We start from the raw sequence: 56,192 nt of genomic DNA, 5'->3' as shown, positions 1-56,192 counted from the left end.
CGGCCGCGGCTCGATCCTGGCTTCATCCATATAGAGCGCGCGGTCGATCTCGATCTGGATGGCGTGCTGGCGGCGCGAGGGGCGACCGTAATGCTGCGCGATATAGGCGCCGGCAAATGGCGAATTCCGCACGACCCTCAGACCGGCCCGTGTCAGGGCATCCTCGACCCGCGTCACAATCTCGGGCGTTGCGGCGGCACCGAAACGGTCGCCCAGCACCACATCGGGGCGCCGCACCCCGGCGCGGGATATGCAATCCACCGCCTCATGCGGCATGGAGTGGCAGTCGATCAGAATCGCCTCTCCGAACAGACGATGGGACTGGTCGATCTGGTTCTGCAGCGCCTCGTGATAGGGATACCAGGTGCGCAGCAGCCGCTGCCGGGCCTCTGTATAGGGCAGTTTACCGCGATAGATCGCCCGACCGTTGGACACGACGCGGGGGATCACGCCCAGCCCGGAGGCGACACGGGGGTTATGCGCGCCGCGCCGGATGCCCTCAACCACCGCCGGATCAAGCTCGTCCACACTGCGGTTGAGATCGACATAGGCGCGCGGCGCACGTGCCGCAAGAAGCGGCGCGCCGAATTCCGGCGCCGCCTCAAAAAGCCGGTCGACAAAGGCGTCTTCGGAACTGCGGATGGCATGCGCATCCAACAGGGATGACTTTAGAAAATGAGGCTCGTAGTCCTGCCCGGAATGGGGCGAGGAGAAGATCACCGAAGTCGTCCGGCGCGCGGGAAGCCTGAGGTCGAAAGTGGGCAATGGATCATTCCGTTCGGTCGGGCAAATATAGACTGAAAAATTCCCCGGCCAAAAGGCTTGATCCCCCTTTCGACTCTCATTATAGACACGCGGACCGGCGCGGGCACCCCGCGCCCCTTTTGATTAAGGGGCGAGGAACCGCAAGGGTACATGGGCGGTTAGCTCAGCGGTAGAGCACTTCGTTGACATCGAAGGGGTCACAAGTTCGATCCTTGTACCGCCCACCATGTTTCACCGGCCCCCGGCCATGACGGCCCCGGGTCAAATTGCGAATCAGGCGCTCGCCGCGCCGCGAAGAAGGAGATGGCCATGAAGGTCCGTAACTCGCTCCGCTCGCTGAAGCAGCGCCACCGCGATTGCCGCGTCGTGCGCCGCAAAGGCCGCGTCTATGTGATCAACAAGACGCAGCGCAAGTTCAAAGCCCGCCAGGGCTGAACCTGTTCAGCACAGCATGACGGAAGCCGCCCCCCTGGGCGGCTTTTGTTTTTTTCAGGTCGGTGCGTCCGGTGCGGAGCCCGGCGCAGGCATGCATCGGGCGGCGGAGTGGGGCTCCGCCCCCCGTCCTGCGGACTCCCCCCGGGATATTTTCAGCAAGAAAAAGCCGCGGTCATGTTTCGGGGTCTTTGGTGATCCGCAGCGGCTGGGTGGAGCCGTCCTTGGCTTCCCCCAGCACCAGCGTGCGATAGGGGAAGGGGATCTCGATCCCGCGTTCGTCGAAGACATCCTTGACCACAGCGTTATAGGCCCGGCCCACGCCCCATTGCTTGCCCGGCACGCATTTGATGCGGGCGCGGAAGTTGACGGAGCTGTCGCCGAAGCTGTTAAGCCCGAACCATTCGAAGGGGCCGACGATGGTGGCATCGACCTCCGGATCCGCGCGCAGGCGCTCGAAGGCGTCTTCCATGGCCTGCCGTACCTCTTCGGAGTTTTCCCGGTAGGCCACGCCCATGTCACAGACGAAATACCCGAAGTCGCGCACATAGTTCGATACCATGTCGACGGAGGAGAAGGGGATGAGGTGGAAGACCCCCGACACGTCGCGCAGCGAGACGGAGCGGATCGTCAGCTTCTCGATCGTGCCGGTGGTGCCGCCGACCGTAACCACATCGCCCACATTCATCGCATTCTCGAACTGGATGAAGATGCCGGTGATGATGTCCTGCACCAGTTTCTGGGCGCCAAAACCGATGGCCAGGCCCAGCACCCCGGCAGAGGCCAGAAGCGGCGCGATATCCAGCCCGATCTCCGACAGGACGAACATCAGTGTGACGATCAGCAGGGCGATGGTCGCGGCATTGCGCAGCAGCGTCAGCAGGGTCTGTTCCCGCGCCGTGGCGACATTGCCGAATTCCGGGTTGAGCCGGTAATCGACCCAGGAATTCAGCCCCAGCCAGACGAGGAAGGAGACCAGCAGAATCGCCGCGACCGACAGGGCGGAGCCGGTGATGCGCAGGCCCAGCTGGCTGGCCATCCAGGCCCGCAGATCGATAATGCTGAGCGAATTCAGAACAAACAGGATGACGAGGGCGAGGATCACCAGCCGCAGCACAAACAGCGCCTTGGGCACGAAACGGTTGATCCGGGATTCCAGCAGCGGCAGCCGCTGGTTCACATTATCGGGCAGGGCGATGCCGCGCACCATGATGCCGCCGATCAGCCCGGAAATGGCAAAGCCCAGCAGGCCGATCACCAGCACCTGACCGGAGGCGAGGAAGGTGTTCAGCACCGCATTGCCGGGGCTCACCAGCACCAGCACAAACATGGCAAAGAGATAGGCCAGTGCCGGCCAGTGCCAGTGCAGGGCCAGAAAGCTGGCGGCACCGCGCGGTTTGGGCGGTTCTTCCACGACGGGCTGAATGCTCTGGGTGTCTTCCCAACCGGCAAGCGCGGCGGCCTCCTCGGGCGCCAGCATGGCGACGTCGCGATTGGCGGCGGCGGTTTCCAGCGGCGGGGTTGGAGCGGGCGTGGGTTGCGGATCGCCCAGCATCCAGTCGGCCACCGCTCGACGGTTGCGCAGCACGAGGTAGACGGCGAAGGCCAGAACGAGGAAGGCAATCAGGGTGGAAATCGCGCGGCCTGCGGCGAAAGAGACCTGGGCATTGATGATCGGCACGATCAGCAGCTGGCCATAACCCACCATGGCAATGATCAGCCCCAGCCAACGCGACATGTAGCGCGCCGCCGCGTTGCCCACAGGGATCGGTCGCAGGCTGCGGGAGGAGGGCGACAGCACGAGGCGCAGCGCGACACGAGCCATTTCCACGATCAGGAAGGCATTGAGGTACAGCGTCTGGCGGATGCCGATCTGGCCGAAATTACCCAGAAGCAGCGTGGCGATGGCATAGCCCGCCGCCCAGGCCAGCAGGACGTTCAGCGTGTCAATCAGGGCGGAGGCGAGATAGAGCGCGATGGTCCGCATGACGCCGCCGTCGCGGGCGGAGGCCCCCATGCGCGCGTAGATCGTCTTGCCGATCCGGCGCAGAGCCATGAAGACGATGACCGTCGCGGCGATGACGAGCGCCAGCTCCTTGGCGGCGTCCAGCAGCACGGAGAGTTCTGATCCGCTGAGGCCATCGAAGACACCGGAAGACTGGGACAGCTGAGACCACAGGCGTTCGACCTTCGCCGCCGCCTCCTCGGCAATGCCTTGCGTAATAAGGGCAATCCGGCGGCCAAAGGAGATATCTTCGGCGGGCGCCACGGTACCTGCGGCCTCTGCCACGGTTTCGACCACCTGATCGTCCGTCGGTGCCGCCTCCGCGCCCGCAGCGCGCAGCTCGTCGATCAGCTGGGCACGGGCGGTGTCATCCTCGATCACATCGAGCAGCAGTTCGAGGCTCGATTTGCCTTCGGCGGTTTCGGCGGGCGCCTCGGCCGTGGTGCCTTCGCTCTGTGCGTCCTGAGCCTGGGCAAAGCCCCCGGCGATCAGCAGTGGCAGGATCAGCAGGAGGGCGAGGTGTCTCAGGCGTGTCGTCATGTGGCGCGGTTCGTCCCAGTTTATTCAGGTCTACGAGGCCAGGCACCTGTCGGATCACGCGAAGCTGCGAGCGGAGGAGATTGGCCAATTCTTCGGCCAGTTAACTAGCGCAACCAAAACGGGAAGCAAACCGCAGGCGGGCCGCGCCTGTGCAAGGCCCGCTGTGCGCGTACGGCACCGGATCAGTCGTAGCTGCGCTGATCCTCGATGACCTTGCCGTCATTGGGCAGGGTGCCGGGGGACAGGACCTCGATCCGGCCCTTCAGTTTCAGCACATCGGCGACGGTTTCGGCATAGGCTCGTTCGGAACCGCCCGTCCCCTCAACCTGCACAACCATCACATCCATCTCGCCCTCGCGCTGCGCGAGGATGCGGGCGCGCTTGACCTCCGGATGATGGGCGACGAACTGCGCCACCTGTTCGGGGCGCACGAACATGCCCTTGATCTTGGTGGTCTGGTCGGCGCGGCCCATCCAGCCCTTGATCCGCAGGTTTGTGCGGCCACAGGGGCTTTCGCCGGGCAGGACGGCGCTCAGATCGCCGGTCGCGAAGCGGATCAGCGGGTAGTCGGGGTTGAGCGTGGTCACCACGACCTCCCCCACCTGCCCCGGCGCGACCGGATCGCCGGTGCCGGGGGTGACAATCTCGGCGATGACGCCCTCGTCGACGATCATCCCCTCCATCGCCGGGCTCTCATAGGCGATATTGCCGAGGTCCGCCGTCGCATAGCTCTGCAGGCAGGCGATGCCCCGGTCGGCATATTCCTGACGGAGGGAGGGGAAGAGCGCCCCGCCCCCGACCGCCGCCTTGGTGAAGCTGAGCGTGACCCCCATCTCCGCCGCCTTGTCGAGGATCACCTTCAGATAGTCGGGCGTGCCCGCATAGGCGGTGCAGCCGATGTCGCGGGCGGCGGTCACCTGCAGCTCCGTCTGGCCGGTGCCTGCGGGCAGCACGGCAGCGCCGACCGCGCGCGCGCCGTTTTCAAAGATCATCCCGGCGGGGGTCAGGTGGTAGCCAAAGCAGTTCTGCACGATATCGCCCTTGCCAATGCCTGCGGCATGCAGAAAACGGCCCATGCGCCACCAGTCATGGCCCACCCCGCCCGGTTCGTAGATCGGGCCGGGCGACTGGAAGACATGGGCAAAGCCGGAGGTCGGCAGCGTGGTCAGCCCGCCAAATGGCGGCGCGGATTTCTGCGCCTCCCCCAGCGCGGATTTGCGCAGCACCGGCAGGGCGGCCAGATCGGCAATGGTGGTCACCTGCGACGGCTCCACATCGGCCAGCACTGTCGCATAGCCCGGCAGCGCCTTCGCCGCCGCAATCTGGCGCGGCAGGTCGCGGGCCAGCGCCTCCGCCCGCTGATCGGCAGAGCGGGTTTCCAGCGTGTCGAAATGTGTCATCCGGTGTCTCCCATGATCGCGGTGGTGCAGCATCGTCTCAGCTCAGCCAGCGCTTGCGGCGGCGGTAGGAGCGGACGTCGCGGAAGGATTTGCGGCCCTCGTCGGACATGCCGAGGTAGAATTCCTTCACATCCGGATTCTCCCGCAGCTCCTTGGCGGGGCCGTCCATCACGATGCGGCCGGATTCGAGGATATAGCCGTAATGCGCGAACCGCAGGGCCACGTTGGTGTTCTGTTCCGCCAGCAGGAAGGTCAGCCCTTCCTTTTCGTTCAGGTCCTTCACGATGCCGAAGATCTGTTCGACCAGCTGCGGGGCCAGACCCATCGACGGCTCGTCCAGCAGCACGCTTTCGGGGCGGGACATGATGGCGCGGCCGATGGCGACCATCTGCTGTTCGCCGCCGGAGGTATATCCGGCCTGCGACTTACGACGTTCCTTGAGGCGGGGGAAATACTGGTAGACCATATCCAGATCGGCCTCGATATCCGCGCGCGATGCGCCGCGGGTGTAGGAGCCGGTCAGCAGGTTCTCCTCCACCGTCAGGTGTTCGAAACAGTGGCGGCCCTCCATCACCTGGATGACGCCCTTTTTGACAAGCTGGGCGGGGTCCAGATCGGCGACACGTTCGCCGCGATAGAGGATCTGGCCCTTCGTCACCTCGCCGCGTTCGGATTTCAGCAGGTTGGACACGGCCTTGAGCGTCGTGGTCTTGCCTGCACCATTGCCGCCCAGCAGCGCCGTAATGCCACCCTTGGGCACCTTCAGGGACACGCCCTTCAGCACGAGGATGACGGAGTTATAGATCACCTCGATATTGCTCACCTGCAGCAGCGCCTCTTCGGCGGCGGGGGCGGGCGCGGTGGCGGTCGTGTCGTTCAGCGCGGGCTGGGTCATCGCGATGTCCTCGGTTCTGTCTCTGCGGGTCTCTGCCCGGCTTGGGGGGGGATCCGGGGCCACGCGGGCCCCGGATCCTTCGTTTCGTGAGTGGGCTTAGTTACACTCGCGCGGGGTAATGCCCGCCTCGGCCGCATAGGCCATCGAGTCCTCTTCGATCAGCGGATCGATCACCTCCAGATCGGGCTCCATGAAGTCCGACACGGGGGTCCAGGTCTTGTCGCCTGCCGACCACTGCTGGATGAAGGCCGTGCGCGGGGCGGAGTGCTGTTCGCAGCTCAGCTTGAAGCCACCGGTGAATTCCGGCAGGCCCAGCTCTGTCCAGCGGGCATCGGTGATCTCAAGGCTTTCCATCGCGTCGCGCAGTTCGGCGGCGGTGATGGCGGCATGGCCGGTCGCATCCTGCGCCTGCTTGATCGCCTCGGCTACCACGGCAGCGGCATAGACGCCCCGGTTGTAGCCGACCTCGCCGAATTTCGACCCGTCACCGGCATTCTTGCCGGCGTCGATCACGGTCGACTTGATCGCCTGCATCGCCGGGTAATCGGTGCCAGCGCCGTGCCAGGTGATCGCCTTGTAGCCATCGGCGCCGTCGCCTACAGGCACAACGTCCCCTTCAGAGCCGGACCACCAGACGCCGATGAAGTGATCCATCGGGAAGCGGATGTTGGAGGCCTCCTGAATTGCCACCTGGTTCATCACGCCCCAGCCCCACATGAAGACATAATCGGGACGGTCGCGACGGATTTGCAGCCACTGCGACTTCTGCTCCTGGCCCGGGTGATCGACGGGGATCAGGCTCAGGTCAAAGCCGTGCTTTTCAGAGAGCGCCTCAAGCGTGCGGATCGGTTCCTTGCCATAGGCGGAGTTGTGGTAGACCAGCGCGATCTTCTTGCCCTCAAGGCTGCCGCCCTCCTGCTCCATGGCGTATTTCGTCATGATGGAGGCGGCGTCCCAGTAGGTGCCGGGCAGGTTGAAGACCCATTCGAAGACCTTGCCGTTCACGGCGGAGGTCCGGCCATAGGCCACGGACCACAGCGGGATCTTGTCGGCTGAGACCTTGGGGATCAGCTGATAGGTGATGCCGGTGGACTGCGGGATATAGATCAGCGCCCCATTGCCCTTGGTCTGCTCGTAGCATTCCACACCTTTTTCGGTGTTATAGCCGGTCTCGCATTCCTGAACGGCGATCTTCTCTCCTCCGATGCCGCCGTCACGCTCGTTGAGGAGCGTCATGTAATCCGAGAAACCGTCGGCATAGGGAATGCCCGAGGGGGCATAGGGGCCGGTCCGGTAATTCAGTGCCGGGATCACGAGGTCGGCCAGTGCCGGCGCCGCGCCCAGGATCGTCGCGGTCAGTGCCGCAAGCAGTTTCGTTTTCATCGGGTCATTCCTCCCTGGTTTTCCGATGGGTTTCGTCTGGCGGTTTTCCCCCGCCTTCTGGTTGCTGGCCCGCCTCAGTGCGGGAAGGGCCAGAGCCTGAGTTTCTCCTTCGAGACGCGCCAGAGCTGGGCAAGGCCATGCGGCTCTGCGATCAGGAAGACGATGATGAGCAGCCCGAGGATCATAATCTCCAGATGCGCGGCGAGGTCGGAGGGCCAGCCCAGCTGACCGACCAGCACGTTTTTCAGCAGCACCGGCAGCAGCACGATGAAGGCCGCACCCGCGAAGGAGCCGAAGATGGACCCCAGCCCGCCGATGATGATCATGAAGAGGACGAGGAAGGACTTGTTGATCCCGTAGACCTCGCCCACCTCGACCGCGCCGAGGTAGACCGCGAAGAAGAGCGCGCCAGCGATGCCTACGAAGAAGGACGAGACGCCGAAGGCGGTGAGTTTCGACACCAGCGGGTTCACCCCGATGATCTCTGCCGCGATATCCATGTCGCGGATCGCCATCCATTTCCGCCCCTGCGTGCCCCGCGTCAGGTTGCGGGCGAGGATCGCCGTCAGCACCGTGAAGACGAGGCAGAAGAGGTAGGTCGCCCAGGCCTCTGTATGGGGGCCCGTGACGGGGATGCCGATGACGGTGCGTTCGGGGGCGGAGATCTGGCCGGAGGCGGAGTTATTGTAGAACCACGGCACCCGGTTGAAGAGCCAGACAAGGAAGAACTGCGCCGCCAGCGTCGCCACGGCGAGGTAGAAGCCCTTGATCCGCAGCGACGGCAGGCCGAAGAGCATGCCGACCAGCGCGGTGATCCCGCCCGCGAGGATGATGTGGAAGAAGATGTTCACCTCCGGGAAGGCGGTCATCAGCTTGTAGGTGGCATAGGCGCCCACCGCCATGAAACCGCCCGTGCCCAGCGACACCTGCCCGCAATAGCCCACGAGGATGTTCAGCCCGATGGCCGCGATCGAATAGATCAGGAAGGGCAGGAAGATGGCGCTGACCCAGTAGTCATTGATGACGAAGGGAATGATGGCAAAGGCCACCACCAACACCGCGTAATAGCGGTAGCGGTCGAACTTGATCGGAAAGGTCTGGTTGTCGTCGACATAGCTTGTCTTGAAGTCGCCGGCCTCGCGGTAAAACATGTCAGACCTCGCTGGAGTTGCGGGCCGGCAGGGCAAGGATATCGCCCCGGCGGCAGAGGTTGAGGTAGGAGCGGATGCCGGTGGCCAGACCGACAAAGGCGATCAGCGCATAGGCCGACATCTGGCCCGCATTTCCGGGATGTTCGGTGGCCGCGAGGAAGGTGAAGACCCAGAAGGCGGACCAGGCGATGACATTGAGCGTGGCAAGGGATTTCATGTTTCAGACCCTTTCGATGATGCGTTCGCCAAACAGGCCCTGCGGCCGGAAGACGAGGAAGAGGAGCGCCAGCACATAGGCGAACCAGTTTTCGGTGGCGCCGCCGACCAGCGGGCCGATGGCGAATTCAAAGAGCTTTTCGCCCACCCCGATGATCAGCCCGCCGACGATGGCGCCGGGGATGGAGGTGAAGCCGCCCAGCATGAGCACCGGCAGAGCCTTGAGCGCGATCAGCGAGAGCGAGAACTGAACGCCGGATTTCGACCCCCACATGATGCCCGCGACAAGGGCGACAAAGCCCGCGATGGACCAGACCAGCACCCAGATGAAGTTGAGCGAGATGCCAACCGAGAGCGCCGCCTGATGGTCATCGGCCACGGCGCGCAGGGCCCGGCCCTGCTTGGTATATTGCGAGAAGATCATCAGCGCGATCACGAGAACCGTGGCGATGGCCGTGGCCCAGAGGTCGAGGTTGTCGATGAAGAAGCCATAGCCGAAGGCGTTGAAGGTCAGCTCGTCGATGGCACCGTTGATGCCCTGCGGCAGGCCGACGTTCATGTTCTTGATATCGGCGCCCCACATCAGATCGCCGAAGCCCTCCATGAAATAGGCGAGGCCGATGGTGGCCATGAAGAGGATGATCGGCTCCTGATTCACGAGGTGGCGCATGATGAAATGGTTCACCGCCCAGGCCAGCAGGACCATGATCCCGATGGTCAGCGCGATGGAGACCACCGCGTTCAGATGCCAGCCGAAGTGATGCACATTGGTGCCGAAGACGGCGTTGATCAGATGACCGAAGGGCACCTGCCCCTCCATGATCCCCACCAGCGTAAGCGCCGCGAAGAGCGCCATGACGCCCTGCGCATAGTTGAAGATGCCGGAGGCCTTGTAGATCAGAACGAAGCCCAGGGCGACGAGGGCATAGAGAACCCCGGCCATGAGACCGTTCAGAAAGACCTCCATTCCGAACAAGAGCTGATCAGGCATTGCGGCGATCTCCGGTAATTGGCGGTTGAGGCGACTCGGCACAGCCCCTATGTTGACGCTGCGTAAACACAGGGATGAGGACTGCGCTCAGATGGCACAGACTGTCAGAATGGGGGCGCGCGGCGGTGATGTTTCCCTGGTGCAAATCAAGGTGAACATCCGACAGAAGCCCACGCCGCGGCTGTCTGTGGACGGGATCTTCGGTCCCAAGACCGATGCCGGCGTCAAGGCATTTCAACGCGCGCGCGGGCTTGTCGCGGATGGTATCGTCGGGCCCAAGACCCATGCCGCGCTGGACGCATCCCCGGCGCTGACCCAGGTCGAGCATCGCATCACCCATATTCCGCAACCCACCCGGACAACCTGCTGGGCGGCCTCCACGGCGATGATGACCCGGTCCAACGTGCCGGCGGTTATCGCCAAGACGCCGAGCGACATGATCGCCTGGGATGGCGGCCTGCTGAACAGCAGTGAATCGCATCAGGCGATCGTGACCGGAACGCGCTATGGCAATATCCATGGACTGCGCTGTTATGCGCCGATGTCCTGGGCGACCGGGGCCTTCGTCGGATTGATCCAACGCGGCCCGATCATGCTGGATATGCTCTGGCGTGCCGCTGATTACACTGCGGGCAACGGGTCTCCGGGGCATATGGTGGTGATCGGCGGCGTGATCTCGGATGGTGGACCTTCCGGCGCCACGACCTGGGTCAAGCTTCTTGACCCCTGGCCGCCGGGTCGCGGACGGATTTCCTGGCATCAGTACGACGTCTGGATGCGCGAAGTTCCCACCCGCACCTACAGGGTGTTCGAGCGCAAGTAGCGCGCGGTCGGTCACAGGGTCAGTCATGCGCCACCCCCAGGTAGGCGTCGATGACGTCCTGATTGGCACGCACCTCGTCCGGCGTGCCATCGCCGATCTTCTTGCCGTAATCCATCACGACGACGCGGTCGCTGAGGTCCATGACGACGCCCATGTCGTGCTCGATCAACGCGATAGTCGTGCCGAATTCGTCATTCACATCGAGGATGAAGCGGGACATGTCCTCCTTCTCCTCGACGTTCATGCCCGCCATGGGTTCGTCCAGCAGCAGGAGCGAGGGTTCGGCGGCCAGCGCACGGGCCAGCTCCACCCGTTTCTTCAGCCCATAGGGCAGGCGCGCGACGGGTGTCTTGCGGATGTTCTGGATTTCGAGGAAGTCGATGACCTTTTCGACCACTTCCCGGTTCTCGACCTCTTCCCGTTCGGCCCGCCCCTTCCAGAGCGCCTGCTGAAAGATATTGGTCTTCATATTGTTGAGCCGCCCGGTCATGACGTTGTCGAGCACCGTCATCCCTTCGAAGAGCGCGATGTTCTGGAAGGTGCGGGCAATCCCCTGCCGCGCCACCTGATAGGGTTTCATCTGCGGCCGGGGCTGGCCCTGATAGAGCACCTGCCCCTCCTGCGGGACATAAAAGCCCGAGATCACATTCAGCATCGAGGATTTGCCGGCGCCGTTCGGGCCGATGATGGCGCGGATCTCGCCCTCGCGGATGTCAAAGGAGATGTCCTTGATCGCCACCACGCCACCGAAACGCAGGGTGATGTTCTTCATCTCCATCACCACGCCGCCGATCTTGCGGCCGTCGGCGGTGGTGTAGCCTTCGCTCTGGTCCAGCATCAGATTTCCTTCCCAAATTGCGCGGCACATCCGCGGGATGGCGGGCGGGGCGTCGCCGCAGGCGCGCGTTGCCCGGTCATTCCGCCGCCACCTTGTGACGGGCGACCGGCGCGACCTTCGCGTCGCGGATTTCCAGATCGGCGGAGATATAGCCCTTGCGGCCGTCCTCGTAGGTGACCTCTGTCCGGGTCTGGATGCGTGGCGATCCATCGTAGAGCGCCGCGATCAGGTCGGCGTATTTCTCGCCAATGACCGCGCGGCGGACCTTGCGGGTGCGGGTCATCTCGCCATCATCGGCATCCAGTTCCTTGTGCAGCACGAGGAAGCGGTGGATCTGGCAGCCCGAGAGCATCTCGTCCTCGGCGACGGAGGCGTTGACCTCCTCCACATGCTGCTGGATCGCAGCCAGCACCTTGGGATGGCCCGCGAGCTCCTGATAGGAGGAATAGGCGATGTTGTGACGCTCCGCCCAGTTGCCCACGGCCGAAAGGTCGATGTTTATGAAAGCGGTGCAGCGGTCACGCCCGGCGCCAAAGACCACGGCCTCCAGGATGTTGGGATAGAACTTCAGCTTGTTCTCGACATATTTGGGCGCGAACATGGAGCCGTCCGCCATTTTGCCCACGTCCTTGGCGCGGTCGATGATGCGCAGGTGGCCCGAGCCTTCCTCGATGAACCCGGCATCGCCGGTGGCGACCCAGCCTTCTGGGTCCTTGGTCTTGGCCGTGCTTTCGTCGTTCTTGTAGTAATATTCAAAGACGCCGGGGCTGCGATAGAAGACCTCGCCATTCTCGTCGATCTTCAGTTCTACCCCCGGAGAGGCGACGCCCACGGTATCCGCGCGCACCTCGCCATCGGGCTGCTGGGTGATGAAGACCGAGGCCTCCGTCTGGCCGTAGAGCTGTTTCAGGTTGATACCGAGCGAACGGTAGAAGGAGAAGATCTCCGGCCCGATCGCCTCCCCTGCCGTATAGCCGACGCGGACGCGGCTGAGGCCCAGCGTGTTCTTGAGCGGGCCGTAGATAAAGAGGTTGCCGAGCGCGTATTTGAACCGGTCGCCCGCGCTGACGGGCTTGCCGTCGAGGATCGCGGGGCCGACCTTGCGGGCATGGTCCATAAAGGTCTTGAAGAGCCACTTCTTAAGCCGCGTGCTGTCCTCCATCCGGATCATCACGGTGGTCAGCTGGGTTTCAAAGACGCGCGGCGGGGCGAAGTAATAGGTCGGCCCGATTTCCCGCAGGTCGGTCAGCAGGGTTTCTTCGCTTTCGGGGCAGTTGACGCAGAAGCCGGACCAGTAGGCCTGCCCGATGGAGAAGATGAAATCGCCGACCCAGGCCATGGGCAGGTAGGCCAGCACTTCTTCGCCCGCCGAGAGGTGGTCGAAATCCGACGACGCCTTTGACGTCTCGATGATATTGCGGTTCGACAGGACCACGCCCTTGGGCTTGCCCGTCGTGCCGGAGGTGTAGAGCATGACGCAGGTGTCGTCATAGGTGATGGCGGCGTTGCGGCGGTCCAGCTCTCCGCCCAGGTCAGCCTCCGCGGCGCGGCCATCGGCCTGCACCTGGGTATAGGCATGCATCGTGGCGTGGTCGTATTTCCTGAGCCCCCGCGGATCGAGGTAGATCATGTGTTCGAACTGGTGCAGCACCTCCTGCACCTCGATCACCTTGTCGACCTGTTCCTGATCCTCGGCGATGACAAAGCGCGCGCCGCAATGGTCAAGGACATAGGCCATCTCCTCTGCCGCGCTGTCCTGATAGACGGGCACGGGCACGGCGCCGACCATCTGGGCGGCGACCATGGACCAGTAGAGATGCGGGCGGTTCGATCCGATGATGGCGATGAAATCGCCCTTGTTCACGCCCAGTTTCAGCAGGCCCAGTGCAAGCGCGCGGATCTCCTCCCGCGTTTCGGCCCAGCTCCAGCTTTGCCAGATGCCGAATTCCTTCTCGCGGTAGGCCGCCTTCTTGCCGTGGATATTCGCGTTGCGGTCGAGCAGTGCCGGAATCGACACCACACCACCCGCGCCATGCGACGCAGAAACCATACGATCTTTCCTCCCCTTTCCCGGTCTCCTCAAACCGGGGTGCGCCCCCTTGGCGGACGTCTCCCCCTTTTCGGGGTGGAGAGAGAGTTGCGGGGAATCGTTGCGGCAGTTTTACCGAAATCTATCGAATTGTAACAAACCCGCCGCGCTTCCCCGGTCGCGCGGTGAGTGTTAGAACCGTGCAGGGGATAGTGGAGGGATATCATGGATTTCGCGGCGCGGGACGCGATGCTGCGGGCGGGGCTGAACCTGATCCCGCAGGCCATGTCGATCTATGACGACGAGCTGCGGCTGGTCGTCTGCAACCGATCCTTCCGGGAAATGTTCCGCCTGCCGCTGAGCCTGACCCAGCCCGGCGCCAGTTTCGAGGCGACGATCCGGCATCTGGCGGAAGTGGGCGATTATGCCGATGTCGAGGATTACGAGGCGATGATCGCCGAACGGGTTGCGCAGGCCCATGCGCCGCAGCCGCATTACATGGAACGCCTGCGCCCGAATGGCCGGCTGATCTCGGTTGAGGGGACGCCATTGCCGCAGGGCGGCTGGGTTACGGTTTATACCGATATCACCGATGTCAAACGGCAGGAGGAGCTGCTGCGGAGCCGCTCGGAAGAGCTTTCGGGTCAGTTGCTGAACCATGCGGAGGATCTGGCCGCCGCCAACCGCAAGCTGCAGGCGACCAATGCCGCGCTGGAAGAGGCCCGGCAGGAGCTGACCCAGATGGAGGCGCGGATCCGGCTGGTGAACGAGATGATGCCGGCCCATATCGCCCATATCGCGGCGGATGGCACCTATACCTATTCGAACCTGCGGTTGAATTCGATCATGCCGGGGCGGCCGTCCAATATCGTCGGGCTGCATATGGCAGAGGTTCTGGGAACGCAGGCCTATGCCGCCGTCCGGCCCTATGTGGAGGCCGCCTATCAGGGGCGCAGTTCGGTGTTCGAGTTTACCGATGCGGCCAGTTCGCGGCGGATCCGGACGGCGCTGACGCCCGATGGCCATGACGGCGCCTATATCCTGTCCACCGATGTGACGGAGGAGGCGCAGACCCGCGCGGCGCTGCAACAGTCGCGGCGGCGGCAGCTGGCGGCGCAGCTGACCAGCGGTCTGGCGCATGATTTCTCCAACCTGCTGACGATTATTCTGGGCGCGCAATCGCGGCTGTCGCGGACGGGCCTGCCGGAGGAGTCGCAGGCGCTGGTCAATGCCACGCTGTCGGCGGCGCGGCGGGGCGGGGAGATGCTGAATTCGCTGGGGGAGATGGTGTCGGAACGGCGGCCTGCGCCCGCGCCGGTGGAAGTTGGGCAGTTTCTGACGGATCTGGAGACTCTGGCGGCCCCGGTCGTCGGTGAAGGCGTGCGGCTGGACCTGCGCGACCGGACCGGCGGGGCGCGGGTGATGATGGATACGGCCATTGTACAGGATTGCCTGCTGAACCTGATCCTGAACGCCAAGGATGCGGTGGCGGGGCGCGGGCGGATCACGCTGTCGGCGCGGAACCGCAGCGATACCTGGCTGGAATTCACCGCGCAGGACAATGGCCCCGGCTTTTCCGAGGCGGCGCTGGAACATGCGATGGACCCGTTTTTTACCACCAAGGGGGATGCGGGCACGGGGCTGGGCCTGCCGTCGGTCTATGACATGAGCCAGACTTTGGGCGGGCAGGTGAAGATCGCCAATGCGCCCACGGGCGGGGCCATCGTGACCTTGCAGCTGCCCTGGCGACCCGCGCCGCTGGCCGCGACGCCTGGCCTGGCGCTGCTGGTGGAGGACAGCCTGGACCTGCGGCAGAATATCCGGGGCATGCTGCGGGAGCAGGGCTATTCGGTGATCGAGGCGACCTCTGTCGAGGAGGCGCGGGACCTGATCCGGCAGGTGCCGGGGCTGACGCTAGTGCTGTCCGATATCTCTCTGGAGGGGTCGTTGACGGGGATCGATCTGTTCGACAGCCTGCCGGAGGGGGCACCGCCCTGCTATATGATGACCTCCCTGCGCAATGATCATCCGCTATACGCGGCGGCGGCGCAGCGCGCGCCGGTGTTGCGCAAACCCTTCGGCAAGGTCGCGCTTGCCCATCTTCTGAGAACGGGAACGCTGCTGGCATGACCACCGATACACCTCTTGTGACGATCCTTGATGACGAGCCGGAGATCCGGGCGATGCTGTCCTCGGCCCTGGAGGAGGCGGGGTATCGGACAATGGGCTTTTCCCGCGCGACGGAATTCGAGGCGGCGCTGCAGACGATCACGCCGGACCTTTGCCTGCTGGATCTGTCGCTGCCCGATCGGGACGGGCTGACGCTGATCCATCGTCTGGCGCTGGAGAAGGGCGCGACGGTTATCATCATCTCGGGCCGGGCGCAGGTACAGGATCGCGTGACCGGGCTTGAACTGGGGGCGGATGACTACATCATCAAACCCTTCGATCCGGCCGAGGTGGTGGCCCGGGTCCGGGCGCGTCTGCGCCGGGACAGGCCCGCCACGACGGCCACTCAGACCGCGCAGTTCGCCGGATGGACCGCGCATTTCGACAGTTTCGTGCTGGAAGACGAGAGCGGGGCAGAGGTGCCCTTTTCCCATGCGGAGGGTGAGGTGTTGCGGCTGTTTCTGGAAAGACCGAAGCGCCTGATCTCCCGCGCGGTGATGCAGGAGGCGCTTGGCGGCGCGGCGGGAGAGAGTTTCGACCGCGCCATGGATGTGCGGATCTCGCGGCTGAGGACCAAGCTGCGGGAGGATCCGAAGAACCCGCGTCTGATCAAGACGATCTATGGCGCGGGTTATATTTTCCTGGGGGATGTACGATGGACGTGACCCATTATGCGCTGGTCACCGGGCCGTTTGTCGGGCGGACCTCCCTGTCGGCGGTGGCGCTGGCCCTGCGGGAGGCGGGCGCCAAGGTGACGGAGCCCGACCCGCATGCGGCCTTTCCCGATGCCCTGCCGTCGCTTGAGACATGGGCGGAGGCGCTGATGGAGATGATCCCGTCCAGCCCGGCGCCGATCCTTGTGGGCTATAGCGTGGCGACTGTCCTGGCGGCCTGGCTGGCGCCGAAGGTGGGGGCGAAGGCGGTGATCTTCCTTGATGGGGAGATCCCGGCGGAGAATGGTCCGAACCCGATCTTCTCGGACCGTGTGACGCGCCATCTGAGCGGCAAGGTCGAGGACGCGACCCTGCCCCACTGGTCCGACTGGTGGACCGGGCTGGGGCTGGAGGAAGGGTTGGGCACCGGGCCACTGGGCCGCGACCGCGCCGATCTGGTGCCGATCCTCAGGGCAGAGGAACGGCGGTTTCCGGCGGACTGGCTGGGGCAATCGCTTGATATGCCGCAGTGGCGGGACATGCCGGTGGGCTATGTCCGGCTCTCGCCCTTTTACGATCAGGCGCTGCAGGATGCTGAAATGCTGGGCTGGCCTGTCGCCCATGTCGACGGCAGCCACCTGCACACGGTGCTCAACGGGGTTGAGACGGCCGGGGCGCTGATGGCCGTGGCCGGGGAGCTGCTGGGCTAGCCCTCAGGCCGCGATTTCGGCAACCGCATGGGCGAGGATCTGCAGGCCCGCGACGAGGTCCTCTTCCCGCGTGTCCTCCTCAAAGGCATGGGAAATGCCGTTGATCGAGGGGACAAAGAGCATCGCCACCGGCATATGGGCGGAGACGGAGGTGGAATCATGCAGCGCACCTGAGGGCATCTTGCGCCAACGGCCCGGTGCGATCGTTTCCGCGCCCCGCGCCAGTGCCGCCTGAAAACCGTCATCCATCGGCACCGGGTCGAGGCTGAGCATGCCGGAGGTTTCCAGCTTCAGCCCCTTCTCGCGCGCGACCTCTTCTGCCGCCTCGCGGATCACCTCTTCCATCCGGTCGAGGCGCGGTTTTTCCCCGTCACGCCACTGCATGGAGAAGGTGCAGCGCCCGGGCACGATGGAATGCGATCCGGGGTAGAGGTCGACATGGCCGGTGGTCCAGACGGTCGAGGGGGTGACGAGGTTGCGGAACCTCTGGGCGATCAGGTTCTGGAAGGCGACCATGCCCTGATAGGCGTCCTTGCGCAGGTGCATGGGCGTCGTGCCCGCATGGTTCTGTTCGCCCGAAAAGGTGATGCGCATGTCGCGGATGCCGACGATGGAGCTGACGACGCCCGCCGCTTCGCCGGCCTTGTCGAGCCAGGGGCCCTGTTCGATATGGCATTCGACAAACCCCTTGAAGCGGGACGGGTCGGGGAAGTCGCTGGTAAGGTCCGCCATGCGCGCGCGCGCCTCGCCAAAGGTCACACCATCGGTATCGGTCAGCCTGTCGGCATCTTCGAGAGAGGTGAAGCCGCCCCAGATGCGGCTGCCGGTGGTCACGCCAAAGCGCCCCTCCTCATCCTGGAACGACACGGCAGAGACGGGCAGGCCGGCCTCTGCCCCCGCGCGGGCCAGTTCCAGCCCGCAGATGACGCCAAGCGCCCCGTCGAGCCAGCCGCCCTCTGGCTGGGTGTCGGAATGGGAGCCTATGAGCAGGGATTTTCCTTCGGCCAGACCCCAGACGGTCCCGACGGGATCGATCTGGGCGGTCAGCCCTGCGCCGGTATATTGCTCGGTCAGCCATTTGCGCGACTCGATATCGGGGTCGGAAAAGGCCCGCCGGACGACCCCCTTGCCCACGCCGGAGGCCCCGAAGCTGCGCAGTTTGTGAAGGTCGGCGAGGAAACGGTCCGGATTGACGGGCAGCATGGGGTCCCTTTCGGCAACTGGTGACTTGGGTATCTGGGCATCTCTGGCGCAATTATCATGATAAATGCGTCGTGTATGTTCAAGGGTGCGCAGATTTTGCCCGGGCATACCAGAGCCCGCCTGCCGTAGCTGCCTGTCTTCTGGACGCTGGGTCAGGCCCGGGCAGAAAACAGCCGGAAATAGGCCCAGCCCGGCAGGAACCTTGCCAGCCGGAAGATCAGGGAGAAGCCGGAGGGAAATGCGCGGGCGAAGCTGGGGGAGTTCATATGCTCGAAGGCCTTGGTCGCGGCCTCCTCCGGTTCCATCATCGCGGGCATCTTGAAGTCGTTCTTTTCGGTCAGGCGGGTGCGGATATAGCCCGGGTTCAACAGCTGCACCTCGATCCCGGTGTTCTGCAGGTCACAGCGCAGGCTTTCGGCCAGCGACATGATCGCCGCCTTGGTCGCGGTATAGGGGGCCGAGCCCGGCAGGCCGCCATAGGCGGTGAGCGACCCGGTCAGCACGATATGGCCATGGCCGCGCGCCTTCATGCCGGGCAGGACGGCACCGACGGCCCGCATGCAGCCGAGGAAGTTGGTATCGCCGATGACCTCGGCCTTTTCGGTATCCCAATCTTCGGCGCCGAAGGGCCAGTAGGCACCGGCGAGGTAGATCATGCCGTCGATCTCTCCGGCCTGCTGCGCGGCCTGTTCGACGGCGGCGCGGTCGGTGACGTCAAGCGGCAGGATTCGGGACTGGCCCGGCAGGCTGTCGGCGACCTGACGAAGCTTGTCTTCGCTGCGGGCCGACAGGATCACGCTGACGCCGACCTTTGACAGCTGGTGCGCCAGCGCCGCGCCGAAGCCTTCGCTCGCGCCGATCAGCCAATAGGTCTTGCCCTGCCAGTCTGTCATCTTGCCTCTCCTTTTGGTGTCGGGGGGTTAACGCGGGGTCCGGGGCGGGGTTCCTCAGCGGGAGACCTCCGTCGCCGGGGCGGGCGGTCTGTTGCGATAACGAGCGCGCTTGATGAAGAGTTTGAGCGCCTGCCAATGGATCAGCGCCAGAACCCGGCGGGAGCCGAAGGGGCGGCGCAGGCAGGCACCGAGGATGGCGCGGTTGGTCAGCGGTTCCAGCGGGCCGGTGAGGGTGGCGATCAGACCGCCCTCGGCCTCGCGATCATAGTCGATACGGATACGTATGTTCTGGTCTGTGATGTCGAAGGTGAAGGCATAGGTGCCGGTCTGCGGCTGGAAGGGCGAGACGTGCAGGACCTTGCGGGCGGAGAGCACGTCCTTGGGGCCGATGGGGCCCTGATCGTCGCGGTGGCACAGGTAGGAATGGCGGTCGCCGAAAGTATTGGTGACCTCCGCGATCACGACCCTCAGGTCGCCCCGGTCATCCTCGCAGAGCCAGAATGAGACCGGGTTGAAGACATGGCCCAGCACGCGCGGCTGGGTCAGCAGACGGATGCGGGCGGGGCGGGGCAGATGCGCCTCCGCCAGCACCTCGCGCACCCATGCGGCGCCCCTGCCCTCTTTCGGCGGGCCGCCATGGTCACTGTCGTGCAGCGATGTGAGGTTGCCCCGGTTGCGGGAGAAGAGGCGCGGGCGAGGCCCGTCATTCTCGGCATCCAGCAGGACGTAATCCACCCCGTAGCGGAAGGCGTTCCGGATCTGGCCCTTTCGGCCGTGCCAGGTCTGGCCGCGCAGATGCAGGGGGCGGGCGAGGTTGGTCATTCGGCTGCCATGTCGGGCAGTGCGGGCGCGGCGCGCAGCGCCTCCACCACCGCCGTCGCGGAGGCGAGGCCGTCTTCGTGGAAGCCGTTGCGCATCCAGGCGCCGCAGAACCAGGTGCCGTTGCGGCCGTTGAGCGCCTGCATATCCTTCTGCGCGGCGAGGGCTGCGGCATCGTAGACGGGGTGGCGCAGGGTGACCTCGTCATGGATGCGAGCCGGGTCGATGCGGCGGGTGGCGTTGAGCGTGACAAAGAGCGGGTCGTCCATCGGGATCGGCTGCAGGCGGTTCATCCAGTAGGTCAGGTCGATCGTGTCGCCGGGATGGCCGATGGCGTCGCGATAATTCCAAGAGGCCCAGGCGTGGCGGTTGCGGGGCATGACCGATGCGTCGGAATGCAGCACCACCGTGTTGGGCTGGTAACGGATGGCGCCCAGAGCCGCTGCCTCCGCTACGGTCGGGTCCGACAGCAGGCGGAGGCTGTCGTCGGAATGGGTGGCGAGGATGACCTCGTCGAAACCCTCCCATTCGCTGCCGTATAGTTTGACCTCGGGCCCCATCAGCGTACGCCGGATGGCCTGCACGGGGCTGGCGGTGCGGATGTCGACACCGGTACGGCGCAGCGCCGCCTCGACCCGCCGGACATATTCGACCGATCCGCCCTCAACCGTGTACCACTGGTGCTGACCGGTATGGCTGAGCAGGGCGTGGTTCTCGAAAAACCGGATCATGGCATCGGCGGGAAAGTCGAGGATGCGGTCCTTGGGCGTGGACCAGATCGCGCCGGAGAGCGGCAGCAGGTAATAGTCCCGGAACCAGTCGCCAGTGCCCAGCTGGTCCAGCAACCCGCCAATGGTCATACCGGAAGCGCGGGAGGCCTCCAGCGCCCGGGCGTTGAACCGCATCACGTCGCGCAGCATCCCGAGGAACCGGGGATTGGCGATGTTGCGGGACTGGGCAAAGACAGCCCGCAGATTAGACAGACCGTATTCGATGCGCCCGCCCATGACGGAGGCGCCAAAGCTCATATCGCTTTTCACAACAGGCACGTTCAGGTCGTCGAAAAGCCGCGTCAGCAGCGGATAATTCGGGTAGTTGAAGACGATGAACCCGGTATCGACCGGCTGATCGCCACGCTTGCCCGCCATGATCGTGCGGGCGTGGCCGCCCAGGCGCAGCTCTGCCTCGATCAGGGTCACGTCATCCGTATCCGACAGCATGAGGGCCGCGCCGAGGCCTGAGATACCAGCGCCAATAATAGCGATGCGGCGACGCGCGACACGCGGGGATTCAAATGGCATGGGTCGTCCTTTATCTTTGCGATCCATAAGAGCTACGTGCCCCGTCGCCAAACGGATGCACCGGCAGGAAAAAATCTTTTCTGCGGTCGCAAGTGATCCGGTTGCGCCCGGGCGGCGTAGTCTGGACATGTTGCAGCAAGTGACCACACAACCCCGTGGGGCAGCCTCGCCCCTGAGCTCGCCGCGTGTTAGAACGCAGGCACGGGAAAAGGGGCATACGCTGGTGACGGCGCAGAACGGCGCAAAGCAGATGAAGACGTGGATCGAGGAAATACACCTGATCCGCGATGCCCGCGACCGCGCCGCCTTCGCCCGGCTCTTTGCGCATTTCGCGCCCCGGGTGAAAGGGTTCCTGATCAAGTCGGGTGCCGAGCCTTCGGTGGCGGAGGATTGTGCGCAGGATGTGATGGTCTCGGTCTGGCGGAAGGCGCATCAGTTCGATGCCTCCCGCGCCTCTGTGGCGACCTGGATATTCACGATCGCGCGGAACCGGCGGATCGACCTGCTGCGCCGCGACCGGCGACCGGAGCCCGAAGACCTTGGCTGGGGGCCGGAGCCCGACCTGCCGCAGGAGGCGGAGCTGGAGCTGCAGCAGGAGAGTGAACAACTGGGCAAGGCGCTGGCCGCCCTGCCTGCGAAACAACGTGAATTGATCGAGAAGGCCTATTTCGGCGACCTGTCGCATCGGGAGATCGCCGATATGACGGGTCTGCCGCTGGGCACGATCAAATCGCGGATCAGACTGGCGCTGGAGAAACTGCGCCACGCGATGGATTAAGATTATGGACGGTATCAAACATCATCTCACGGAAGAGCTGCTGATCGGCTATGCGGCGGGCACCCTGCCCGAGGCCTTCAACCTTGTCGTCGCCTCGCATGTGTCGATGTGCGACACCTGCCGCGCGGCGCTGGAAAGCTACGAATCGGTTGGCGGCGCGATGCTGGAAGAGGCGGGCGTGACGCTGGCGGAGGGGTCGCTGGACCTGTGTCTGGCACGTCTGGATGACGAGGTCGGGCCGATTGCGGCGCGGCCGGCGCCGGGCGTCCTGCCCCAGCCCCTGCGCGATTATGTTGGCGGCGATGTGGATGCGATCCGCTGGCGGGCGGTTGGCGGCGGGGTCCGGCAGGCGATCCTGCCGACGTCCAAAGCGGCCTCTGCCCGGCTGCTGTTTATTCCGGCGGGGGCGGCCGTACCCGATCACGGGCATCGCGGGACGGAGCTGACGATGGTTCTGCAGGGTGCCTTTGCCGATGAAACCGACCGCTTCGGGCGGGGCGATGTGGAAGTGGCCAACGAGGATCTGGAGCATCAGCCGATTGCGGAGGCCGGGGCGGATTGCATCTGTCTGGCCGCCACGGATGCGCCCTTGCGGTTCCGGTCGCTGCTGCCGCGTCTGGCGCAGCCCTTCCTCAAGATTTAATCGCGGGCGGCGGTCAAGCGGGCGACGGCTGCGCCTGCATCCTGTTCCAGCGTATCCTCGGGCGCCAGTTCCTCGAAATCGAAATTGTCGAGCTTGGCGGCGCGTTTGCCGGCCCGCTCCGCCGCGATTCCAATCCCTTCGACGTCGCGCCGGGCCTGATCGAAATGGGTGTCGAGCTTTTGCACCCGCTCGACCACGATCTCCACATCGCGGTGCAGCTGGCGCAGCATATTGCGGATGGCGCCCGCCTGTTCGCGCATCCGCGCATCCTTGAGGATGGCGCGCATCGTGTTCAGCGTGGCCATGCAGGTGGTAGGAGAGACGATCCAGACCCGGGCGTTGAACCCTTCGCGCACAACGTCGGGGAAATTGGCGTGCAGCTCGGCATAGACGGCCTCCGACGGCAGGAACATCAGCGCGCCATCGGCGGTTTCGCCCTCGATCACGTATTTCTCTGAGATCGCCTTGATATGCGCTTTGACGGAGGCGCGGAATTGCTGACCGGCGGCGCGGGCCTCCGCCTCCGTGGCGGCGTTGCGCAGGGCCTCATAGGCCTCCAGCGGGAATTTCGCGTCGATGACGATGGGGCCCGGCGGGTTGGGCAGATGGATCATGCAATCCGCCCGCTTCCCATTCGACAGCGTCGCCTGCAGCGTGTAGCTGTCCTTTGGCAGCGCCTTGGAGACGATGTCGTTGAGCTGGATTTCTCCAAAGGCGCCACGGGTTTGCTTGTTTGACAGAATGTCCTGAAGCGACAGAACATCGCCCGACAGCTTGGTGATATTCTCCTGCGCCTTGTCGATCGTGGCGAGGCGCGCCTGCAGCTCCGTCAGGCTTTTGGTGGTCTTTTCCGACCCGCCCATGAGCTGCTTGTTCACATGTTCCTGCATGTCGGTCATGGCGCGGGCGGTCTTCATCGCATTCTCGTGCAGGCGGTCGCTCATCTGCTGCTGGACGGCGGCGAGGCGCGTTTCCATCGCCTGCAGCACCTGCGCCTGTCCGGTGGATTGCGCGTTGGAGACGGAGGTCAGACCGCCCGTCAGCTGCTCCTGCCCCCGGCCGAGGCCTTCGACGGCGCGGCCCAGCTGGTCCATCTGATAGATCAGCGGCTCCGACGCGCGGGCGGTGCGCGACACGCCGCGCAGGGCGGCGATCAGCAGGATGACGATCAGCAGCGCCAGCGCCCCGCCGATCAGCAGGGCCAGGGTGACGGGGTCGTTCAGGTCAAGGGTGGTGGTGCCGATCTGGATCATGTGCGTCCGAACAGCCGTTCGATATCAGAGAGTTTCAGCTCAACATAGGTGGGGCGGCCGTGGTTGCACTGGCCCGAGAGCGGGGTGGCCTCGATCTCCCGCAGGAGCGCGTTCATCTCGTCCACCCGCATCCGGCGGCCGGAGCGGATGGAGCCGTGACAGGCCACGCGGCTGAGGATCGCGTCGATCCGGGCCTTGAGCGTCGTGCTGTCGCCGGCATCGGCCAGCTCGTCGAGGATGTCGAGGACCAGCGCCCTGGCATCGACCTCTCCCAGGATCGCGGGAGTTTCCCGCACCGCCACGGCAGTACCGCCGAAGGGTTCGATGGTCAGACCGAGGACGGAGAGCGCTTCCGCCGCCTCTTCCAGCCGGGCGCAGTCCCCGGCGGAGAGTTCGATGATTTCAGGAATGAGCAAAGCCTGCGCCGCGACGCCACGTTCGGCCATTTGCGCCTTCAGCTTTTCATAGACCAGTCGTTCATGGGCGGCGTGCTGATCAACCAGCACCATGCCGCGTTCCGTCTGGGCGATGATGTAATTCTCATGCACCTGCGCGCGGGCGGCGCCCAGCGGGTAGCTTTCCAGCGGGGCAATGTCTTCGGCAACCGGCTCCGGCGCAGGTTCATACCGCACCGATGGCAGGTCGGAAAACCCGGCAAAGGCCTCGGGCGCCTGCCCCTGATAGCTGACAGTTCGGGCCTGCAGGGAGGGCCGGTCCATCTGGTAGACCCTCGGTGCCACCGGTTCAGGCCGCATCGCCCCCAGCGTCGCCTCGGCCACGGTCGAGGAGGCCCGGTGCCCCGCCCCCGCCAAAGCATGGCGCAGGCCCGAGACGATCAGCCCTCGCGCGATGCCCGGATCGCGGAACCGCACCTCCGATTTCGCGGGATGCACGTTGACGTCCACAAGCTCCGGATCGCAGTCGATAAAGAGCGCGGCCGCCGGGTGCCGGTCGCGCGACAGCACATCCATATATGCCGCGCGCAGGGCGCCGGTCAGCAGCTTGTCCCTGACAGGCCGCCCGTTCACAAACAGGAACTGCGCCACTGCCGCGCCGCGCGAATAGGTCGGCAGGGCGGCATAGCCGGTCATGTGCAGCCCTTCCCGTTCCGCATCGATGCGCAGAGAATTCTCGGCGAACTCGCGCCCGAGGATCGCGGCCAGCCGCCCGTGCAAAGCGTCGAACATGTCGCCGCTTTCGGGATCGGCGCGGAAGACCACCCGGCCCTCGCCGCCGCCCGTCGCATCGCGCAGGGTGAAGCCGACATAGGGCTCCGCCATGGCGAGCCGCTTGACGATATCGGTGACCGCCTGCCCCTCTGCCCGGTCGGTACGCAGGAATTTCAGCCGGGCGGGCGTGGCGTAGAAGAGATCGCGCAGCTCGACGACCGTGCCCGCCGACAGGGCCGCGGGCCGCACCGGCTCCATCCGGCCACCGCTGACCGCAATCTCCGCCGCAGGCGCGCCAGCGACGCGGGAGGTGATGCGCAGACGGCCGACCGCGCCCAGCGACGGCAGTGCCTCCCCGCGAAAGCCGAAGGTATGGATGTTGAGCAGGTCAGAGCCGTCGATCTTCGATGTCGCATGGCGCGAGAGCGCCAGCGGCAGCGCGTCGCCGTCGATCCCGCAGCCATCGTCGCGGACCCGGATCAGCCCCTTGCCGCCATCGGCAATCGTGACCTCGATCCGGCTGGCCCCGGCGTCCAGCGCATTCTCCAGCAGTTCCTTGACGGCAGAGGCCGGGCGCTCCACTACCTCCCCCGCCGCAATCCGGTTGATCGCAGCCTCGTCGAGCTGCCGGATGACAGGACGGATATCGCTTATATTGGGGTCGGGTCTCAGCATGACCCCAGACCTAGCATGGGCGCTTTGATTCGACCATGCGCTTCCGCCGCCAGATCAAGGCCAGAGCGCAAACATGGCACGCTCGGGTCACGCATTCGCAACAACCTTCGGGTCATTGTACGCCTGCCCCTTTTCACGATAAGGGACGCAACATATAGTGGCAGCAGCAGAACATCCCGCGACAGGCGGGGCATCCGGGGGTCAGAATTTGGCGCATATCATAGTCGTGGGGAATGAAAAGGGCGGCGCGGGCAAATCCACCGTGTCCATGCATGTGGCGACGGCCCTGTCGCGCATGGGCCACAAGGTCTCGACGCTGGATCTGGACCTGCGGCAGAAAACGCTCGGGCGCTATGTCTCCAACAGAGAGACATTCCTGAAGAAACAGGATCTTACCCTCCCGACGCCGGAATATTCCGAGCTCCCCGAAGTTGACAAGGACAGGCTCCAGCCGGGTGAAAACCCCTATGATCACCGGCTCTCAGCCGCGATCTCGGATCTGGAAACCCGGTCGGATTTTGTGCTGATCGACTGCCCCGGTTCACATACACGGCTCAGCCAGGTGGCGCATAGCCTCGCGGATACGCTGATCACCCCGCTCAACGACAGTTTCATCGATTTCGACCTGCTGGCGCATATCGACAATGATGGCGAGCGGATCCTCGGGCCTTCGGTCTATTCCGAAATGGTCTGGAATGCGCGGCAGCTGCGCGCCCAGGCCGGCCTCAAGCCGATCGACTGGGTTGTCCTGCGCAACCGCCTCGGCGCCCAGCAGATGGTCAACAAGGCCAAGATGGAAAAGGCTCTCGAACGCCTCTCCAAACGCATCGGGTTCCGCGTCATCCCGGGCTTCAACGAACGTGTCATTTTCAGAGAGCTTTTCCCGCGCGGCCTGACCCTGCTCGACCTTAAGGATATCGGCGTTCAACAGCTCAATATCTCCAATGTGGCCGCACGGCAGGAGCTGCGCGACCTGATCAAGGCGCTCAACCTGCCCGGTGTAACCGTCGACTTCTGACGCCGCCCGGGGCTGGACAGCGCGCCCGCCCCCCTTCATCTTTCCGGAAATACTCCCGCCGGAGGCATCCCCCGCCTCCGCCCGCGCCTCCGTTTAAAAGGGTGAGCCCGATGACCCCCTTCCTCCGCATGGCCCAGAACAACGCATGGGCCAATGCCACGCTCTATGCCGCCATGACCCCGCTCGACACCACGGGTTTTGCCGCCCCGCGCCCCGGCTTCTTCCCGTCGCTGCAAGCGACAATGAACCATATTTACGAGGTCGATCTCTATTATATCGATGCACTTCAGGAAGGCGGCCGTGGCCGCCGTGTCTATGACCGGGCAGAGGTCGCGGATCCCCAGACCCTCGCTGCGCTGCAGGCAGAGGCGGACGACCGACTCATCGCCTTTTGCGCTGCCCTGGCGGAGACCCGGGCCCTATCCCGCGTCCGGACGGAGCGCGCGCATGATCCCGAGGTGACGGAGCGGGTGGATATGCTGCTGCTGCATCTTTTCCAGCATCAGATCCATCACCGGGGTCAGGCGCATGTGCAACTTCAGGAGGCCGGCATCGCGCCGCCGCAGCTTGATGAGTTTTTCCTTGATGACGACCGGGCGCCGGGCGCCCGGATCTATTGGGCGTAAATCCGGTCAGCCGCCGAAGCGGCGCTCCCAGAACCGCAGAACCCGCACGCGGATGGCCCAGAAGATCGCAAACATGGTCAGCAGGATCACGATATTCAGCCAGGGGATGATCCTGGCATCCGGATCGGCCACAGCCTTGACCGAAATGGCGTTCGGGAAGACCGTCCAAAGCTCCATCCGCCAGCCGTAATGGGTGACCTTGACCCATTGCGGCGCTTCCTTGGTGGATTTCAGATCCGTCGCCTCGGTCTGCAGGTTGGAATTGTCGAATTTGAAATAGGGCGGCCAGCCCCAGCCGGTATCCTCATTGCGGTAGACGCGCGGCTTGCCGTCACGGTTGACCGACTGAATAAAGAAGACCTCGCGATTGACCTGCCCCGCCGCGGTCCCGGCATCGCCGCGCGCCCAGAACATCGGGTTTTCGCCAACATCCATCCGCTTGGCGTAGGTATCAGTGATCCGCACCACGTCATGCTGCGGCAGCGTGTAATGCAGAAAGGCCGCGATCACGGCAAAGATGATCAGGTAGATGATCCATTTGATGTAATACATGCGTCTTCGTCCTGCGCTGACCGGCCTGCTTTCCGGCCTAGTGGAAACTCATCCTCTGGGCAACGGGGTGGATATAGCCCTGTCCCCGGGATTTTCCCACCTGCGCAGGAAAGTCGCGGCTTGCGGGGGCATGACGCGCCGGGCAGTCTGACCCGGGTGACTCAGAAAGGTGGAACCAGATGACGATATACCGCGTGACCGCCGACGGCCCGGGAGAGGTGGAGAGACCCGCGCCCGCCAAGGTGATTTCCGGTGACCCGGTTTTCACGACCTGGAACCAGGAGGAGCGCGACGGGCTCTATTGCGGGGTCTGGGAGGCGACGCCGGGAAAATGGCGCATCTCCTACACCGAATGGGAATACTTCCGGCTGCTCACGGGCCGGTCGGTAGTGACAGAGGATGGCGGCGCGCCGGTCGAGCTGGGCCCGGGCGACGCCTTTGTCATTACACCCGGGTTCGCAGGCACCTGGGAGGTATTGGAGACGACCCGGAAGGATTACGTGATCCGGCTCTGACCAGGTGTGATCACACGCGTGCCTTGGCGGTGTGCCAGAGCAGCGCGCCCGCCTCGATTCCCAGTCCTTTGGCCTTTGTGAGCATCTCCGACCGTGGCCCCGAGGGCGCCACCGGCAGCGCGGCACCCTGCCCGCCGATCAGCGCCTGCGCCATGGCCCGGCCGAACTGCGTCCCGGGCGCGATGCCCCGCCCGGCATAGCCATAGGCGGCCAGCGCATTGGGGCCCAGGCTTTCGATCTTGGGCATGTGGTCGGCGGTCATGACGATGCGCCCCCACCAGCCATGCCGGAACTCTGCCTTAACCTCCGGGTAGAGGCGGCGCATCATCCGGCGCGCCCAGCCTTGGTGCAGGGTCGCGCCGGGATGGTCGAGCCGCCCGATGGCGCCGATCAGCAGCCGTCCCGCCTGATCGCGCCGGACGGAGGTCATGACGGTCGCCGTATCCCAGCATCCCTCCCCGCCTGGCAGGATATGGTCCGTGCCGGGCAGCGGATCGGTGGCGAACTGGCAGAACCCCATGGGGATCAGATCCGGCCCCCCCGGCCCTTCGTGATAGCCGTTGGTGGCGCGGATCAGGGCCCCCGCCTGCACGGTCACATTGCCCGCATGGATGACCCAGCTGCCGCCGTCATGTCGGATGTCGCTGACCGGAGATCGGTCGTGCAGCACCGCCCCCGCCCGCCGCGCCGCATGGGCCAGCCCGCGCGCGTAGGAAAGCGGCTGGATCGTCCCGGCCCGGTGATCCAGCAGGGCGCCGTAAAAGCGGGTTGTGCCGGTGCGGCGGGCGGTCTCCGCCGCGCTCAGCAATTCCACCGGGGCGCCGCGCGCGGCCTGCTGGCGGTGACGGTCGGTGATGTCGCGCAGGCCTGCGGCGGAATGGGCGAGGTGCAGGGTGCCATTGCGGGTGGCCTCGCAGGTGATGCCGTGCTTTGCGATCAGGGAAAAAACCAGCTCCGGCGCGTCTGCCAGGGATTGCATCAGGGTCTGACCTTCGCGGGGGCCGAGGGTCGCCTCCACCTCCTCCGGCGGGGTCCAGAGGCCCGCGTTGACGAGGCCGACGTTGCGGCCTGACCCGCCATGGCCGATCTGATGCGCCTCCAGCAGAATAACGCGAGCGCCCGCTTCTGCCGCATGCAGCGCTGCCGACAGGCCGGTGAAACCGCCGCCGATAACGCAGAGGTCGCAGCTGGCGTTTTCGGTCAGCGGAGAGAGGTCCGGCGCCGGGGCCGCAGTGGCCGTCCAGAGGTTGCCGTTGGTGAGTGCGTCCGACATGGCTTGATCCTGATTTCCGCAGGCGAGAGTAGCAGCGGTTTCGGCGAAGGCCATGGGGCTTGCGCAGGTCGGCAAAGAGAGGCAGCACAGCGCTATGGATATGACATTCAGACAGGCGGCCACGGCGGATATCGGCCCGATTGTGCGGCTGTGGGAGGCGGCCTGGCACGATGCGCATGGCGCGCTCGTGCCGTCGGAGGTGCTGCGGCACCGCACGCCGGAAAGTTTCGTCGAGCGGACCCGCAAGCATCTGGACGGGTTCCGTCTGCTTCTGGATGGCGCGGCGCTCATGGGCTTTCACCTGTGTCTCGACGACGAGATCTCCCAGTTCTACCTCGCACCTCAGGCGCGGGGCACGGGGGCTGCGGCGCGGTTGATGACGGATGCGGAGGCGGTGCTGGCCGCGCGCGGCTATCGCGACATCTGGCTGGCCTGTGCGGAGGGCAATGACCGCGCCCGCCGGTTCTATGAAAAGACCGGGTTCCGCTGTGCCCGCACGACAGAGATGCCGCTGGGCACGGAGCAGGACCCGGCCCCGATCCGGATCTGGCGGATGGAAAAACGCCTGAGCTGAGCGCCCTTCCCTGCCCCGCCCGGCCCAGTCAGACGACGTTATGTGCCGGGCCATAGGGGAAGCCGGTGATATTCTCGTTCCCCTCTGCCGTGATCAGCAGGATGTCGTGTTCGCGGTAACCGCCCGCCCCGGGCAGGCCCTGCGGCAGGGTCAGCATCGGCTCCATCGAGATGACCATGCCCGGCTCCAGCACAGTGTCGATATCCTCGCGCAGCTCCAGCCCGGCCTCGCGGCCGTAGTAATGCGAGAGGACGCCAAAGCTGTGGCCATAGCCGAAGGTGCGGTATTGCAGCAGGTCACGCTCCGCGAAGAAGTCGTTGATCTGCGCGGTGATGGCGGCGCAGGACATGCCGGGTTTGAGCAGCGACATGCCCAGCTCATGCGCCTCCACATTGGCCTGCCAGATGGCGAGGCTGGCCGCGTCGACCTCGCCCATGAAGAGCGTGCGTTCAAGCGCCGTGTAATAGCCGGAGATCATGGGGAAGGAATTGAGCGACAGGATATCGCCCGGCTCCGGGCGGCGGGCGGTGACGGGGTTATGGGCGCCGTCGGTGTTGAGGCCGGACTGGAACCAGACCCAGGTGTCGCGATATTCGGCATCGGGGAAGGCATCGGCAATCGCCAGTTCCATCGCGTTGCGGCCGGCCATAGCGATGTCGATCTCCCGCGCGCCGGGGCGGATGGCGTCGCGGATGGCATAGCCGCCGATATCGGCGATGCGGGCGCCCTCGCGGATCAGGGCGATCTCTGCGGGCGATTTGTGCATGCGCTGGCGCATCACCTGCGGGGCGATGTCGATCTGGGCAAGCGGGGAAAGGAAATCCTCCAACTTGTCCCGCTGGGTGATCGTGAGGTGATCGCCCTCATAGCCGATGACGCGGTTCTCGCCCGTCACATGGGTGACGGCGCGCCAGAAATTGTCGCGCGCCCAGTCGGTATAGGTGAGGCTGGCGCCATGGCTGCGCCGCCAAGGCTGGCCCGCGTCGATCCCGGCGGAGATGGTAACGCAGTCGGTTTCTGTCACCACGAGGCCATAGGGGCGGCCGAAAGAGCAGTAGAGGAAGCCGGAGTAATAGGCGACCGAATGCATGGAGGTCAGTACGACGGCCTGAATGTTCTGGTCGTCCATGATGCGGCGGAGGGTGCGCAGGCGGGCCTCATATTCGATTTCCGCGAAGGGGAGCGGGGCCTTGTCGCCGTTATGGACGGGGTGATAGGCGGGGCGGCCGTTGAGGTCGCGGGACGTCAGGGGGGCAGTGGTCACGGGAGGTTCTCCTGATCGGGCCCCGGCGTACAGGGCGGGCGGGCCGGAGATCGGGCGACGCCATCGCCCGGGCCTGCTGTCTGGCTAGCACCCGGACGTGCCGCTGTCACCGGATTTCGTGGGTTGCGCCCGGTGACGCGCGGGTGAATTGTGCCGCTCGTCAATGGTTTGAACGGAGAGTGGGATGCGCGGTCTGAAACGGGTCAATCTGGACGAGAAGCTGGCGATGTTTTCGTCGCACTGGGATCCGCATGTCGTGGCGCAGTATAATGGCAACGATGTGATGGTGGTGAAGTTTCAGGGCGACTTCCCGTTCCACCACCATGCCGATACGGATGATTTCTTCCTGATCCTGGAGGGCGAGGTGGTGCTGGACGGCGAGGGCGGCGACAGCGTGACGCTAGGTGTGGGAGACCTGTGTGTCGTGCCGAAGGGTATGGAACACCGGCCGCGCGCCGTGGCGGAGGCCAAGGTGCTGCTGATCGAGCCTGCGGGGGAGCCGAACACGGGCGATCCGGCAACGGCGGCGAAGAAGCCGCATATCTGAGCGCCTGCGGCGGGCGGGGGAAGGGGGCGCTGCCCCATCTTGAGCCTGCGGCTCAATTCACCCCCGGAGTATTTCTGGAAAGATGAAGAGGAACCCCATGCGACCCGGTAAGACGAATATGATCACGGATGTGCCGGGCCTGAGGGTTGGCAATGCCTCGGACCCCTTGGTGAAGACCGGGGTGTCGGTGCTGCTGGGGGACGGGCCGCTGACGGCGGGTGTGCATGTGATGGGCGGCGCGCCCGGCACGCGGGAGACCGATCTGCTGGCGCCGGACAAGCAGGTGCAGGAGGTGGATGCGCTGGTTCTGTCGGGGGGCTCTGCCTTTGGGCTGGACGCGGGCTCGGGGGTGGCGGACGGGCTGCGGGAGATGGGGCGCGGGCTGAATGCCGGGGGTATGATCGTGCCCATCGTGCCGGGGGCGATCATCTTTGACCTGCTGAACGGCGGCGACAAGGACTGGGCGGAGAACCCTTACAAGCGGCTGGGGCGTGAGGCGCTGGCCGCTGCCGGGACGGAATTTTCTATAGGGACCGAGGGCGCGGGCACCGGGGCGCTGACGGCGCAGCTGAAGGGCGGGCTGGGGTCTGCCTCGGTCGTGCTGCCCTCTGGCGTGACGGTGGGGGCGCTGGTAGCGGTCAATGCGATCGGGTCGGCCATCGTGGGGGACGGGCCGGAATTCTGGGCCGCGCCCTGGGAAGTTGGCGTCGAGTTCGGCGGGCGCGGCGTGGCGCGGGATTATCCCGATCCGCATGTGCCGGTGACCAAGATGGGCAAGCTGCAGAAGAACACGACCATCGGGATCGTGGCGACGGATGCCGCGCTGAGCCAGGCGCAGTGCACCCGGCTGGCGGTGGCCGCGCATGACGGCTTTGCTCGGGCGCTGGTGCCGTCACATACATTGATGGACGGCGATCTGATTTTTGCCGCCGCGACCGGGGCCCGGCCGATGGAGGCGCCGCTGACCGATGCGGTCCTGCTGGGCCATGTGGCGGCGATCTGTATGGCGCGGGCCATTGCGCGCGGCGTTTTTGCCGCGCAGTCGGTGGCGGGCGACCCCTTTCCCTGCTGGAAGTCACAATTCGGCTGAGCGCTGGCACTGGACAGAGGCCGCGCTAAGTGGTCCAACATCTGCGCAACCTGCGGCCCCTTTCTGCCGGGCCGCCTATTCAAGGAGGATGCCATGCTTGACCAGTCCACCGATCTGAAATCCCTTCTCAAGGACCCTTCGCTGTTTGTCGAGGCCGCGTATCTCGCCGGGGAGTGGGTGCAGGGCGACGAGGGCACCTTCGACGTGACGAACCCGGCGCGGGGCGATGTGATTGCCAAGGTTGCCGATCTGAGCCGCGCGCAGATCGCCACGGCCATCGACAAGGCCTATGAGGCGCAGAAGGATTGGGCCAGCTGGACCGGCAAGGAACGCGCCGCTGTCCTGCGCAAATGGTTCGATCTGATGATGGAGCATCAGGACGACCTGGGTACGATCCTGACCGCCGAACAGGGCAAGCCGCTGGCCGAGGCAAAGGGGGAGATTGCCTATGGCGCGTCTTTCATCGAATTCTTCGCGGAAGAGGCCAAGCGGGTGTACGGCGAAACGATCCCCGGCCATCAGCGCGACAAGCGGATCATGGTGCTGAAGCAGCCCATCGGGGTGGCGGCGTCGATCACGCCGTGGAACTTTCCCAATGCGATGATCACCCGGAAAGCCGCGCCGGCGCTGGCGGCGGGCTGTTCCTTTGTCGGCCGTCCGGCGAAGGAGACGCCATTGTCTGCCCTCGTGATGGGCGTGCTGGCGGAGCGTGCGGGGATCCCCAAGGGGGTGTTTTCGATCGTGACCTCCTCGCGGTCGTCCGATGCGGGCAAGGAGTTCTGCGAGAATCCGAAGGTGCGGAAACTGACCTTCACCGGCTCGACCGAGGTGGGGCGCATCCTGCTGAAGCAGGCCGCCGATCAGGTGATGAAATGCTCCATGGAGCTGGGTGGCAATGCGCCCTTCATCGTGTTCGACGATGCCGATCTGGATGCGGCCGTTGAGGGCGCGATCATGTGCAAGTTCCGCAACAACGGCCAGACCTGTGTCTGCGCCAACCGGATCTACGTGCAGGCCGGGGTCTATGACGCCTTTGCCGAGAAGCTGAAGGCGAAGGTAGAGAAGATGAAGGTCGGCGACGGGCTGGAGGCCGGGACGGACCTCGGGCCGCTGATCAACTCCGACGCCATCACCAAGGTGCAGGAGCATCTGGCGGATGCGACTTCCAAGGGTGCCTCCGTCATTCTGGGCGACGGCAAGCCGTTGCAGGGAGCGGGGAATTTCCTGCCGCCGACCATCGTGACCGGGATGACGCAGGAGATGCAGGTGGCCACGGATGAGACCTTCGGACCGCTTGCCCCACTCTTCAAGTTCGAGGATGTGGATGATGTGATCGCCATGGCCAATGACACGATCTTTGGCCTGGCGTCGTATTTCTACGCCAAGGATCTGAGCCGGGTCTACAAGGTGGCCGAGGCGCTGGAATACGGCATCGTCGGTGTGAACACCGGGATCATCTCGACCGAGGTGGCGCCGTTTGGCGGGGTCAAGCAATCCGGGCTGGGTCGCGAGGGCTCTCACCACGGGATCGAAGATTACCTCGAGATGAAATATGTCTGCATGAGCGTGTGACGTGCAATGCGGCGGGTTCGCCCTGCCGCCCCCAAAAGCCTGATGCGGGCCTGCGGGCCCGTGTCGCCACGGCGCGACCCGCCCCGCGCGCCGGATGCGCGAAAACCCATATACAGACGCTGCCGATTGCGTTAGAGGGGCGCTTTCCCCCGGCCCGGCCGGCGAGGGTGCGTGGCACCCGGGGCCCCATGCAGATCGGTTTCCAGATGATCCAGACCCTTTCCGATGCGCTTGCCGAGCGCGGTTATGACACGCTCACCCCCGTTCAGGAGGCCGTGACGAACCCCGAATTGCAGCATGTCGATCTGCTGGTCTCGGCCCAGACCGGGTCGGGCAAGACGGTGGGCTTTGGCCTGGCCATCGCGGAGACGCTGCTGGAAGGGGCGGAGATTTTCGGGCCTGCCGCAGCCCCGCTGGCGCTGATCGTGGCGCCGACGCGGGAGCTGGCGTTTCAGGTCATGCGGGAGCTGCAGTGGCTCTATTCCAAGGCGGGCGCGCGTGTCTCCTCCTGCGTCGGCGGGATGGACATGCGCGACGAGCGGCGCGCGCTGGAGCGCGGGGCGCATATCGTCGTCGGCACGCCCGGGCGTCTGACCGACCATATCCGGCGCGGATCGCTCGACCTGACCGCGATCCGGGCCGTGGTGCTGGACGAGGCGGATGAGATGCTGGACCTCGGCTTCCGCGAGGATCTGGAGTTCATGCTGGGCGAGGCGCCGGAGGACCGGCGGACGCTGCTCTTCTCCGCCACTGTGCCGCCGATGATCGTGACGCTGGCGCAGCAGTATCAGCGCGATGCCGTGCGGGTCACGACGATTTCGGACAAGGGGCAGCATGCCGATATCTCCTATCAGGCGCTGAGGGTGGCACAGCAGGATGCGGAGAATGCGATCATCAATGTGCTGCGATATCACGAGGCGCAGAATGCCATCGTCTTTGCCAATACCCGCGCGACGGTGAACCGGCTGACGGCGCGGTTTTCCAACCGGGGATTCTCGGTTGTCTGCCTGTCGGGCGAGCTGAGCCAGACGGAGCGGAGCCATGCGCTGCAAGCGATGCGCGACGGGCGGGCGCGGGTCTGCGTCGCGACCGATGTGGCGGCGCGCGGGATCGACCTGCCGAACCTGGAACTGGTGATCCATGCCGAACTGCCGACCAATTCGGAGACTTTGCTGCACCGGTCCGGACGGACGGGGCGCGCGGGGCGCAAGGGTGTCTCGGCGCTGATCGTGCCGCCGAAATCGGTGAAGAAGGCCGAGCGGCTGTTGAAATTCGCCAAGGTTGCGGCGGAATGGACCACGGCGCCCGAGGCTGAGGAGATTCTGGCGCGGGATGAGGAGCGTCTGCTGGGCGATCCGTCCTGGCAGGAGCCCCTGTCGGAGGCGGAGACGGAATTTGCCGCGCGCCTGCTGGCGGAACAGTCGCCGGAGGCGGTGGCCGCGGCCTTCCTGCGGCTCTTCCGGGCCGGGCATTCGGCGCCGGAGGATCTGTCTGATCCCGATACGCGGCCGGAACGGGCCGAGCGGAAAGAGCGGGCGCCGTTCGGGCCGAGCCGCTGGTTTTCGCTGTCGGTCGGGCGCAATGACCGGGCGGAGGCACGCTGGCTGCTGCCGTTGCTGCTGCGCCACGGGAATATGGAGAAGGCCGCGATCGGGGCGATCCGCGTGCGCGATGACGAGACCTTTGTCGAAATCGCCGAGCCGGCGGTGGAGAGCTTTGTCGCCTCGCTGGGCGATGGCGGCGTGATTGAGGATGGCGTCGCTGCCAAGCTGCTGGACGGGGAGCCGGACCTTGGCCGCCCCTCCGGCCCGCCGCGTGACCGGGGCGAGCGTCGTGGCCCGCCTGCGGATCGTGGTCCCGGGCGGGAGCGCGGCCCCAAGCGGGAGCCGCGTCCGGCCCCTGCCCCAAGGGCCCCGCGCGAAGAGCCGTCAGCGATGGCGGACCGGGATTCCTCCCCTGCCCCGGCTGCTGCGGCCCGTCCGCCGCACGAAGAGCGCTCCGAGCGGCGGGTCTGGTCGGATCCGAAGCCGAAACGTGAGGACCGGCCCGAGGGCGACCGTGGCCCGCGCAAACCGGCGGGCGAGCGGAACAAGCCGGCCTGGAAAGGCGACCGGAAGGAAGACGGTCCGCGCGGCCGTGGTCCGGCGGGAAAACCCGGTGGAAAGCCGGGCGGCAAGCCGTGGAAATCTTCCGGCGAGGGTGCGGGCGGCGACCGCCCGGCCCGCGATGGTGGCAAGCCCTACAAGGGTGGTAAGGGTCCCGGGAAGCCGGGCGGCGGCAAGCCGGAGGGGTTCAAGGGTAAATCCGAAGGTTTCAGGGGAAAGCCGGACGGATTTAAGGGTAAGGGCAAGCCGGGTGGCTCTGCGGGCGGGCCAAAGAAGGCGGGCGGGCCTGCGAGGGCCGCCGCCACTGACACGTCGAAACGGTTTACGCCGCCGGGCAAGCCAGTGAAAGCGGGGCCGGGCGGCAAGAAGGCCGGGGGCATGCAGCCGCCCAAGCGGCGCAAGCCCTAAGGCGGACGGAGCGAGGGGGCGCTGCCCCCTCGCACTCCCCCGGAGTATTTTTGGAAAGATGAAGGGGCGGGCCGGTTTTTTGGTTGGCCGGGGCGGGCTCAGAATTGAGCCGGTTTACGGGCAGGTGCGGGGGGTGTCCGGGTGCGTCAGGTTACCCTGACTGCCCCCGGTGACAGGTGCTGCTTTCGCAGTTGAAACGCGGGGCGCGGCCGGCGGAGCGGCGTGTCAGTGCGCTTCGGCCCAGTTCTTTCCCTGACCGGCATCGACGACCAGCGGCACGTCGATCTGCACGGCGGGGGCGGCGGCGGTTTCCATGACCTTCCGGGCGGCGGCGGTGACCTCGTCTACTGCGCCTTCCTCGACCTCGAAGACCAGTTCGTCATGGACCTGCAGCAGCATCTTGGCGGGCAGGCCTTCGATGGCGGCGGGCATGCGGATCATGGCACGGCGGATAATATCGGCGGCCGTGCCCTGAATGGGCGCGTTGATGGCGGCGCGCTTGGCAAAGCCGGCGCGGGGGCCTTTGGCGTCGATCTCGGGCGTATGGATGCGGCGGCCGAAGAGGGTCTGGACATAGCCGTGTTCCTTGCCGAAGGCCGTGGTCGCATCCATGTAGTCGCGGATGCCGGGGAAGCGTTCGAAATAGCGGTCGATGAAGCCCTGCGCCTCGGCCCGCGGGATGCGCAGGTTGCGGGCGAGGCCGAAGCCCGAGATGCCGTAAATGACGCCGAAGTTGATGGCCTTGGCCTGGCGGCGGACCTCTGGCGTCATCTCCTCCATCGGGACATTGAACATTTCCGACGCGGTGGCGGCGTGAATGTCCTGACCTTCGTCGAAGGCCTGTTTGAGGGCCGGGATATCGGCGATATGGGCGAGAATGCGCAGCTCGATCTGGGAATAGTCGAGTGAGAGCAGCACCTTGCCTTCATCGGCGATAAACGCCTCCCGGATGCGGCGGCCCTCTTCGGAGCGGACGGGGATGTTCTGCAGGTTGGGATCGGTGGAGGCGAGGCGGCCGGTGTTGGCGCCGGTCTGGACATAGCTGGTGTGGACGCGGCCCGTCTCGGGGTTGATGTGGTCCTGCAGGGCGTCGGTATAGGTCGATTTCAGCTTGCTGAGCTGGCGCCAGTCGAGGATGCGCGCGGGCAGGTCATGTTCGGTCGCGAGGTCTTCGAGGATATCGGCACCGGTGGCATAGGCGCCGGTCTTGCCCTTCTTGCCGCCCTCCAGCCCCATCTTGTCAAAGAGGATCTCGCCCAGCTGTTTGGGGGAGCCGACGTTGAAGGTCTCGCCCGCCAGCTCGTGGATCTCCGCCTCCAGCGCGGCCATCTTCTGGGCAAAGGCATTGGACATGCGGGAGAGCGTGTCGCGGTCGACCTTGATGCCGTGCATCTCCATCTGCGCCAGCACCGGCGACAGGGGTCGTTCCAGCGTCTCGTAGACAGTCGTGACCTTTTTGACGTGCAGCTGCGGCTTCAGGGTCTGCCAGAGGCGCAGGGTGATGTCGGCATCCTCGGCCGCGTATTGCGTGGCCTTGTCGATGGAAACATGGTCGAAGGTGATCATCGATTTGCCGGAGCCCAGCAGGTCTTTGATCGGGATGGGCTGGTGGCCGAGGTAGCGGTCCGACAGCGTGTCCATGCCGTGGGTATGAAGCCCGGCGTTCAGCGCGTAGCTGAGCAGCATGGTGTCGTCGAAGGGGGCGACGGTGATCCCGTAGCGTTTCAGGATCTTGGCGTCGTATTTCATGTTCTGACCGATCTTGAGGATCGCGTCGTCCTCCAGCACCGGTTTCAGCATGTCGAGCGCCTGAGCCTCCGGCATCTGGCCTTCGACCAGCTCGTTGGAGGCGAAGAGCCCCTCGCCTTCGGTCGCCTTGTGGGTCAACGGGATGTAACAGGCGAGGCCCGGTTCCGTGGCGAGGCAAATACCGACGAGATCGGCCTTCATCTCGTCGAGCCCGGTGGTTTCCGTGTCGACGGCCACGTAGCCGCGTTCGCGGATGCGGGTGATCCAGGTCTGAAGCTGGTCGGCGGTGGTGACGGTTTCGTATCTGGACGGGTCGATGGCGGGCATTTCGACCGTTTCGGGGGCATCTTCGCCGCCCTTTGTGTTGACCTCCGGCAGGGCGGGGGCCTCCACCCCCATCTGATCGGCGATGCGTTTGGTGAGGGTGCGGAACTCCATCTCGTTGAGGAAGCCGAGCAGGGTGTCGGGGTCCGGATCCTTCACTTCGAGATCGTCGAGGGTGAAGTCGAGCGGGGTTTCGCAGTCGAGCTGGACGAGTTTCTTGGACAGCTCGATCTGTTCGCGGTTCTCGATCAGGGTTTCGCGGCGCTTGGGCTGCTTGATCTCTCCGGCGCGGTCGAGAAGGTCTTCCAGCGTGCCGTATTCGTTGATCAGAAGCGCGGCGGTCTTGATACCGATGCCGGGCGCGCCGGGGACATTGTCGACCGAGTCGCCCGCCAGCGCCTGCACGTCGACCACACGGTCGGGAAAGACGCCGAACTTCTCGAAGACGCCGTCGCGGTCGATGCGGAGGTTCTTCATCGCGTCCAGCATCTCCACCCCGTCGCCGACGAGCTGCATCAGGTCCTTGTCCGAGGAGATGATGGTAACCCGGCCCCCCGCGTCACGGGCCTGACAGGACAGGGTCGCGATGATGTCGTCGGCCTCATAGCCCTCCAGCTCCTTGCAGGCGATGTTGAAGGCGATTGTGGCCTGCCGGGTCAACGGGATCTGGGGGCGCAGGTCTTCGGGCATCGCCTCCCTGTTGGCCTTGTAGAGGTCGTACATGTCATTGCGGAAGGTATGGCTGCCCTTGTCGAAGATCACGGCGACGTGGGTCGGCGCATCGGGGCCTGTGTTCTTTGAGATCTGTGACCAAAGCATGTTGCAGAACAAACTTACCGCGCCGGTTGGCAACCCATCGGACCGCGAATTGTATTTGGCATCTCTATTCACGGCTTGGAAATAGGCGCGGAAGATGAAGGCCGATCCGTCGATCAGGTGCAGGTGGCAGCCCTTGCCGAACTGTTGGGTCATCTTGGCCTCCGATGTCGTGGTCCCGGAGGTTCTGCCATGTTCGGGGACGGCCCGCCACCCGGAGTTTGCGGATCAGCCCCGGCGCAGGGTCATGGCCAGCGCCAGCGCCATGAGCGGCGGCAGCAGGGCGAGGACCGACAGGGCCAGCAACGTGCCCCCTGCCCCGTAGCCCGCCATCAGCGCCCCCGCGATCCAGGGACCGGAGGCGGAGGCGATCTGCGACATGGGGGCCAGCCGGCCCATGATCCGGGGATAGTCGCCGGGCCCGAAGATCGCCAGCGGCAGGGCGCCGCGCGCGATGGACCAGAGCCCGTTGCCCATGCCGAAGGCCACGATGGCCATGGCAAAGTTCATCCCGGCGCCAAGCGCCCAGATGCCCGCGGCGACCAGCGCCGTGCAGGCGGCCATGGTCCAGACCGGATGATGACGGCCCCGGCCCGCCATTTCCAGCAGGCGGGCGCCGACCTGCGCCGGGCCCATCAGCGTGCCGATGCCGACCGCGACGGCCATGGTCGCGCCCTGCGAGACGAGGATCGGGATCAGGGTCGTGGTCAGGATGGTGGCAATGGTGGCGAGCAGCGCGCCGGAGAGGCCGATGATCCAGAACCGCGGGTCGGTATAGAGGCCCGGCGGGCGCGCGCCAGCGTCGGGTTTGGCGATGTCGAAGGGGGTTTCAGCGCGCGGGATCCCCAGCAGGCAGAGCGGCAGGGTCACAATGAGATGCGTCGCGGCATAGACCAGCAGGGCGCCACGCCAGCCGAGCGCCTCGACCAGCAGGGCAGAGACGGGCCAGCAGACGGTGCTGGCAAAGCCGCCGAAAAGGGTCAGCAGGGTGATGGCGCTGCGTGCGCCGCTGCCATAGAGGCGCCCGAGTGCGGAGAAGGCCGCATCATAAAGCCCTGCAGCCATGCCCAGCCCGGTGACAGCCCAGGCCAGCAGGTAGACCCAGATATTGGGGGCCAGCGCCATCAGCGTCAGCCCGGCGGCCAGCGCCAGCATGCCCGCCGCCAGAACCCGACGGCCGCCGTGACGCTGGATCAATGTGCCGACCTTTGGCGAACAGAGGCCGGAGATCAGCAGGCCAAGAGAGAAGCCAGCGGATATCCAGGGCATAGGCCAGCCGGTCTGTTCCGCCATAGGGCCGAAGAAGACCCCGGCGAGGTAGAAGCTGCTGCCCCAGGACAGGATCATGACGATGCCGAGGACGGTGACGGTCCGGGCACGCTGGCCTCCGGCGGGGGACAGGTCGGGCGTGTCGGGCGGCATGTCGGCGGGGAGCGGCATCGGGGAAACTCTCAGGCGTCCCCGATGCCTAGCGCGAAATCGCGCCGGGGGAAACGGGCCGCGCGGGGCGGCCCGTCCGGAGGGTTATTCCAGCACCGGCGCCGCCATCTGGGGCGCATTGGCGGGCATCGCCGGGGCCTTGAGCAGCAGCGCCGCCAGCCCCACGACGACATAGGCCGTGAGGTTGTAGAGCATGGCCGTCGACAGGGCATCGACAAAGGCGGCATGTTGCTCCACCCCCGCAGCCTGGGCTGTGCCCAGCGTGGCAAAGAAGATCTGGGAGACAACCGCGATGCCAAGCGCGCCGCCCGCCTGCTGGATCGACTGCAGCGCGCCGGACCCGGCGCCCGCATCCTTGACCGGCACCCCGGCGAGGATGGTCTGGAACAGCGGCGCGATGGAGAGCGCGAGGCCAACACCCGCCATGAAGAGACACGGCATGAGCGTGGTCGTGTCGATCTCTGTCCCGGTGCCCAGCACGATGCTGCGCATCCAGAACATGCCGAGAAAGAGCAGGGCCAGCCCCGTGACGATGCGCTGTTTCAGCCAGCGCGCGCCAAGCCGGCCCGAGGCGATGGAGCCGATCAGCACGCCCAGCGGGAAGGGCACGGTGGCCAGGCCCGACTGCTGCGGATTGAGCCCGTAGCCCAGCTGCAGGAAGAGCGCGAGCACGAGGAAGACCGCCGGAAGGGCCGAGAAATAGATCATCGACATGCCGCTGCCGAGGGCAAAGTTCCAGGCCCGCATCAGGCTGGTCGGGATCACCTGCGGGCGGCCCAGACGTTCCTGCCGCGCCTCCCACAGGACAAAGCCGACGAACAGCGGGACGGAGGCGGCCATCATGACAAAGCACCAGACGGGCCAGCCCAGCATGCGCCCCTCGACCAGCGGAAAGACTAGCGCCAGCAGCGACAGGGCGACGATGCCAATCCCGGTCCAGTCGTTGCGCAGGCTTCGGTTGCCGGGCAGGTCGGGCAGCAGGCGGGCCGCAGCGATCAGGGCAAAAAGCCCGATCGGCAGGTTGATGAGGAAGATCGGACGCCAGCCCAGACCCCAGAGATCGGCCTGGATCAGCGTTCCGCCCAGAACCGGGCCGGTGACCGATGCAAGGCCCGCCGTCAGACCAAAAAGCGAGAAGGCCCCGGCCCGCTGACCGGGCGCAAAAAGGGTCTGCGCAATGGCCATGACCTGCGGCATCATCACCGCCCCGGCTGCACCCTGGAGCAGCCGCGCCGCGACCAGCGCGTCGATATTGGGCGCGACGCCGCAGAGGACGGAGGCGAGCGTGAAACCCGCGACGCCGATCAGGAAAAGGCGCTTGCGCCCGACAATATCGCCGTAGCGCCCCATGGGCAGCAGGCCCACGGCAAAGACAAGGATATAGCCCGCCACGACCCATTCGATCTGGCTTTCTGTGGCGCCCAGCCCGTGCTGGAGCGAGGGCAGCGCGACGTTGACGATGGTCACGTCGATCAGGTTCATGAATTGCGCGATCAGGATCGTCAGGAAGGCCGCCCAGCGGGTGCGGTTCGTGATCGTCTCATGGATGGGCAGGTCGTCCGGGACGGAATTTGCGGTCGTGTCAGTCATTCGGGGAGTCCTTCGATAAGCGGGTCGGGGTCCGTCGCGTAACTGCGCAGGATCTCGGCGGCATGCTGGCGGAAGTTGAGGTGAGATTGCTCGGGCGAGCCGAGGGCAACCAGAGACATGATAAAGGTGCGCGCCGCGGCGGGCGGATCGATATTGGCCCGCAGAGACCCATCTTCCCGGCCTTTGGTCATGAGCGTTTCAATGACCGTCAGCCAGTGCTGTTTCAGCGGCAGGATATGGCGCGCAATGGCCGGATCGTTGGGCGCGCGGCGTGACAGGGACGCCATGACGGGATGGATGTCGGGTCTGGACAGCCGGATTGACCGGAAATCCCGCATTTCCTGCAACAACCCTTCGGCGGCCGTCATGTCGTCACGGGGAGCCTGATCGTATTGCGCCCTGAAATCCTCGACGATGGAGGCGGCGATGACCGCGATCAGCCCCTCTTTGCCGCCAACGTGGTAGTCCAGCGTTGCAACGTTAATACCTGCACGCTCTGCCACATCGCGCATACGCAGGCCTTCGAACCCTTTTTCCGCAATCTCGGCACGGGCGGCCTCTGCCACTTCGCGACGGCGGCGAATTGCGGTGGGGCTGTCGGTAGTTGTCGACGACGTCATGGCGGGATCCGGTGAGTCCTAAATTTTTCCATCAAACGTTTGATTGAAAAATGCGACGCCCGCAAGCCGGCCTTCCCTCACAAATGGAAAAGGCGGCTTTTCACCTAAGAAAAGCCGCCCGAAGAACGTCCGATACTATGTAGGGTCAGGCGGTGCCTTCAAAGCCCTTCAGCACGTATTTCGCATCGCAATAGCCACATTCGACAAAGCCGGTCTCCTCCGGGATGGTCAGCCAGACGCGGGGATGGCCAAGCGCGCCTTCTCCACCATCGCAACACACCTTGCGGGTCTCGACGATTTTTGTTTCCGGGGCATCAAGTGCCATGAGCCACATCCTTTCGCAATCGGCCATGCTGGGCCGCAATATGGTCGAAAGGCGCGGGGCGGGCAAGTCCCAGGCCGGTCCTGCCAGCAGCTTTCAGGCGCGCCGCGCCCGGGCCTGAAAGCAATTGTTCCGGGCTGAGCGGATATCAACGAAATCTACATCTTCTCGTTCGAAAATGGCGGCGATGGCCGGGGCCAGTTCTGTCGATGGCGCGATGCGGCCCGTGCCATAGGCGATCCGTTCGGTGCCGAAATAGCCCTTGATCAGGTAATCGGGGGACGTCTGAAGGATTGGCGGGATTTCGTCATCCCCGCCGCTCCAGGCGTCGCAGTCGTCGGCACAGAGGAAGATCGGGCCGGTTTCCGCATAGGGCTGCGGGTCGGCGAATGGACGCAGGGCTAGAATCAGCATGCCGGCGCCTTCGGGGATATCCTGCAGGCAATGTCGGCAGGGGTTCGCCTTGCCATCGCTGATCGCATGTTCCGGTTTCTGCCCGTAGGCGTCGGTCCCGCCCTTGCGGAGGGCGGTTACCATGTCCGTCGGCAGGGGATGGATGTGAAAGGTCATCTGACAGCTCCTTCAATGTACGTATCGCCACAGTGCCGAGGCGCTGTCCCTGCGGCGATCCGAATGCTGCGCAATTGCGCCCGCTTGTCCTCGGACCTTGCAGCCGTCGGCACGATCGTCCCTAATCGCGGGAAGGCGAGGCGGGAGGCAGCATGCTCGACGGTATCCGAATTATTGAGATCGAGGGGATCGGCCCGGGCCCGTTTGCGGCGATGACTCTGGCCGATCTGGGAGCAGAGGTCATCGTGATCCACCGGCCTTCTACACCAGCTGCGCGCCGGGACCAGCCGGCCAATCCGCTGGACCGGGGGAAACGGTCAATCCTGCTCGATCTCAAGGATCCCGCCGATCTGGAGGTAGCGAAAAAGCTTATCGCCTCGGCCCACGGGCTGATCGAGGGGATGCGGCCGGGCGTGATGGAGCGGCTGGGTCTTGGCCCCGATGATGTGCGGGGGCTGAACCCCAGACTTGTTTATGGACGGATGACCGGCTGGGGGCAGGACGGGCCGCGGGCGACGCAGGCCGGGCACGATCTGAACTACATCGGCCTGTCGGGCGCGCTGTGGTATTCGGGGCTTCCGGGGACGCCGCCGATGTCGCCCGCGACGCTGGTGGGCGATATCGGTGGCGGCGCGTTGTACCTTGTCATCGGTATGCTGGCCGCGCTGATCCGCGCGCGGGACACCGGCGTGGGGTCCGTGGTCGATGCTGCGATCGTCGATGGCTCGGCGCATATGATGAACCTGCTGATGTCCATGGCCTCGGTCGGTGGCACCGTGACGGCCCGGGGCCAGAGCCGCCTCGACGGGCCGCACTGGTCGCGCAGTTACCGATGTGCCGATGACGCCTATATCGCGGTTCAGGCGCTGGAGCCGAAGTTCTACGCAATTTTCCTTGACCGGCTGGGCCTGTCCGAAGACCCCGAATTTATGAGACAGAATGACAAGCCCCTGTGGCCACGGCTCGCGCGGCGGCTGGAAGAGATATTTGCAGGCCAGCCGCGGCGGCACTGGGACGATCTTTTTGACGGGCTGGACGCCTGTGTCGCCCCGGTTCTGCCCCCGCGCGACAGCAAACGGGACCCGCATATGGCGGCCCGCGAGGTCTGGTTCGGTCAGGGAGACGTGCTGCAGGCCGCCGCCGCGCCCCGGTTCGATGGCAAAAAACCGGGGCCGCCGAAGGAGGCGCCAGAGCGCGGCGCCCATAGCGATGCAATTCGGAAAGAGCTGGAGCTGTGATAGGGGTGGCGCCGGCGTGCACCCGGCGGTCCAGGTCGGCCTTGGGCGCTAAAAAGGTGCGATGCCGTGACGTCTGACCGGTCTCCCGTGGTCCTGCTGGGCCTGCTGCTTCTGGCGGGCATGACGGCGGCCGCGCAATTTGCCAAAATCTCGGTAATTTTTCCGGAAATTCGGGCGATCTACCCGGGGGCCGGGCCGGGCGTCGGTTTCCTTCTGTCGGTCATTTCGCTGACCGGGGTGGCCACGGGACTGGTCGCGGGGATGCTGGTGGCACAGATCGGGTTCCGGCGTGTCGTGATCCGGGCGCTGTTGCTGGGTGCGGTGATCTCGACCCTGCAGTCGGCCTTTCCGCCCCTGCCGGTCATGTTGGTCACACGGGTGATCGAGGGGCTCAGCCATATCGCGCTTGTCGTTGCCCTGCCGACGCTGATTGCTCAGCTGGCTACGCCCCGGCACCGGCCCTTTGTGATGACCCTCTGGGGAAGCTATTTTGGCGTGACCTACGCGCTGATGGCCTGGGCGGGCGTGACGCTTGCCGACAGGTTCGGGCCCGCGTCGCTGTTCCTTGTTCATGCGGCCCTGATGGCGGGGCTGGCAGGTGCCCTTGCGATCGCTCTGCCGCGCGGCACCATCACGATCACCCCGCGCCCGCTGCCGTCGTTCAGAGAGGTCCTGGCCTCACATCCCCGGATCTACGGCTCTGCCTGGATCGCGGCGCCTGCACTTGGATGGTTCTTTTACACGCTGACCTTCGTGGCGCTTCTGACCGTGCTGCCACCATATCTGCCGGATGCGACACGGAATGCGCTGTCCTTCTGGATGCCGCTGGCAGGGATCATCGTCTCCGTGACACTGGGGGCCCGGCTTTTGCGGCATATCCCGGCGGTCCGGATCGTGCTGCTGGGGCTGGCCCTGGCGGTGCTGTCTGTGCTGGGTATGGCGATCTGGCCCGGAGCCTTTGTGCCGGCGATCGCCCTGTTCGGCTCTCTAGGGCTGGTACAGGGGGCGAGTTTTGTCGCCATTCCGCAGCTGAACCCCCTGCCCGAAGATCAGGCGCTGGCCAATGGCGCGCTGGCCCAGATGGGCAATCTGGGCAATCTGCTAGGGACGCCGGTCCTGCTGGCGATGACGGCGCCACTGGGCTATTCCGGCGCGCTTCTGTTTGCTGTTCTGGCCTATGCCGGCTGCGCAGCCGTGCATCTTCTGTCGGCGCTGCGACGACGTCGATGAGGGGCTTGCTCCTACACATTCAATATTCTATATATGTCTTTGCCCCGATTCATTGCAGGTTGCCTCCATGCCCGAATTCCGATCCTTGCGCCGCTACCTGCCAATCCTCGACTGGTCGCGCGGGTATGATCGAAACACGCTGACATCGGATCTGATGGCAGCGGTGATTGTGACCGTCATGCTGATCCCGCAGTCGCTGGCCTATGCGCTTCTGGCGGGGCTTCCGCCCGAGATGGGGCTTTATGCATCGATCCTGCCGCTTGTCGCTTATGCGATTTTCGGCACATCGCGGGCGCTGGCCGTCGGGCCGGTGGCCGTGGTGTCGCTGATGACCGCCGCGGCCGCGGGCAATATCGCGGCACAGGGATCGGCGGAGTATATCGTCGCGGCCATCACCCTGGCCTTCCTCTCCGGGCTGATGCTGCTGGCGCTTGGCGTGTTCCGGCTGGGTTTTCTGGCGAATTTCCTGTCGCATCCCGTGATTGCCGGGTTTATAACCGCATCTGGTATCCTGATCGCGACCTCGCAGCTGAAACATATTCTCGGCGTCAGTGCCTCCGGGCATAATCTGATCGAGATGGGCGAAAGCCTGATTGCGCATCTGGGCGAGGTGAATGTGATCACACTGGTGATCGGCGTCACGGCAACCGCGTTCCTGTTCTGGGTCCGAAAAGGGTTCAAACCGCTTTTGCTGAAGGCCGGACTGCCGCCGCGCCTGGCGGACCTGCTGGCCAAGGCCGGACCGGTCATGGCCGTGGCTGTATCAATCCTGGCCGTGGCGATTTTCGGGCTGGACCAGAAAGGTGTTCGCATCGTGGGCGATGTGCCTATGGGGCTGCCGCCGCTGACAGCGCCGTCCTTCTCCCCGTCGCTCTGGGGGCAGCTGTTCCTGTCGGCGCTGCTGATCTCCATCATCGGGTTTGTCGAGTCGGTCTCGGTCGCGCAGACGCTGGCCGCAAAGAAACGCCAGCGGATCAAGCCGGATCAGGAGCTGATCGGTCTGGGTGCCTCGAATATCGCGGCGGCTTTGACCGGCGGTTATCCGGTGACGGGCGGTTTTGCCCGGTCGGTGGTGAATTTCGACGCAGGTGCAGAGACGCCGGCGGCCGGTGCCTTTACCGCTGTTGGGATCCTGGTGGCGGCAATGCTGCTGACACCGCTTCTGTACCTGCTGCCCAATGCCGTGCTGGCGGCGACGATCATCGTGGCGGTGCTGAGCCTTGTCGATTTCTCTCTGCTCAGACGGGCCTGGACCTATAATAAGGTCGATTTCGCGGCCGTTTCCGCGACGATCCTGCTGACGCTTCTGCTGGGCGTGGAGGTTGGCGTGTCAGCCGGTGTGGGCCTGTCGATCCTGCTGTTTCTTTACAAGACCTCGCGCCCGCATGTGGCTGAGGTCGGGCTGGTGCCGGGCACCCAGCATTTCCGCAATATCAACCGTCACAACGTCACGACCGATGCCTCGCTGCTGACCATGCGGATCGACGAGAGCCTGTACTTTGCCAATGCGGCCTTCCTGCAGGACCTGATCTACGACCGGGTCGTCTGCGAGCAGCCGATCAAGAACGTGGTGCTGATGTGTTCCGCCGTGAATGAGATCGACCTGTCCGCGCTGGAGACGCTGGAAGCGATCAACACGCGGCTGGGGGAGATGGGCATCACCCTGCATCTGAGCGAGGTGAAGGGCCCGGTGATGGACCGGCTGAAGCGGTCGCATTTCCTGCAGGAGATGACAGGCCGTGTCTTCCTGTCGCAATATGACGCCTGGGCGGAGCTGACAGGCGAAGGCACCGGCGGGCGCCGCGCGGCGGAGTGAGCGGCGCGCGTTGACGAAGAGGCCGGCCCCGCCTATCTGCGGGGCATGAGCTGGCAGGGCATCATAGAGGGCGAGGCACAGAGATGGGGCGCAGAGGGCGCGGCCCATGTGTTGCATGTCGGCGCCGCCGGAGTGCCGGTGGACCGCGTGCCGGGGCCGCTGCTGCCGGAGGTATTGCAGCAGGGTGGTGGCGCAGTGCATCTGCCGCCGCTGGGCCCCCTGCCTGCCCCCGAACGGCTGGCGCTGATCGGATTTCACCAGATGAACCCGAACTGGGACGGGGTTGCGGTGGTCGTGACCGACCGCGCGACGCTCTGGGTGACGCTTTCTGCCGATGAGGTGATCCATATCCAGGGCAGTGCCACGCCCGCGCTGATCGGGGCCCTCGGGTTGCCGGAGGCAGGGGAGGGATTCGGCCCGGCGCTCGACCGGCCGGAACGGCTGCCCTTGCTGTTGCATGATGCTGCGAACGGGACGGAACAAGCCGCGCTGCTGATCGGCGCGGATATCGGGGCAACCCGGACGATCTGGCTGGGCCAGCAGGCGGTGCTGATCGCCGAGGGGGCGCTGGCCAAGGGCTATGGCCACGGGCTGAGCGCCGCCCATGTGCCGGTGACACTGACCCGACAGACCGCGCTGAGAGAGGCCGGTTTCGCCGCGCTGGCAGCGAAACACCTGCCCTCAGCCTGACCCGGCGGCGCGCTTGCCAAGGTGCCGGACCCGTGCAACGCTGCCGCCGGAAGCACCCGGGAGGACATCATGCAGAGCAAGCTCGAACAGATGAGCGCACAGCTGCCGCAGATGGTGGAGCCGCGCAATCCCGGCATGGCGCTGGACCTCGACTGGGTCATGTCGGCGCAGGCCAATACATCCGCCATCGAACGCCGCTGTGCGACCCTGCCGGGGCGGCGGTCGGTCAAGAAGGACGACCAGGCGGCCTGGCTGCTGCGGGCGATCACGCTGATCGACCTGACGACCCTGTCGGGCGACGATACCGAAGAGCGCGTGCGGCGGCTCTGCGCCAAGGCGCGGCAGCCGGTCCGGGCGGATATTCTGGAAAAGCTGGGTGTGAGCGGGATCACCACCGGGGCCGTCTGCGTCTATCACGAGATGGTGCCGGCGGCCGTGGCGGCGCTGAAAGGGTCGGGCATTCCGGTCGCGGCGGTGTCCACCGGGTTTCCGGCGGGGCTGTCGCCCTTTCACCTGCGGGTGGCAGAGATCGGGGAGAGCGTGAAAGCGGGCGCGGAGGAGATCGATATCGTGATCTCCCGCCGCCATGTGCTGTCGGGCGACTGGCAGGCGCTGTATGACGAGATGCGCGAATTCCGCGCCGCCTGTGGCGAGGCCCATGTGAAGGCGATCCTTGCGACCGGGGAGCTGGGGACCCTGCGCAATGTCGCGCGCGCCTCTCTCGTCTGCATGATGGCGGGGGCGGATTTCATCAAGACCTCCACCGGCAAGGAGGGGGTGAATGCCACCCTGCCCGTGTCGCTGGTTATGATCCGCGCGATCCGGGACTATTACGACCGGACCGGGTTCCGGGTGGGCTACAAGCCGGCGGGCGGGATTTCCAAGGCCAAAGATGCGCTGGTCTACCTGTCGCTGCTGAAAGAGGAGCTGGGGGATCGGTGGCTGAGGCCGGACCTGTTCCGGTTCGGCGCGTCGTCGCTTCTGGGCGATATAGAGCGGCAGCTGGAACACCATGTGACCGGCGCCTATTCGGCGGCGTGGCGCCATGCGGCGGGCTGAAGGCCGTTTGAGTTTTTCTGGAAAGATGAAGGGGATTTCGGGATGGGCGTGAAGGAGATCTTCGAGACCATGGACTATGGCCCTGCCCCAGAGGCGGCGGGCGAGGCGCTGGCCTGGATCGTGGATCAGGGCAGCCGGTTCGGTCAGTTCATCGACGGCAAGTTCACCGCGACCGGAGAGACCTTTGAGAGCCGGAATCCGGCGACGGGGGAGGTGCTGGCGCATATTTCGCAGGCGACGGCCAAGGAGGTCGATGCGGCGATGGCGGCGGCGCGGCGGGCGCAGCCGAAATGGGCCAAGCTGGGCGGGCACGGGCGGGCGCGGGTGCTTTATGCGCTGGCGCGGATGATGCAGAAACATGCGCGGCTGCTGGCCGTGCTGGAGACGATGGACAATGGCAAGCCGATCCGGGAGAGCCGTGATATCGACCTGCCGCTGGTGGCGCGGCATTTCTACTACCACGCGGGGCTGGCGCAGCTGATGGAGGCGGAGGCGCCGGGGATGGAGCCTCTGGGCGTCTGCGGTCAGGTGATCCCGTGGAACTTTCCGCTGCTGATGCTGGCGTGGAAAGTGGCGCCGGCGCTTGCGGCGGGGAATACGGTGGTGCTGAAACCGGCGGAATATACCTCTCTGACGGCCCTGTGTTTTGCTGACATCTGCCGTCAGGCCGGGGTGCCGAAGGGCGTGGTCAACATCGTCACCGGCGATGGTGCCGTGGGTGAGATGATCGTGACCCATGAGGAGGTGGACAAGGTGGCCTTCACCGGCTCCACCGAGGTGGGGCGCAAGATCCGGGTGGCAACCGCCGGACAGGGCAAGGCGCTGACTTTGGAGCTGGGGGGCAAGGGGCCCTATGTGGTCTTTGACGATGCCGATCTGGATTCTGCTGTCGAGGGGCTGGTCGATGCGATCTGGTTCAACCAGGGGCAGGTCTGCTGTGCCGGGTCGCGCCTGCTGGTGCAGGAGGGCGTGGCCGAGCGGTTCCATGCCAAGCTGCGGGCCCGGATGGACAAGCTGCGGGTCGGCGATCCGCTGGACAAATGCATTGATGTGGGCGCCGTGGTGGACCCCGTGCAGCTGGAGACGATCCGGAGCATGGTCGCGGGGTCGGGCGGGGAGATATACCGGGCCGCCTGTGACGTTCCAGAGGGATGCTACTACCCGCCGACGCTGATCACCGGGCTCGCGCCATCGGACCGGCTGATGCAGGAGGAGATCTTCGGGCCTGTCCTCGTCTCCTGCAGCTTCCGGACGCCGGAGGAGGCGGTGGCGCTGGCGAATAACACGCGCTATGGGCTGGCGGCCTCGGTCTGGACTGAAAATGTGAACCTCGCTCTGGGCATCGCGCCAAAGCTGGTCGCGGGCGTGGTCTGGATCAACGGGACCAATATGTTCGACGCGGCGGCCGGGTTCGGCGGTGTGCGGGAGAGCGGCTTTGGCCGCGAGGGCGGCTGGGAAGGGCTGTCGGCCTATCTGCGCCCGGTGCGGAAGCTCAAGCCCGTCAAGCCGGTGCTGCCGGTCGCGGGCGATATGGATCTGCCCGGCGACGGGGCGCTGGACCGGACGGCAAAGCTCTACATCGGGGGCAAACAGGCGCGGCCCGATGGCGGCTATTCCAAGATGATCTATGCCAAGTCCGGCACGCCGCTGGGCCATGTCGGTATCGGCAGCCGCAAGGATATCCGCAATGCGGTGGAGGCGGCGCAGGGCGCAAAGGGCTGGTCGGGCACAACCGGGCATCTCAGGGCCCAGATCCTTTATTACATCGCGGAGAACCTCGAGGCGCGCGAGGCTGAGTTCGCCGCCCGGATCGATGCGATGTGCGGCGGCAAGGGGGGCGCCACGGAGGTGGAGACCGCTGTGAAGCGGCTTTTCACCTATGCGGCCTGGGCCGATAAATACGCGGGCGATCTGCGGTCCGTGCCGATCCGGGGCATGGCGCTGGCGGTGCGCGAACCGGTCGGCGTGATCGGGGCGATCTGTCCGGATGAGGCACCGCTCTTGGGGCTGGTGTCGGTCATGGGACCGGCGATTGCCATGGGCAACCGGGTGGTGCTGGTGCCGTCGGAGGCCTATCCGCTGACGGCCACGGATTTCTACCAGGTGCTGGATACATCCGACGTGCCCGGCGGGGTGGTCAATATCGTGACCGGCAGCCATGCGGAGCTGGGCGGAACGCTGGCCGCGCATCTGGATGTGGAGGCGGTCTGGTGCTTTTCCTCCACCGATCTGTCAGAGGAGATCGAAGCGGCGAGCGCTGGCAATCTCAAACGCGTCTGGGTCAATAACGGCATGGCGCGGGACTGGGCCGGGAAGGATGGCGAGGGCCGGACCTTTCTGGATCAGGCGACAGAGGTAAAGACTGTCTGGGTGCCTTACGGCGAATAATCCGCCCCGCCTCACCGCCATGCAGGGCGGTGCGGCGGCAGCGTGACGAGATCGCGGACGCGCTGAGCTTACATGTCGATCTTCATGACTTCGGCCACTTCGACCGAGCCTCCGCCCGTCACCATCGGATTGCCTTTGGCCATTTCGCAGGCCTCCTCCATCGTGTCCGCCTCGACAATCGAATAGCCAAAGGCGGCATTTTCGACCCGGTCCAGCACACCGTCCTTGGTCACGGATTTGGAGATTCCGACCGGTTCGCCCGGATCAACCAGTTTGGGTCCAAGACCTTCCATCCAGCGGCCCCAGGCCGCCATGGCCTCCGCCGCCTGTTCGGGATCGGGGCGCATGGGCTGATCGGCATGATATACATAGAGAAATCTGGGCATAACGTTTCCTTTGCCTGGTTAAAAACGGGGCCCCGGCCAGATGTTCGGGCGACGCGTTGAGCGTGAATCTATTCCTGTAACGACGCATTCGGTTCGAGGAAAAAGTCGAGCTTGCGCAGGGTCGACACCCAGCCGCGGCTGTGGCTTTGCGCGGCATCCACGCCGGAGAGGTTGCGATGTATCAGCCTGAGCCGGGCGCCGGCTGCGGTTTCCAGAACGGCAAAGGTAACGTGGCTTTCCTCGCCACGGCGTCCCGACGGATCATGCCAGGCCCAGGTGAAGGCGAGGGAGCCCTTGCCTGCCTCGGGCGGTGTAACCTGCGTGACCTGACCTGAGACATGAAAGCGGTCGCCGCTTTCCTTGCCAACCATGACGCAGAACCAGGGGCCGGTGCGCCGGAAGTCCATATCGCAGTCATCGATATAGGTGCCTTCGGGGCCCAGCCACTGGATCAGCTGGACGGGCTCTGTCACGGCGCGCCACAGGCGTGTCAGAGTGACGGGATAATCGCGGATGAACTCGACATCCGCCGTTTCAGACAGGGTCATATGTCATCTCCTTCCGGGTCGAGCGCGAGCAGCTGGTCGAAGCGGTCGAGGCTCTGTTGCCAGAACTGGCTGTGATCCATCGTCCAGCGATGGACCTGTTGCAGGGCGTCGGGCCGGACCGAATAATACCGATGGGTCCCCTGAATACGCTGTTCGATGACCCCGGCCGTGCGCAGGACCTTCAGATGACGGGACACCGCAGGGGCGGATATTTCCGTGCTCTCGGCCAGTGCTCCGGCGGGCAATTCGCCCTGAGACAGGAGCTTCTCGACAAGCGACAGACGTGTCGCGTCGGAGAGGGCGGAAAATATGGTGCTCAGTCTGTTCATACCGACAGGCTGAGCCGATTCTTTATTTTACTCAAATGTTAATTAACAAATTGAAGAATTTAAGGTCAGATCTGGAATTCCGCGCGGCTGTAGCCCTGAAGGTAAAGCAGCGCAGTCAGATCCCCATGATTGATGCGAATGTCGCATTCCGCCGCCACGGAGGGCTTGGCATGCAGCGCCACCCCTGCCCCGGCCCGGCCCAGCATGCCAAGGTCATTGGCACCGTCGCCGACCGCGATGACATCGGCCTCGGCTATGCCAAGCTTTGCGGTGATTTCTTCCAGCGCCTGCACCTTGGCGTCGCGCCCGAGGATCGGGCGGCCGACCTCTCCGGTCAGTTTTCCATCTGCGGCCAGAAGGGTATTGGCGCGGTTTTCGTCAAAGCCGAGACGAGCGGCGATCATGCCGGTGAAGGCGGTAAAGCCACCCGAGACAAGTGCACAATAGGCTCCATGCGCCTTCATGGTGGCCAGCAGTTCGGGTCCGCCGGGCATCAGTGTGATACGCGTTTCGATGACCTCGGCGATCACGGATTCGGGCAGGTCACGAAGGAGGCTGACACGTTCGGTCAGCGCCCCTTCGAAGTCGAGCTCGCCATTCATGGCGCGGGCTGTGATCTCTTTGACACGGGCGCCGACACCGGCAACTTCGGCCAGCTCGTCGATGCATTCCTGCCGGATCATGGTGCTGTCCATATCCGCCAGAAGCATCTTCTTGCGACGGTTTTCGGCAGGCAGGATGTTGAGGTCGATGCCCTTGGTCTGAAAATCCTGCCAGCGGGCGCGGAGGTCGTTCGGCACCTGGTCCAGGCTGAATTCGGCGGCCTGACCGGGCGCCAGCCAGATCACATCGCGGCCACCCCAAGCTTTGCGCAGCGCCTCCGGGGCGGAGGGGTCAAGCATGGTGGGTTTGGCGGTGAGGCTGACGATCTGCATGGGCGCTCCGTGGCTGAGTCGGGGCCTGCATACTGGGGTCTGCGCCGCTGGGCCAGAGGGGACGGGGGCGCTGCCCCCGGGCGCGATGCGCCTCCCCCGGGATATTTCGGGACCAAAGAAGCGGGGGCGGGGGGATGCAGTCGGTTATGAGGCAAATTGGAATCAAATCCGACAGGCCAAAGCTCAAATACGACATCTGCGCTGTTGCGTGCGTCCGGAAAGGGGCTTATACGCGGCGGCGGGACACCCTTCCCCAACGAAGGGCGCTTATCTGGAAGGATACCAGCAATGGCTATCGACGCTCCGGCAACGCGGCCGGTTAATCCGCGTTTCTCCTCTGGCCCCTGTGCCAAGATCCCTACTTTTGAATTGGTCAAATTGTCTGATGCCGCGCTCGGTCGGTCGCACCGTGCTGCCATCGGCAAGGAAAAGCTGCTCGCCGCGATCGAAGAGACGCGCGATCTGCTGGGCGTTCCGGCCGATTACAAGATCGGCATCGTGCCCGCCTCTGACACCGGCGCGGTGGAAATGGCGATGTGGTCGCTGCTCGGCGCGCGCAAGGCCACAATGATTGCCTGGGAAAGCTTCGGCGCTGGCTGGGTCACCGATGTGGTCAAGCAGCTGAAGATCGACGCCGAGGTCAAGGAAGCCGGCTATGGCGAGATCGTCGATTTCGCGACGGTGGATTTCGACACCGACGTGGTTTTCACCTGGAACGGCACCACCTCCGGCGTGCGGCTGCCCAACGGCGATGCGATCCCGGCGGACCGCAAGGGTCTGACGATCTGTGACGCAACCTCTGCGGCTTTTGCGCAGGATCTGGCCTGGGACAAACTCGATGTCGTGACCTTCTCCTGGCAGAAG

General features: G+C 65.1%; 51 protein-coding genes and 1 tRNA gene (2 of these 52 only partly in view). 23 read left to right on the top strand and 29 right to left on the bottom strand.

Annotated elements, in window-relative coordinates:
* Positions 1-765 carry the 5' portion of an N-formylglutamate amidohydrolase gene (locus ACRARG_RS14025; RefSeq protein WP_432690631.1) on the bottom strand. 90 nt of this gene lie to the left of the window's left edge, so 765 of the gene's 855 nt are visible here — the first part of the coding sequence; the start codon lies at positions 763-765; its stop codon lies off the left edge, out of view.
* A 152-nt stretch (positions 766-917) separates the two neighbouring features.
* On the opposite strand from ACRARG_RS14025, the gene ACRARG_RS14020 reads away from it, so the two are divergent.
* Together ACRARG_RS14020 and ykgO are read left to right on the top strand one after the other, a co-directional pair.
* Positions 918-992: transfer RNA gene (locus ACRARG_RS14020), tRNA-Val, on the top strand.
* Between the two features lie 82 nt (positions 993-1,074).
* Positions 1,075-1,200, top strand: coding sequence for a type B 50S ribosomal protein L36 (ykgO, locus tag ACRARG_RS14015; RefSeq protein WP_007255499.1), 126 nt, complete (start codon positions 1,075-1,077; stop codon positions 1,198-1,200).
* Positions 1,201-1,372: 172 nt separating this feature from the next.
* On the opposite strand, the gene ACRARG_RS14010 is transcribed toward ykgO, so the two are convergent.
* From ACRARG_RS14010 to ACRARG_RS13980, 7 genes are all read right to left on the bottom strand, one after another.
* Positions 1,373-3,742, bottom strand: a complete 2,370-nt coding sequence (locus ACRARG_RS14010; protein WP_432690630.1) for a mechanosensitive ion channel domain-containing protein — start codon at positions 3,740-3,742, stop codon at positions 1,373-1,375.
* Between the two features lie 182 nt (positions 3,743-3,924).
* On the bottom strand, positions 3,925-5,142 hold the full coding sequence (locus ACRARG_RS14005; protein ID WP_432690629.1) for a phenylacetate--CoA ligase family protein: 1,218 nt from the start codon (positions 5,140-5,142) through the stop codon (positions 3,925-3,927).
* Between the two features lie 37 nt (positions 5,143-5,179).
* A complete protein-coding gene (locus tag ACRARG_RS14000) occupies positions 5,180-6,037 on the bottom strand; it encodes an ABC transporter ATP-binding protein (RefSeq protein ID WP_432690628.1) in 858 nt (285 codons plus the stop codon).
* A 96-nt stretch (positions 6,038-6,133) separates the two neighbouring features.
* A complete protein-coding gene (locus ACRARG_RS13995) occupies positions 6,134-7,420 on the bottom strand; it encodes an ABC transporter substrate-binding protein (RefSeq protein WP_432690627.1) in 1,287 nt (428 codons plus the stop codon).
* 74 nt (positions 7,421-7,494) lie between these two features.
* Positions 7,495-8,571, bottom strand: coding sequence for a branched-chain amino acid ABC transporter permease (locus tag ACRARG_RS13990; protein WP_432690626.1), 1,077 nt, complete (start codon positions 8,569-8,571; stop codon positions 7,495-7,497).
* Between the two features lies 1 nt (position 8,572).
* Positions 8,573-8,788 (bottom strand): hypothetical protein, encoded by a 216-nt coding sequence (locus tag ACRARG_RS13985; protein WP_432690625.1) that lies wholly within the window; start codon positions 8,786-8,788, stop codon positions 8,573-8,575.
* A gap of 3 nt (positions 8,789-8,791) precedes the next feature.
* Positions 8,792-9,778 (bottom strand): branched-chain amino acid ABC transporter permease, encoded by a 987-nt coding sequence (locus tag ACRARG_RS13980; protein ID WP_432690624.1) that lies wholly within the window; start codon positions 9,776-9,778, stop codon positions 8,792-8,794.
* A 91-nt stretch (positions 9,779-9,869) separates the two neighbouring features.
* Here ACRARG_RS13980 and ACRARG_RS13975 point away from each other — a divergent pair, with 91 nt between their 5' ends.
* Positions 9,870-10,601: a peptidoglycan-binding protein gene (locus tag ACRARG_RS13975; RefSeq protein WP_432690623.1), complete on the top strand. Its 732-nt coding sequence runs from the start codon at positions 9,870-9,872 to the stop codon at positions 10,599-10,601.
* A gap of 19 nt (positions 10,602-10,620) precedes the next feature.
* Here the strand turns inward: ACRARG_RS13975 and ACRARG_RS13970 are convergent, their stop codons facing one another.
* Together ACRARG_RS13970 and ACRARG_RS13965 are read right to left on the bottom strand one after the other, a co-directional pair.
* Positions 10,621-11,439 carry an ABC transporter ATP-binding protein gene (locus ACRARG_RS13970; protein WP_432690622.1) on the bottom strand — a complete coding sequence of 273 codons (819 nt, stop codon included), beginning with the start codon at positions 11,437-11,439 and terminating at the stop codon, positions 10,621-10,623.
* Between the two features lie 76 nt (positions 11,440-11,515).
* Positions 11,516-13,489, bottom strand: a complete 1,974-nt coding sequence (locus tag ACRARG_RS13965) for an AMP-binding protein (protein WP_432690621.1) — start codon at positions 13,487-13,489, stop codon at positions 11,516-11,518.
* A 204-nt stretch (positions 13,490-13,693) separates the two neighbouring features.
* Between ACRARG_RS13965 and ACRARG_RS13960 the strand changes: the two genes are divergently transcribed.
* Genes ACRARG_RS13960 through ACRARG_RS13950 form a run of 3 tightly spaced genes read left to right on the top strand, consistent with a single transcriptional unit; the run spans position 13,694 to position 17,000 of the window.
* Positions 13,694-15,598, top strand: coding sequence for a PAS-domain containing protein (locus ACRARG_RS13960; protein WP_432690620.1), 1,905 nt, complete (start codon positions 13,694-13,696; stop codon positions 15,596-15,598).
* Positions 15,595-16,302, top strand: a complete 708-nt coding sequence (locus ACRARG_RS13955) for a response regulator transcription factor (RefSeq protein ID WP_432690619.1) — start codon at positions 15,595-15,597, stop codon at positions 16,300-16,302. The genes ACRARG_RS13960 and ACRARG_RS13955 overlap by 4 nt, the downstream gene beginning before the upstream one ends.
* Positions 16,293-17,000, top strand: coding sequence for a hypothetical protein (locus tag ACRARG_RS13950; RefSeq protein ID WP_432690618.1), 708 nt, complete (start codon positions 16,293-16,295; stop codon positions 16,998-17,000). Before ACRARG_RS13955 ends, ACRARG_RS13950 begins: the two co-directional genes overlap by 10 nt.
* A gap of 3 nt (positions 17,001-17,003) precedes the next feature.
* Here the strand turns inward: ACRARG_RS13950 and ACRARG_RS13945 are convergent, their stop codons facing one another.
* From ACRARG_RS13945 to ACRARG_RS13930, 4 genes are all read right to left on the bottom strand, one after another.
* A complete protein-coding gene (locus ACRARG_RS13945; protein WP_432690617.1) occupies positions 17,004-18,203 on the bottom strand; it encodes a hydantoinase/carbamoylase family amidase in 1,200 nt (399 codons plus the stop codon).
* Positions 18,204-18,355: 152 nt separating this feature from the next.
* Positions 18,356-19,096 carry an SDR family NAD(P)-dependent oxidoreductase gene (locus ACRARG_RS13940; protein ID WP_432690616.1) on the bottom strand — a complete coding sequence of 247 codons (741 nt, stop codon included), beginning with the start codon at positions 19,094-19,096 and terminating at the stop codon, positions 18,356-18,358.
* Between the two features lie 54 nt (positions 19,097-19,150).
* Positions 19,151-19,918, bottom strand: coding sequence for a DUF1365 domain-containing protein (locus ACRARG_RS13935; protein ID WP_432690615.1), 768 nt, complete (start codon positions 19,916-19,918; stop codon positions 19,151-19,153).
* On the bottom strand, positions 19,915-21,216 hold the full coding sequence (locus ACRARG_RS13930; RefSeq protein ID WP_432690614.1) for an NAD(P)/FAD-dependent oxidoreductase: 1,302 nt from the start codon (positions 21,214-21,216) through the stop codon (positions 19,915-19,917). Before ACRARG_RS13930 ends, ACRARG_RS13935 begins: the two co-directional genes overlap by 4 nt.
* A gap of 250 nt (positions 21,217-21,466) precedes the next feature.
* Here ACRARG_RS13930 and ACRARG_RS13925 point away from each other — a divergent pair, with 250 nt between their 5' ends.
* Positions 21,467-21,994 (top strand): sigma-70 family RNA polymerase sigma factor, encoded by a 528-nt coding sequence (locus tag ACRARG_RS13925; protein WP_432691372.1) that lies wholly within the window; start codon positions 21,467-21,469, stop codon positions 21,992-21,994.
* A 4-nt stretch (positions 21,995-21,998) separates the two neighbouring features.
* On the top strand, positions 21,999-22,637 hold the full coding sequence (locus ACRARG_RS13920; RefSeq protein ID WP_432690613.1) for a ChrR family anti-sigma-E factor: 639 nt from the start codon (positions 21,999-22,001) through the stop codon (positions 22,635-22,637).
* Here the strand turns inward: ACRARG_RS13920 and ACRARG_RS13915 are convergent.
* Entirely contained in the window at positions 22,634-23,890 is a 1,257-nt protein-coding gene (locus ACRARG_RS13915; RefSeq protein WP_432690612.1) for a DNA recombination protein RmuC, read from the bottom strand. The genes ACRARG_RS13920 and ACRARG_RS13915 overlap by 4 nt on opposite strands.
* Entirely contained in the window at positions 23,887-25,734 is a 1,848-nt protein-coding gene (mutL, locus tag ACRARG_RS13910; protein ID WP_432690611.1) for a DNA mismatch repair endonuclease MutL, read from the bottom strand. The genes ACRARG_RS13915 and mutL overlap by 4 nt, the downstream gene beginning before the upstream one ends.
* Before the next feature lie 208 nt (positions 25,735-25,942).
* On the opposite strand from mutL, the gene ACRARG_RS13905 reads away from it, so the two are divergent.
* Entirely contained in the window at positions 25,943-26,752 is an 810-nt protein-coding gene (locus ACRARG_RS13905) for a division plane positioning ATPase MipZ (RefSeq protein ID WP_432690610.1), read from the top strand.
* Between the two features lie 110 nt (positions 26,753-26,862).
* A complete protein-coding gene (locus ACRARG_RS13900) occupies positions 26,863-27,378 on the top strand; it encodes a DinB family protein (protein WP_432690609.1) in 516 nt (171 codons plus the stop codon).
* A gap of 6 nt (positions 27,379-27,384) precedes the next feature.
* Here the strand turns inward: ACRARG_RS13900 and ACRARG_RS13895 are convergent, their stop codons facing one another.
* Positions 27,385-27,930 (bottom strand): DUF1523 family protein, encoded by a 546-nt coding sequence (locus ACRARG_RS13895; RefSeq protein ID WP_432690608.1) that lies wholly within the window; start codon positions 27,928-27,930, stop codon positions 27,385-27,387.
* Between the two features lie 179 nt (positions 27,931-28,109).
* On the opposite strand from ACRARG_RS13895, the gene ACRARG_RS13890 reads away from it, so the two are divergent.
* Positions 28,110-28,445 carry a cupin domain-containing protein gene (locus ACRARG_RS13890; RefSeq protein WP_432690607.1) on the top strand — a complete coding sequence of 112 codons (336 nt, stop codon included), beginning with the start codon at positions 28,110-28,112 and terminating at the stop codon, positions 28,443-28,445.
* A gap of 10 nt (positions 28,446-28,455) precedes the next feature.
* On the opposite strand, the gene ACRARG_RS13885 is transcribed toward ACRARG_RS13890, so the two are convergent.
* Complete coding sequence (locus ACRARG_RS13885) at positions 28,456-29,718, bottom strand: NAD(P)/FAD-dependent oxidoreductase (protein WP_432690606.1); 1,263 nt, start codon at positions 29,716-29,718, stop codon at positions 28,456-28,458.
* A gap of 94 nt (positions 29,719-29,812) precedes the next feature.
* Between ACRARG_RS13885 and ACRARG_RS13880 the strand changes: the two genes are divergently transcribed.
* Positions 29,813-30,292, top strand: coding sequence for a GNAT family N-acetyltransferase (locus tag ACRARG_RS13880; protein WP_432690605.1), 480 nt, complete (start codon positions 29,813-29,815; stop codon positions 30,290-30,292).
* 28 nt (positions 30,293-30,320) lie between these two features.
* Here ACRARG_RS13880 and ACRARG_RS13875 read toward each other — a convergent pair whose 3' ends face one another.
* A complete protein-coding gene (locus ACRARG_RS13875; RefSeq protein ID WP_432690604.1) occupies positions 30,321-31,556 on the bottom strand; it encodes a M24 family metallopeptidase in 1,236 nt (411 codons plus the stop codon).
* 193 nt (positions 31,557-31,749) lie between these two features.
* Between ACRARG_RS13875 and ACRARG_RS13870 the strand changes: the two genes are divergently transcribed.
* From ACRARG_RS13870 to ACRARG_RS13855, 4 genes are all read left to right on the top strand, one after another.
* On the top strand, positions 31,750-32,103 hold the full coding sequence (locus ACRARG_RS13870; protein ID WP_432691371.1) for a cupin domain-containing protein: 354 nt from the start codon (positions 31,750-31,752) through the stop codon (positions 32,101-32,103).
* Between the two features lie 97 nt (positions 32,104-32,200).
* A complete protein-coding gene (locus ACRARG_RS13865; protein ID WP_432690603.1) occupies positions 32,201-33,193 on the top strand; it encodes a P1 family peptidase in 993 nt (330 codons plus the stop codon).
* Positions 33,194-33,286: 93 nt separating this feature from the next.
* The gene (locus tag ACRARG_RS13860; protein WP_432690602.1) at positions 33,287-34,765 is read left to right on the top strand and encodes an NAD-dependent succinate-semialdehyde dehydrogenase; all 1,479 of its coding nucleotides are present in this window, start codon (positions 33,287-33,289) and stop codon (positions 34,763-34,765) included.
* A 206-nt stretch (positions 34,766-34,971) separates the two neighbouring features.
* Positions 34,972-37,278, top strand: coding sequence for a DEAD/DEAH box helicase (locus tag ACRARG_RS13855; protein ID WP_432690601.1), 2,307 nt, complete (start codon positions 34,972-34,974; stop codon positions 37,276-37,278).
* A gap of 225 nt (positions 37,279-37,503) precedes the next feature.
* Here ACRARG_RS13855 and polA read toward each other — a convergent pair whose 3' ends face one another.
* The 6 genes from polA to ACRARG_RS13825 all read right to left on the bottom strand — a co-directional run bounded on the left by polA (position 37,504) and on the right by ACRARG_RS13825 (position 44,709).
* On the bottom strand, positions 37,504-40,323 hold the full coding sequence (gene polA, locus ACRARG_RS13850) for a DNA polymerase I (protein ID WP_432690600.1): 2,820 nt from the start codon (positions 40,321-40,323) through the stop codon (positions 37,504-37,506).
* A 72-nt stretch (positions 40,324-40,395) separates the two neighbouring features.
* Positions 40,396-41,607 carry an MFS transporter gene (locus ACRARG_RS13845; RefSeq protein WP_432690599.1) on the bottom strand — a complete coding sequence of 404 codons (1,212 nt, stop codon included), beginning with the start codon at positions 41,605-41,607 and terminating at the stop codon, positions 40,396-40,398.
* An 84-nt stretch (positions 41,608-41,691) separates the two neighbouring features.
* A complete protein-coding gene (locus ACRARG_RS13840) occupies positions 41,692-43,197 on the bottom strand; it encodes an MFS transporter (RefSeq protein ID WP_432690598.1) in 1,506 nt (501 codons plus the stop codon).
* Positions 43,194-43,817 carry a TetR/AcrR family transcriptional regulator gene (locus ACRARG_RS13835; protein ID WP_432690597.1) on the bottom strand — a complete coding sequence of 208 codons (624 nt, stop codon included), beginning with the start codon at positions 43,815-43,817 and terminating at the stop codon, positions 43,194-43,196. The genes ACRARG_RS13840 and ACRARG_RS13835 overlap by 4 nt, the downstream gene beginning before the upstream one ends.
* Positions 43,818-43,962: 145 nt before the next feature.
* The gene (locus ACRARG_RS13830) at positions 43,963-44,142 is read right to left on the bottom strand and encodes a zinc-finger domain-containing protein (RefSeq protein ID WP_432690596.1); all 180 of its coding nucleotides are present in this window, start codon (positions 44,140-44,142) and stop codon (positions 43,963-43,965) included.
* A gap of 93 nt (positions 44,143-44,235) precedes the next feature.
* Entirely contained in the window at positions 44,236-44,709 is a 474-nt protein-coding gene (locus ACRARG_RS13825) for a DUF1203 domain-containing protein (protein WP_432690595.1), read from the bottom strand.
* A gap of 152 nt (positions 44,710-44,861) precedes the next feature.
* Between ACRARG_RS13825 and ACRARG_RS13820 the strand changes: the two genes are divergently transcribed.
* From ACRARG_RS13820 to ACRARG_RS13795, 6 genes are all read left to right on the top strand, one after another.
* Positions 44,862-45,947: a CaiB/BaiF CoA transferase family protein gene (locus ACRARG_RS13820; protein ID WP_432690594.1), complete on the top strand. Its 1,086-nt coding sequence runs from the start codon at positions 44,862-44,864 to the stop codon at positions 45,945-45,947.
* A 66-nt stretch (positions 45,948-46,013) separates the two neighbouring features.
* A complete protein-coding gene (locus ACRARG_RS13815) occupies positions 46,014-47,177 on the top strand; it encodes an MFS transporter (protein ID WP_432690593.1) in 1,164 nt (387 codons plus the stop codon).
* A gap of 67 nt (positions 47,178-47,244) precedes the next feature.
* The gene (locus ACRARG_RS13810) at positions 47,245-48,993 is read left to right on the top strand and encodes a SulP family inorganic anion transporter (protein WP_432690592.1); all 1,749 of its coding nucleotides are present in this window, start codon (positions 47,245-47,247) and stop codon (positions 48,991-48,993) included.
* Between the two features lie 45 nt (positions 48,994-49,038).
* The gene (locus tag ACRARG_RS13805) at positions 49,039-49,683 is read left to right on the top strand and encodes a hypothetical protein (protein WP_432690591.1); all 645 of its coding nucleotides are present in this window, start codon (positions 49,039-49,041) and stop codon (positions 49,681-49,683) included.
* A gap of 69 nt (positions 49,684-49,752) precedes the next feature.
* Positions 49,753-50,742, top strand: a complete 990-nt coding sequence (deoC, locus tag ACRARG_RS13800; protein WP_432690590.1) for a deoxyribose-phosphate aldolase — start codon at positions 49,753-49,755, stop codon at positions 50,740-50,742.
* Positions 50,743-50,784: 42 nt separating this feature from the next.
* Positions 50,785-53,130 carry an aldehyde dehydrogenase family protein gene (locus tag ACRARG_RS13795; protein WP_432690589.1) on the top strand — a complete coding sequence of 782 codons (2,346 nt, stop codon included), beginning with the start codon at positions 50,785-50,787 and terminating at the stop codon, positions 53,128-53,130.
* A gap of 68 nt (positions 53,131-53,198) precedes the next feature.
* On the opposite strand, the gene ACRARG_RS13790 is transcribed toward ACRARG_RS13795, so the two are convergent.
* The 4 genes from ACRARG_RS13790 to serB all read right to left on the bottom strand — a co-directional run bounded on the left by ACRARG_RS13790 (position 53,199) and on the right by serB (position 55,328).
* A complete protein-coding gene (locus ACRARG_RS13790) occupies positions 53,199-53,516 on the bottom strand; it encodes a YciI family protein (RefSeq protein WP_432690588.1) in 318 nt (105 codons plus the stop codon).
* A 68-nt stretch (positions 53,517-53,584) separates the two neighbouring features.
* Positions 53,585-54,064, bottom strand: coding sequence for an SRPBCC family protein (locus tag ACRARG_RS13785; protein ID WP_432690587.1), 480 nt, complete (start codon positions 54,062-54,064; stop codon positions 53,585-53,587).
* Positions 54,061-54,393, bottom strand: coding sequence for an ArsR/SmtB family transcription factor (locus ACRARG_RS13780; RefSeq protein ID WP_432690586.1), 333 nt, complete (start codon positions 54,391-54,393; stop codon positions 54,061-54,063). The genes ACRARG_RS13785 and ACRARG_RS13780 overlap by 4 nt, the downstream gene beginning before the upstream one ends.
* A 65-nt stretch (positions 54,394-54,458) precedes the next feature.
* Positions 54,459-55,328: a phosphoserine phosphatase SerB gene (gene serB, locus ACRARG_RS13775; RefSeq protein WP_432690585.1), complete on the bottom strand. Its 870-nt coding sequence runs from the start codon at positions 55,326-55,328 to the stop codon at positions 54,459-54,461.
* A gap of 288 nt (positions 55,329-55,616) precedes the next feature.
* On the opposite strand from serB, the gene ACRARG_RS13770 reads away from it, so the two are divergent.
* A protein-coding gene (locus ACRARG_RS13770) for a phosphoserine transaminase (protein ID WP_432690584.1) crosses the window boundary here: on the top strand, positions 55,617-56,192 show its beginning. It continues 579 nt past the right edge of the window; only the first 576 of its 1,155 coding nucleotides appear in the window; it begins with the start codon at positions 55,617-55,619; its stop codon lies beyond the right edge, outside the window.

The sequence above is a fragment of the Pseudooceanicola profundi genome, from assembly GCF_050897955.1.
GTDB lineage: Bacteria > Pseudomonadota > Alphaproteobacteria > Rhodobacterales > Rhodobacteraceae > Pseudooceanicola.
Note: the sequence above shows the minus strand (reverse complement) of the source record. Positions and strands in the feature narration are given on the sequence as shown.

Excerpts from the sequence above, each read along its gene's own strand:
- ykgO (WP_007255499.1), top strand. The coding sequence starts at position 1,075 with ATGAAGGTCCGTAACTCGCTCCGCTCGCTGAAGCAGCGCCACCGCGAT.
- ACRARG_RS14010 (WP_432690630.1), bottom strand. The coding sequence starts at position 3,742 with ATGACGACACGCCTGAGACACCTCGCCCTCCTGCTGATCCTGCCACTG.
- ACRARG_RS14005 (WP_432690629.1), bottom strand. The coding sequence starts at position 5,142 with ATGACACATTTCGACACGCTGGAAACCCGCTCTGCCGATCAGCGGGCG.
- ACRARG_RS14000 (WP_432690628.1), bottom strand. The coding sequence starts at position 6,037 with ATGACCCAGCCCGCGCTGAACGACACGACCGCCACCGCGCCCGCCCCC.
- ACRARG_RS13995 (WP_432690627.1), bottom strand. The coding sequence starts at position 7,420 with ATGAAAACGAAACTGCTTGCGGCACTGACCGCGACGATCCTGGGCGCG.
- ACRARG_RS13990 (WP_432690626.1), bottom strand. The coding sequence starts at position 8,571 with ATGTTTTACCGCGAGGCCGGCGACTTCAAGACAAGCTATGTCGACGAC.
- ACRARG_RS13985 (WP_432690625.1), bottom strand. The coding sequence starts at position 8,788 with ATGAAATCCCTTGCCACGCTCAATGTCATCGCCTGGTCCGCCTTCTGG.
- ACRARG_RS13980 (WP_432690624.1), bottom strand. The coding sequence starts at position 9,778 with ATGCCTGATCAGCTCTTGTTCGGAATGGAGGTCTTTCTGAACGGTCTC.
- ACRARG_RS13975 (WP_432690623.1), top strand. The coding sequence starts at position 9,870 with ATGGCACAGACTGTCAGAATGGGGGCGCGCGGCGGTGATGTTTCCCTG.
- ACRARG_RS13970 (WP_432690622.1), bottom strand. The coding sequence starts at position 11,439 with ATGCTGGACCAGAGCGAAGGCTACACCACCGCCGACGGCCGCAAGATC.
- ACRARG_RS13965 (WP_432690621.1), bottom strand. The coding sequence starts at position 13,489 with ATGGTTTCTGCGTCGCATGGCGCGGGTGGTGTGGTGTCGATTCCGGCA.
- ACRARG_RS13960 (WP_432690620.1), top strand. The coding sequence starts at position 13,694 with ATGGATTTCGCGGCGCGGGACGCGATGCTGCGGGCGGGGCTGAACCTG.
- ACRARG_RS13955 (WP_432690619.1), top strand. The coding sequence starts at position 15,595 with ATGACCACCGATACACCTCTTGTGACGATCCTTGATGACGAGCCGGAG.
- ACRARG_RS13950 (WP_432690618.1), top strand. The coding sequence starts at position 16,293 with ATGGACGTGACCCATTATGCGCTGGTCACCGGGCCGTTTGTCGGGCGG.
- ACRARG_RS13945 (WP_432690617.1), bottom strand. The coding sequence starts at position 18,203 with ATGCTGCCCGTCAATCCGGACCGTTTCCTCGCCGACCTTCACAAACTG.
- ACRARG_RS13940 (WP_432690616.1), bottom strand. The coding sequence starts at position 19,096 with ATGACAGACTGGCAGGGCAAGACCTATTGGCTGATCGGCGCGAGCGAA.
- ACRARG_RS13935 (WP_432690615.1), bottom strand. The coding sequence starts at position 19,918 with ATGACCAACCTCGCCCGCCCCCTGCATCTGCGCGGCCAGACCTGGCAC.
- ACRARG_RS13930 (WP_432690614.1), bottom strand. The coding sequence starts at position 21,216 with ATGCCATTTGAATCCCCGCGTGTCGCGCGTCGCCGCATCGCTATTATT.
- ACRARG_RS13925 (WP_432691372.1), top strand. The coding sequence starts at position 21,467 with ATGAAGACGTGGATCGAGGAAATACACCTGATCCGCGATGCCCGCGAC.
- ACRARG_RS13920 (WP_432690613.1), top strand. The coding sequence starts at position 21,999 with ATGGACGGTATCAAACATCATCTCACGGAAGAGCTGCTGATCGGCTAT.
- ACRARG_RS13915 (WP_432690612.1), bottom strand. The coding sequence starts at position 23,890 with ATGATCCAGATCGGCACCACCACCCTTGACCTGAACGACCCCGTCACC.
- mutL (WP_432690611.1), bottom strand. The coding sequence starts at position 25,734 with ATGCTGAGACCCGACCCCAATATAAGCGATATCCGTCCTGTCATCCGG.
- ACRARG_RS13900 (WP_432690609.1), top strand. The coding sequence starts at position 26,863 with ATGACCCCCTTCCTCCGCATGGCCCAGAACAACGCATGGGCCAATGCC.
- ACRARG_RS13895 (WP_432690608.1), bottom strand. The coding sequence starts at position 27,930 with ATGTATTACATCAAATGGATCATCTACCTGATCATCTTTGCCGTGATC.
- ACRARG_RS13890 (WP_432690607.1), top strand. The coding sequence starts at position 28,110 with ATGACGATATACCGCGTGACCGCCGACGGCCCGGGAGAGGTGGAGAGA.
- ACRARG_RS13885 (WP_432690606.1), bottom strand. The coding sequence starts at position 29,718 with ATGTCGGACGCACTCACCAACGGCAACCTCTGGACGGCCACTGCGGCC.
- ACRARG_RS13880 (WP_432690605.1), top strand. The coding sequence starts at position 29,813 with ATGGATATGACATTCAGACAGGCGGCCACGGCGGATATCGGCCCGATT.
- ACRARG_RS13865 (WP_432690603.1), top strand. The coding sequence starts at position 32,201 with ATGCGACCCGGTAAGACGAATATGATCACGGATGTGCCGGGCCTGAGG.
- ACRARG_RS13860 (WP_432690602.1), top strand. The coding sequence starts at position 33,287 with ATGCTTGACCAGTCCACCGATCTGAAATCCCTTCTCAAGGACCCTTCG.
- ACRARG_RS13855 (WP_432690601.1), top strand. The coding sequence starts at position 34,972 with ATGATCCAGACCCTTTCCGATGCGCTTGCCGAGCGCGGTTATGACACG.
- polA (WP_432690600.1), bottom strand. The coding sequence starts at position 40,323 with ATGACCCAACAGTTCGGCAAGGGCTGCCACCTGCACCTGATCGACGGA.
- ACRARG_RS13845 (WP_432690599.1), bottom strand. The coding sequence starts at position 41,607 with ATGCCGCTCCCCGCCGACATGCCGCCCGACACGCCCGACCTGTCCCCC.
- ACRARG_RS13840 (WP_432690598.1), bottom strand. The coding sequence starts at position 43,197 with ATGACTGACACGACCGCAAATTCCGTCCCGGACGACCTGCCCATCCAT.
- ACRARG_RS13835 (WP_432690597.1), bottom strand. The coding sequence starts at position 43,817 with ATGACGTCGTCGACAACTACCGACAGCCCCACCGCAATTCGCCGCCGT.
- ACRARG_RS13830 (WP_432690596.1), bottom strand. The coding sequence starts at position 44,142 with ATGGCACTTGATGCCCCGGAAACAAAAATCGTCGAGACCCGCAAGGTG.
- ACRARG_RS13825 (WP_432690595.1), bottom strand. The coding sequence starts at position 44,709 with ATGACCTTTCACATCCATCCCCTGCCGACGGACATGGTAACCGCCCTC.
- ACRARG_RS13820 (WP_432690594.1), top strand. The coding sequence starts at position 44,862 with ATGCTCGACGGTATCCGAATTATTGAGATCGAGGGGATCGGCCCGGGC.
- ACRARG_RS13810 (WP_432690592.1), top strand. The coding sequence starts at position 47,245 with ATGCCCGAATTCCGATCCTTGCGCCGCTACCTGCCAATCCTCGACTGG.
- ACRARG_RS13805 (WP_432690591.1), top strand. The coding sequence starts at position 49,039 with ATGAGCTGGCAGGGCATCATAGAGGGCGAGGCACAGAGATGGGGCGCA.
- deoC (WP_432690590.1), top strand. The coding sequence starts at position 49,753 with ATGCAGAGCAAGCTCGAACAGATGAGCGCACAGCTGCCGCAGATGGTG.
- ACRARG_RS13795 (WP_432690589.1), top strand. The coding sequence starts at position 50,785 with ATGGGCGTGAAGGAGATCTTCGAGACCATGGACTATGGCCCTGCCCCA.
- ACRARG_RS13790 (WP_432690588.1), bottom strand. The coding sequence starts at position 53,516 with ATGCCCAGATTTCTCTATGTATATCATGCCGATCAGCCCATGCGCCCC.
- ACRARG_RS13785 (WP_432690587.1), bottom strand. The coding sequence starts at position 54,064 with ATGACCCTGTCTGAAACGGCGGATGTCGAGTTCATCCGCGATTATCCC.
- ACRARG_RS13780 (WP_432690586.1), bottom strand. The coding sequence starts at position 54,393 with ATGAACAGACTGAGCACCATATTTTCCGCCCTCTCCGACGCGACACGT.
- serB (WP_432690585.1), bottom strand. The coding sequence starts at position 55,328 with ATGCAGATCGTCAGCCTCACCGCCAAACCCACCATGCTTGACCCCTCC.